The organism is Pseudomonas sp. P9_31, from assembly GCF_034008235.1.
Taxonomy (GTDB): domain Bacteria; phylum Pseudomonadota; class Gammaproteobacteria; order Pseudomonadales; family Pseudomonadaceae; genus Aquipseudomonas.
The window spans coordinates 6075179-6132849 of sequence record NZ_CP125375.1; the positions used below are offsets into that span (position 1 = coordinate 6075179).

Here is a 57671-nt window from a genome sequence, read left to right on the forward strand (position 1 = left end):
TCAAGGCCCGCAACGGCGTTTGTGCCGACAGGTATTCGAGGCTGCCGCCGTACTGCCAGTGATCATCGATGTCTCGGGTGATTGCCAGGCGCGCGCCCTGTTTATCGCCGAAGCCGTAGGAATGGTTGGAGACTTCCGCTTCCAGGGACATGTCGCGGGTCCGGCGTTCGAGCCCGACGCGCTGGAAACGGTGGTGGCCGGTGCCTTCCTGGAAATCGCCGGTGGCGTAACCGGCACCGGCGAACAGGCGCCAGTCTTCATCGATGGGCGGGCTGTACAGCGTGGTTTCGATGCCAAAATCGCGGCTGCCGTTGACGGCCCCGACATCGCCGTTGCCACCGCCATAACTCTTGCCGCCGTAGGCCTCCACTCGCAGCTCGGCCATGTCATGGACCTCACGCTGACGCTGCAAACGCTGCACTTGACGGTTGCCCGGAAAGCGCGCGACCACATCGTCGGTCAGTGCATCCAGCTGTCGCCATTCCTGCAGGTCCATGGCGGTATGGCCTTGAGCGACTTCCAGCCCGATATCCCGCGAGGCCACGCTCTCGGTTTCCTTGAGTTGACTCTCGGCGCGCCGTGGCCAGTCCCGGGCCAGGTACAGATCGGCCTGGGCCAGACGCAGGCCGAGGTTGCCCGGGGCCTGATCCACCAGCGTCTGCAAACGCTGCTCGCCCGAGGGCAGGTCGGCGCCGTAGGTGCCGGCCTGGGCGGCGAGTTGCTGCGCGTCTATCCATTCATCGTTGGGATTGCCCACCGGCAAGCCCTTGAGCTCGATTCGCGGCTTTTGGGTCTTGGCCTGGTCTTCGGCGACCTGGCGCGCTTCATCGGCCTTGTCGCTTTCAAGCAAGGCGTAATAGAGCGCGGTGCTGTCTTCCAGGCGATCGCCGACATCAGCATCCGGCGCCACCAGCACCTGACGATACAAATCGGTGGCGATTTCCGGCTGACGCTGGTCCAGATATGACGACGCCACCCAACGCAGGGCGTAGGTCGGAATCTTCACGCCTTCGGCGAGCAGTGTCTGGTATTCGGCAATGACATCGGCGGTGCGCGCACGGGCCTTGAGGGCACCCATGCGGTCGATTCGCCAGCGGGTGACGTCATCGTGGGCCGCAGGATCCGGCGTCCAGGTAGTCAGTAACTGGTCGTAATCGGCCAGGGCTCTATCGGCGATCACATACCGTTCTGTTTCGCTGCGAGTGGCCAGTTCGACCAGGCGCACGCGTTCTGCCGCCAGATCACCTTCGAGATGGCGTTGCAAGACCGGATCAATCAACCCCGGCCGTTGACGCGCCAGGCGCAAGGCCGGTTCCGGCAAGCGGGCGCGTTGCAGGGCAATCACGTATTCCCGAGCGACTTCGGGCTTGCTGCCCGCGCGGATGAAGGCCTGGTCGTATTCGAACAGTGCCTCATAGGTGGCGCCGGCGCGGGTCAAGGCGTAGGCCAGGGACAGGCGGCGGGAAGGATCATCCGGTTTCGCCGCCACCAACGCCCTGGTACGGGCAACCGCCTCGTCAGGTTTGCCGGCGTCGGCCTGGGTCATCGCCAGCCCAAGCTGCAGGTCGGCATTTTGCGGCGCAAGGGCCAGGGCCTTGTTGTACACCTGAGTCGCCGAATCCCAGCGCTTGAGGTTGCGATAGGCCCGCGCGGTGGCGATCAGGGCCTGGACCGGCAACGCCCGATTGTGTCCCTGGGTTTCATAGACCTGGACGACTTCGGCGTCCAGACCGGCCCAGCTGGCAATCTGCAAGTGATCGCTGATCTGGCCGGTGGTGGCCTGGTTCACCGGCACCTGGCGCAACACCGTCAGTGCAGGCGTGTAATTGCCGGCCCGCGCATCGCGAACCATTTGGTCGTAAGGGGTATCGGCGAGCGCGGGCACCGGCCACAGCAATTGGCCGCACAGCGCAACGCGAAACAAGGGGCGCAGCCCACGATGAATAAAAGGACCAGCAATACGCGGCATTCGTCAGCATCCTTACATGGCCAGCCGGGTCGCAATGTCCCTTGCCCATTCGTAACGGAAAGCCGGGTCGCAAGACCCAGCCAGGCTTTATCGAAGCAGTCTTGCATGCAAGCGTAGTCAATAATTCGGGGCACAATAATTATTCAGATTCGTTACATTCGGATCCCCTCTCAATGCCAGCCAGTCAAGCCCGCTCCCACAGGTTCCGCACATTGGCTGACTGGCATCCGGGCCTCCTCCTCAGCCGATTTCGAAACTCCAGATAGCAAAACGCCCGGCGTCCGCGTGTTGCAGAAGCCGGGCGTTGCGCTGAAGCCTGCGGTTTTACTGGATCGTGGTAGTGCCGCCGATTTTGTTCATCACAAAACCGACAAACTCTTCAACGGTCATTTTCTGGCCGTTGAAGTCCACTTGATTGTTGGCGTAGTGCAGTTTGGTGACGACGTTGTTACCGTCCAGTTTCGCCAGTTGCGTGCCGACTGCCATGCTGCTGAACATGTCGGCGGTGGCGCCCGCTTGATCGGCGATGAGCTTGGCGTCGGTCTGGCCGTCAATTTGCGACTGCACGGTGAGCACGTCAACGAGCATTGGCTTGGACACCAGGACGTTGAACTCCAGCAACGCAATCAACTGCTTGACCAACTGGTCTGGCGGCAGGTCCATGGATTGTGGTTTGGTCAGATCCAGCACCAGGTTGGCGCGGCTTTCGCCGTTGCTGGTGTTGAACGACAGGTTTTCCAGGGCCACCTGGGGACCTGCGGCCAGCAGTTTCTCCAGGCCGGTCTTGACCTGTGCTTCTTCGGCCGGGGTCAGGTTCAGCTGCGGCGCCGGTAGACCAGCGGCAGTGGCTTCGGCGGCGGCCCGCTCGTACGGTTGCAGTCTGGTCTGGTAGATCTGCATCAGCGACATCGTGGACGGGATGTCGAGGTTTTTCAGGCTCATGGCCAACTGCGCGGAGCCGACAACCTTGCCGTTCAAGGACACTTCACCGATCTTGTAATCAGCACGCCCCGAAGCGTTGGTGCCCGACTCCTCGGTCTGGTTCTTCATCTCAAAGTTCTTGAAGCCCAGTACCGACTGTTTGGGGCCGAAGGTGGTTTTGCTGTTGGTCAGCTCGAGGGTGTTTTCGCCGACGTAATAGCCGTAGGTGCTTTTGTTCAGGTTACTGGCCAAGGTCAAGCCGTTGAGCTCGACCTGCACCGGGGTCTGATCTTCGGCCACGGTGGTCAGCTTCAGGCTGTCCATGTAACCGTCGGCCTTGACCTTTTGCGCCTGGGCGCTGGCGGCCACGTCGAGTTTCAACCCGGAGAACGTCAGGTTGGATTTGTCATCCAGTGCTGCTTCCAGAGGCAAAAACTCGAGGGTGCCCTTGGTGGAGTTGTCGTAGCCGATGTTGACCACGCCTTTGACCGGGGATTTGTCCTTGGCGGCGGCGAACCACTTCTCGGTCAGCGGTGTTTTTTCCAGCTCGTAGTGACTGGTGGCCAGGACCGGCAACCACTTCAACGACACCAGGCGCGAGAACGGCAGCGGGCCGTGTTCGATGCGGTCGACGAACAGCATCTCCATCGGCGTTTCACCAAACATCTCGCCCTCACCCTTGAGGCGGTAGTGCGCGGTGCTGCTGAACACATGACGCTCCAGCGACACCAGTTCCAGCGACGCCGTGCCGTTGGAACCTGCCAGCGTGGCTTGCAGCTCTTTGTTGGCGTCGGCGATCGAAGTATTCAGCACCCCATCGAGTTTGGAGCCGGTGTACCACGCACCGCCGGCGCTGATTGCACCGATGGCCACAACAATTCCCAAGAGCACGCCTGCTGATTTATTCATGAAATACCCGATCAATGTCCGTTGTTGAAAGTGTGGTCGTCTTCCCTGAACCCATGACGGGTGCGGTCACGACTGTGCTGAAAGTGGGGTGGAGATTAGCATTTGCGCCGCAGGACGGCCCAATGATTAAAGGTGAAAGAGTGTCTATGGAGGCTGCTGCCTGTGGACAACTGGCAGGGGTTGAGCGTTTCGGCGGTCATTCGATCGCCTTCGCGAGCAAACCCGCTCTCACATTCGACCGCATTCTCATGTAAGAACGCGCTCCCACAGGTTATGCAACAACCATAAAGGCACCGGAAAGATGCCTTTTGCATATCTGGAAACGGCAAACCTGCATTGCCCTGTGTCACTCAACGCACTCAGTCTGATAACGTGCGTCTATCGATTGCAGCCGGTATGCTTGGCCCGCAACTTCATGGACGCTTGCTATGACTCTGACAGAATTACGCTACATCGTTACCCTCGCCCAAGAGCAGCACTTCGGCCACGCGGCCGAGCGTTGCCACGTCAGCCAGCCGACCCTGTCGGTGGGCGTGAAAAAGCTTGAAGACGAACTCGGTGTGCTGATTTTCGAGCGCAGCAAGAGCGCCGTGCGCCTGACCCCGGTGGGCGAAGGCATTGTCGCCCAGGCGCAGAAAGTCCTGGAACAGGCCCAAGGCATCCGCGAACTGGCCCAGGCCGGCAAGAACCAGCTGACCGCCCCGCTGAAAGTCGGCGCGATCTACACCGTCGGCCCGTACCTGTTCCCGCACCTGATTCCACAACTGCACCGGGTCGCCCCGCAGATGCCGTTGTACATTGAAGAAAACTTCACCCACGTGCTGCGCGACAAACTGCGCAACGGCGAGCTCGACGCGATCATCATCGCCCTGCCGTTCAACGAAGCCGACGTGCTGACCCTGCAGCTCTACGACGAACCGTTCTACGTCCTGATGCCGGCCCAGCACCCGTGGACGCAAAAAGAATCCATCGACGCCGCCCTGCTCAACGACAAGAGCCTGCTGCTGCTCGGCGAAGGCCACTGCTTCCGCGATCAAGTGCTGGAAGCCTGCCCGACCCTGGCCAAAGGCAACGACGGCGCCAAACACACCACGGTGGAATCCAGCTCGCTGGAAACCATTCGCCACATGGTCGCCTCCGGCCTGGGCATTTCGATCCTGCCGCTGTCGGCGGTGGACAGCCATCACTACGCGCCCGGCGTGATCGAAGTGCGCCCACTGAGCGCGCCCGTGCCGTTCCGCACCGTGGCCATCGCCTGGCGCGCGAGCTTCCCGCGGCCAAAGGCGATTGAAATCCTCGCCGACTCCATTCGCCTGTGCTCGGTGGCCAAGCCGCCCGCGCCGGTGGTGGCCGGTTAAGTCGCTGTCATGACCGAGTTGTCGCAAGTGTCGGTGACGGCACTCAAGGGTGTCGGCGAAGCCATGGCCGAGAAACTGGCCAAGGTCGGCCTGGAGAACCTCCAGGACGTGCTGTTCCACCTGCCGCTGCGTTATCAGGACCGCACCCGTGTGGTCCCGATCGGCCACTTACGACCCGGCCAGGACGCCGTGATCGAAGGCACCGTCAGCGGCGCCGACGTGGTCATGGGCCGGCGCCGCAGTCTGGTTGTCCGTCTGCAGGACGGCACCGGCGGGCTCAGCCTGCGTTTCTACCATTTCAGCAACGCCCAGAAAGAAGGCCTCAAACGCGGCACGCGCATTCGCTGCTACGGCGAGGCGCGGCCCGGTGCGTCGGGGCTGGAGATCTACCACCCGGAATACCGCGCCATCACGGGCGATGAGCCGCCGCCGGTGGATGAAACCCTGACCCCGGTCTACCCGCTCACCGAAGGCCTGACCCAGCAGCGTTTGCGCCAACTGTGCATGCAAACCCTGACCCTGCTCGGCCCCAGCAGCCTGCCCGACTGGCTGCCGACCGAACTGGCCCGGGACTATCAACTGGCGCCGCTGGCCGATGCGATCCGCTACCTGCATCACCCGCCCGCCGATGCCGATGTCGACGAACTCGCCCTCGGTCATCACTGGGCCCAACACCGTTTGGCCTTCGAAGAACTGCTGACCCATCAACTGTCTCAGCAGCGTCTGCGCGAGAGCATGCGTGCCCTGCGTGCGCCGGCCATGCCGAAAGCCACCAAGCTGCCCGCCCAGTATCTGGCCAACCTCGGCTTCACCCCAACCGGCGCCCAGCAACGGGTCGGCAACGAAATCGCTTACGACCTCAGCCAGCACGAGCCGATGCTGCGACTGATTCAGGGCGACGTTGGCGCCGGCAAAACCGTGGTCGCCGCCCTCGCCGCGCTGCAAGCGCTGGAGGCCGGTTATCAAGTCGCACTGATGGCGCCCACCGAAATTCTCGCCGAGCAGCACTTCATCACCTTCAAGCGCTGGCTCGAACCGCTGGGCATCGAAGTCGCGTGGCTGGCCGGCAAGCTCAAGGGCAAAAACCGCGTCGCCGCGCTGGAGCAAATCGCCAGCGGTACGCCCATGGTGGTCGGCACCCACGCGCTGTTCCAGGACGAAGTGCAGTTCAAGAACCTGGCGCTGGCAATCATCGACGAACAACACCGCTTCGGCGTGCAACAGCGCCTGGCATTGCGGCAGAAAGGCGTCGGCGGGCGGATGTGTCCGCACCAGCTGATCATGACCGCCACGCCGATTCCCCGGACGCTGGCCATGAGCGCCTACGCCGACCTCGACACCTCGATCCTCGACGAACTGCCCCCCGGCCGCACCCCGGTCAACACGGTGCTGGTCACCGACACCCGGCGCGTCGAAGTGATCGAACGGGTGCGCGGCGCTTGTGCCGAAGGGCGACAAGCCTATTGGGTATGCACGCTGATCGAAGAGTCTGAAGAGCTGACCTGTCAGGCCGCCGAAACCACCTATGAAGACCTCACCGCCGCCCTCGGCGAGTTGAAAGTCGGCTTGATCCACGGGCGCATGAAGCCCGCCGAGAAAGCTGCGGTGATGGCCGAGTTCAAGGCCGGCAACCTGCAACTGCTGGTCGCCACCACCGTGATCGAAGTCGGCGTCGATGTGCCCAACGCCAGCCTGATGATCATCGAAAACCCCGAGCGCCTCGGGCTCGCGCAGCTGCACCAACTGCGTGGCCGTGTCGGTCGGGGCAGCGCCGTCAGCCATTGCGTGCTGCTTTACCATCCGCCGCTGTCGCAGATCGGCCGTCAGCGGCTGGGCATCATGCGCGAAACCAACGATGGTTTTGTCATCGCCGAAAAAGACCTCGAACTGCGCGGCCCCGGCGAAATGCTCGGTACGCGCCAGACCGGCCTGCTGCAATTCAAGGTCGCCGACCTGATGCGCGACGCCGACTTGCTGCCCGCCGTGCGCGACGCCGCCCAGGCCTTGCTCGAACGCTGGCCGGATCACGTCAGCCCGCTGCTCGACCGCTGGCTACGCCATGGGCAGCAATACGGCCAAGTGTGAGCACTGTCGCAGTTTCTGGACCCTGGCTTCAAACAAGCTGGTTATACTCCTGCAATTGTTTGCAAACGGATACAGACCATGACCGACGTTGCCCTCGCACCCGCCACCCCGCACGCTCCGTCGGTTATTCGGCTACTGCTTGGCAAGCTGGGCATCGCCTACGAAGAAGTCCTGGACCATCACGGCCTGAACACCGCGCGTAAAGTGCAGGCTGTTTTGCTGGATGACGCCGTGGGCGCGCTGATGGTGTTGTTCCCACAGAACCAACTGCTGGACCTCAACCGCCTCGCCGAACTCACCGGCCGCCGATTGACCGCCGTCTCTACCGAGCGCCTGGAAAAGATGCTCGGCAAACACAGCCTGAGCCTGCTGCCCGGCCTGCCGGCGCTCACCAGCTCGCCGTGCCTGTATGAAGAAAGCCTGCTGCGCGAACCGACGTTGCTGATCAACTCGGGCGAGCCGGGCGTGCTGCTGGAAATCACCAGCGACGATTTCAAAACCATGCTCACCAAGGCCAGCGCCGCCAACTTCGGCGAAGCCGTGAACAGCATCCGCCCGAACCTCGACCGCCCCGACGATGACCGCAAGGAAATCACCCAGGCCGTGCAAGCGTTCACCGCGCGGCGCATTCAGCAACGCCTGGAAGCGACCATCGAAATTCCGCCGCTGGCCGAAACCGCGCAGAAAATCATCAAACTGCGGGTCGACCCCAACGCCACCATCGACGACATCACCGGCGTGGTCGAAACCGACCCGGCCCTGGCCGCACAAGTCGTCAGCTGGGCAGCGTCGCCGTACTACGCCTCGCCGGGCAAGATTCGTTCAGTGGAAGACGCCATCGTGCGGGTGCTGGGTTTCGACCTGGTGATCAACCTGGCGCTGGGCCTGGCCCTGGGCAAAACCCTGAGCCTGCCCAAAGACCACCCGCAACACACCACGCCGTACTGGCAGCAATCGATCTACACCGCCGCCGTCATCGAAGGCCTGACCCGCGCCATGCCCCGCGCCCAGCGCCCGGAAGCCGGCCTGACCTACCTCGCCGGCCTGCTGCACAACTTCGGCTACCTGCTGTTGGCCCACGTATTTCCGCCGCACTTCTCGCTGATCTGCCGCCACCTGGAGGTCAACCCGCACCTGTGCCACAGCTACGTGGAACAACACCTGCTGGGCATCAGCCGCGAACAGATCGGCTCATGGCTGATGCGCTACTGGGACATGCCCGAAGAACTGGCCACCGCCCTGCGCTTCCAGCACGACCCAAGCTACGACGGCGACTACGCCGAATACCCGAACCTCGTGTGCCTGGCCGTACGCCTGCTGCGCAGCCGCGGGATTGGCTCCGGGCCGGATGAAGACATCCCCGATGCGCTGCTGGAGCGCGTAGGCCTGACTCGTGACAAGGCCAACGATGTGGTCAGCAAAGTCCTCGAAGCCGAAGTGCTGCTGCGCGAACTGGCTTCGCAATTCAGCCAGGCCTAAAAGCATCGCGGGCAAGCCTCGCTCCTACGGATCACCAAAACCCTGTAGGAGCGAGGCTTGCCCGCGAAGAATCCACCTCGGTCTACCTGAATCACCACACCCCATAGTCGCGAGGGAGCTTGCTCCCGCTCGACTGCGCAGCAGTCGCAACCCAGCCGCCGCAGCGTGTCAGATACAACCGAAGTCTCAGGCTTTAGGGCCGCTTCGCAGCCCAGCGGGAGCAAGCTCCCTCGCCACAGGGTTAATCATCGACCTCAAGCCCTGACTTTAGCCTTCCTAGGCTTCAAATATTTGGTCAACCCCTGAAACCAGATCACCAACGCCGGATTCCCCTTGATCTGAATCGACTTGTCCTGAATCCCCGTCATAAACGCCAACTGCTTGTTCTTCGCCTGCATCGTGGCAAAGCCATACTCCGCGTCCTTGAACGCAATCGCAAACGCCGGTTCGGCGGGATGGAAGGCACGCTTTTCACCTGATGGTTGGCTATGAGCCAGCGAGGACAATAAGCAGGCGCCCTGCTATGATTTGACTGCAAATAGAGGGCTTTCCGATGACCAAAACAGCTGCTGTCAGTGTTGCAACCCAAGTCCGTAAGCTTGCGAAAGAAAACAAGGTCACTGCTGGACGTGACGGCATGAGCCGTATGGCCATGAGCATTACCCGTTTGGCTGGCGATGTCGTCGAGCTGGATGGCATCGAACAGTTGCTCGTCAATCTCAAGAGAAAAGGCGTTCTGAGCAAGTCTGAAATCCTGGCGCTCCAAGGGCGCTATCTTCAGGAAAGGCGCGCACAGAAACGTAGCGCATGAGTTTTGATCCGTTCGGCGACTTCGAAACTGCTGGATATCTTCAAAACTCGCTGCAACTGAAAGATCCCACTGAAGTAAAAGAGTCAGAACATCTCTCGTTCGAGTTGAGTATCGAAGATGCGCTTGCCTATTTGGCCAAGAAAAAGCCAATCGATTACAAGACTGTACTCAAAGTTCACGAAATCCTGTTCTCCGGCTTCTATCACTGGGCAGGAAAAGACCGGAACGAGCTTGTCCCTCATCTGGCAGTCTTCAAGGGCTCCCTCGACGATCCCCGCAGCACCGTCTTCGAGCGCCCGGACTCCATCAAAATGTCTGTCGACTATGCGCTTAAGCTAGCAGCTGACAAGAAACGCTTCAGAGACCATCCCGGTGGGGTTATGGGTCAGTTGGCTTTTGCACACCCCTTCCTGGACGGCAATGGGCGCACGATTCTATTAGTCTTCATGGAACTCTGTTATCGAGCCGAGTTCGCCATTGACTGGTCAAGGACAAGCAAAGACGACTACCTGCGGGCACTCAGCGACGAGATCCGAGAGCCTCGCGAGAGGCATCTCGATAACTACCTCAACCCGTTCGTAGTCGATATATCCAGTCGTGACGAGTGGCCAGGGACCATCAGTGGTATCAGAGGCCTGGATGGCCTGGACAAGGAAGACATCACATACGAGAACCTGGACAACCCGCAAGTCCAGCAGATCTACAAGGCATACCGGGCCCAGCCACTCGACGCCCCCGAGCCTCCTGAGTCGGATGGCTGAAGAAGCTCCACAGGGGATCACCTAAACCCTGTGGGAGCGAGCCTGCTCGCGATGAATCCAACCCGGTCTACCTGAAAGACATCATACCTTGGCTTTAGCCTTAGCCTTCCTCGGCTTCAAATACTTGGTCAACCCCTGAAACCAGATCACCAACGCCGGGTTGCCCTTGATCTGAATCGACTTGTCCTGAATCCCCGTCATAAACGCCAATTGCTTGTTCTTCGCCTGCATCGTGGCAAAACCATACGCTGCGTCTTTAAAGGCAATCGCAAACGCCGGCTCGGCATACACACCCGACTTGCTGGTAATGCGCTGGTCCTTCACAAAAAAATGCCGCGCCACTTTCCCGTCCAGGGTCTGTAATTGGAATACAAGCGCCTTGTCACCCAACTGCTGCTGAAACGCAGGATTAGTCCGACTCGCCTTACCCATCAACAAACCCAGCATCCACAGAAGAAAACGAAATTTCATGCGCACAGCCTCAAAAGAAAAATGAACGGCCGGCGCAGTGTAGCCGCTTCAAGCCAGAACGCCACCATCGGGTTGCGTTAGAAGAAGATGAACCGCTTTTCCCGCATGATGACCGCCAAGTCACGCTTTCCCCGCCCCCCACCTTGATCGTTCCCACGCTCCCGCGTGGGAATGCATCCCGTGACGCTCCGCGTCACACCCAACACCCGTCCTACACCTGAAGAAACACATTTCTGTAGGAGCTGCCGAAGGCTGCGATCTTTTGATCTTGATGCCCTCAAACTTCTCGGACATTTCCTTCAAAACGCCGGGCTGTCCATGAACTAGGCAGCCCTCACCTTCACCGATAACCTCTGTCCGTCACCGCAAAATCGGTGATTCGGACGTGCAAGTCCGGTGGAGTACACATTCGGTTATGGCAATTCATCGAGCGTTTTCCTATGCTCGCGAATCGTTATGGCGGCTGTGTATGGGAGACCTTCGGGTCTGCCGGGTGACTCCACCGGTCTTGCACACCTATGCACAGCTGCCACCTCTTTCGAAGTGCACGCGAAACGGTGTCAGCTCCTTAAATCAATGGAGTAACACTTAATGATCAAGCCAACACCGAATCCCCCAGAAAACCCAGCCACATCCCCCTACGAATCCTTCGATTCCAGAAAACTCCACGAAGCCGCCGAACGCGCCCTCGACCACCATTTCGCCCCGCCACCCAACGAAAAACCCAAGCGCAAAGGCAAGCTCTTCACCGTCTCCCCCGACATCGACACCGAAGCCCTCCTGGCCAACGCCTCAGAAGACCTGAAGTCCATCAGCGCCATCGCCGCCGACCTGGCCGACGACATCGAAGGCACCCGCCGCTCAGTCGCCCTTGCGCTCAGCAGAATGGCGGATGGGGCTCATCTGATGGTGGAAGGCGCGCTCGATCACATCGAGTTGAAGGAGTACGGGGTTAAGCCGTAGCAAAATCGCGGACGAAAAAAAGGGGACATTACGTCCCCTTTCTCGATCTTCATTACCAGCCCGGGCTAGCGAAAGTCTTCTGCGCTTTTAGGACGTGACTGCAACCCTTGGAGCGCTGCCCGGTTGATATAAGAATAACTTCCCGCACCGCAACGCTGCCTGAACACAAGCTTGTCATCCTTGAGCACGGTCAGATAACTGACAAAGGCTTGGTTAACGAGGTAGGTGTAAGGACCAGTTTTGAACTTGATAATGTTCAGGTTCACGCTGCCTTCCGACGCATTCACAACAAAGAACTTGCCCTTGGGCGGTAAGGCACTCTTCGGATAGATCATCTCTATTTTTCCCGGCACGCCATAACGGTACTGAACAGAACCGGCCGTAGGCTTGCTGTTTCCACGCGCACAAACAGAAACCGTTTTGCCGCCGTCCAACGGACAGCTGAAGTAAATATCTTCGTCATCCGAGCACAACGTTCCATCCTGCCCACCCTTCAATGGCGCGGTCTCTTGCGAGACGCGCTCCGGCGTTTGTGCGACATCGGCACAATTGGACAGGCACACCAGCTTCGAAAGATCCGGAACATCGCTTTCAGTAAACAGGTACGTCGCAGAACCGTCGCGGTTGCGGGCGTGGTAAACGGGGACGCTGACGGCCAGACCTTTGGCCGATACGGGCACCACAGAATCCTTCCCCGAGACGACCCAGCCTTCGGCACCACCGCACAACTCTTCCAAAGCGGCGTCACTGAAAGGCTCACTACCTGGGTTTGTGAACGGACTGGAGTTTCCTCGGCAGTCATAGCCATGCCAGTACGGCCCCGTCTCAGCCATGTCTATCGAAAAAATATACGCACCGTCGAGCACCACCCTGCCGTTGTTATAGGTAAAAACCAACCAACGACGCGACTTCGCCTGGGAGTAATTTTCGTTCTCGAGGATGTACCGGTCTCCATCTCGATACAGCCAGAAACCACTCATAGCCCCTGCCGACTCCGCGGTCTCGGACAGTCGTTTCCCGGAGGCGACGTCCACCAGGAAAAAATTGCTATCGAGCCTCAACACGCAATCGCTACCAGCACTCTTGCAGGACTTGAGTGCCGGGAACATCGGTTGCGCAGCCACAGGCAAAGAACAAAGTAACAACGCCAGCAACAGTAATTTTTTCAACATGCCTCCCTGGTTACAAACTCATTCCTGATCGAACAAAACGCTGCCGCTCGGTAACGCCTCCTGCGTTTTTAAAGCGAATAATCCATCACTTCTTCCAACCGCCAACATTGCCCACGAACAAACCGGTACTCGAAGACATAATCGGTATCCGGCTTCTGCAGGATCGCCGTGGCGTTGTTGCGCCGCTCTTCCTTGACGGTCAACGTAAGACCATCGGCCTCTCGTTTCACGCGATCCGGGATGATTGGAAACTTGATCTGATCGCCGCTGACACTGCGCTTTTCCATCTCAGGCTCGGGATCGCCGGCCACGGTGGTGACCATTTGCAGCGGCTGTTGTACGAATGCTTTTTGCACGTCTGTGCGCTCGGAGAAGGCTGCGAGGAACGTGGAAAATTCGGTTGAGGGACAAGTGACATTAGCCACGTCACCACCGGTTTTCAGAGGTTCTCGGATCAGGCCAAGTTGTTGTTTCTGATCCGCAATCATCTTTTCATCCTGGGCCGCCAGAAACTTCTTAATACTCGCCGCATCTTTGTATGCGCACTCCACGTCTATCCCTTTATCCAAATCGCGACCTTCGTAACAGTTCTGCAATTCCGGGGGATAGGCATTGCCGCGGAGAAACTCCAACGACAATCGGTCGCCATTCTTCACGAGGTGCAGCTCTTGGGTTGAATAGGAAACACCTTGGAATCCATTGTTCGACTCAGGTGTTTCCGTCAGAACAAACATGGACTTCCCCGCTCGCCCAGGGAATTTGCGCTCGAAGAAGAACACCGAGGCAATTTGTTCGCCTTCGACCTTCCACACATAATTCAGCGAAGGCTTCACCGCATTCATGGGTGCGTAGAAAATTTCAGCATCAGGCACATGCACGTCCCCAACCTGACCTTTAAGGTTGTTCTTCAAAAAGAACACCGTGATCTTTTGATCACCCAACGAAGCAACCACCGGCGGATGCAGCTCGCCGATGGTTTGTGGGTCACTTGCCGATGCCGGTTGAGCCGACAAACCGACCATGCATCCGAGCGCAGCAATAAAACTTAAGAGCCTGGCCAATTCCACCCACTTCCTTATTGATCAATCTTCAAATGTTTACGCTGATGGTTTCACGCTGCCTCAGGTGCGCCGCACTTCAGTTCTTTGATTTGCTCATTCTGAATCGGAATCACGCATGAGAGCTGCTTCTCTCCGTCCCCACGAAGCTCGAACAAGCTGAGCGTCAGGTGTAAACCATCGGCAGCAAATGCATGATCCTCAAACAACGCACTGGCATAGCCATCCCAAAACGATTTGCCGTCAAAACTGCAAAACCGCTTGGAGGACAGCACTCTCCAGCCGCCGTTGGGCGCCAGAATCTGAACCGTCAAACAAGGGCTGCCAAAGGTGCTGACATAACGCGCCACGACATCGCCGAAGCGCTGGGAGCCGGACAGGAACACCTTGTTGAGATCAACCACATTACCCGGCTCATCAGCGACGATAGTGTCCAGATAAGCCGCACGCTCCAGGCTCATTCTGGCCATGCAGTTGTTGATAGTCGTAACATGCAGCGCCACACCGGGCTCGCTTTCCGTGGCTTCGAGCGGGCACGTGGTGTCGCGCAGCTTGATCCACGCGCGCTGGGCCTCTCTGGCCATCGCCATCAACGCCTTGCCCTGTTCAGGGTCGCGCCGCTGCTGAGACTCGAACCGCGCAAGCAGTTTCTTGTAACTAGCATTGAGCTGTGCGTCGGCTTCTTTGCGTGCCGCTTCCACGCACAGATCAATCTGCCAGCTCACGGTGGTCTCTTTGCATTCGTCCTTGGCCATCGCGATGGAGGCAAACAGGCATCCAAAGGAAAACGCGATAAACCGGATTAACATGCTCAATTTTTCAGTCCCTGATTTTCAGATCGCGCAGTTACGCGTTGCGGAATTTTCTGCGCCTTGCCTTCTGCGCTCATCGCGTCGCGGTACTGGCGGTAATAGCGCTGCGCTTCGTCCTTGCGACCAAGGCGCCACAGTGAATCAGCCATGTTCAACATCAACACCGTGCGCTTGCCGACCGCCTCGACGCCTCGATAAAACTTCAGTGCAAACTCATCGTTACCGCCCTCGGCCAGGTAAAAACCCAGGTCGTTGAACGCCTGAACATTTTGCGCCGGGGGATGACACGCCATGTAGGATTCCGGACTTAAAAAGCTCAGGCTCCATTCGATGGACTCTGCGCGGGACTGCGCCGGCTCGATGCCCGAGACATGTTTCAGCAGGTCCTTTGGGGACTGCGTCTCCAGGGCGGGATTGAGCACTTCGCCGTCTGCGGAAACCCACTGATTGCCCACCCATTTACCGACACAAAAGCTGGCAGAACGCTCAGCCAGCACGCAGCCGGTCTCCATCGAGATCACATCGCAATGCTGTTGCGATACCAGTTTTTCTTCACCACTCTCGACCGACAACATGCCGAAGCTCACCGGGTCGAGCAACAAGGTTTTCTTGTCAGGACTGAGCCAGTCGGAGTGCCCATCGGCGCCAACGTCGGAGCCGAAGAGTGGGAAGGTTTTGCCGTTTGCGGTGAACCAGGCGGTCGCCGACTCCACACCGGGCATCGTCCATTTTGTCGCTCGAAACGTCACTGTGCGCCCGTCGATACCGACTATTGGCGGATCTTCGGCAAAGGCACTGGCGGCGATGAACAGACTGCCGATCATCAGCACCCACTTAAGGCTGGCCATAGCCGATCCTTTTCACTGCAGGGCTTTCCGATTGCAGTTGTCTCTTCGTGACGCCATACACCTTGATCAGCTCTTCCCAGGAACCCTTCGAACCAAAAGAGCGCTGGTTATTATCGAAGCTGTATTGCTCCAGTCGCCCGGCTGTCGAGTAATAACCGCGCCACTCCGGGCAGGCACCGCAACCGCCGTAGCCGCCGATTGAAACAAGGCTGCCCTTGCTGCCTGTCACGCAATCCATCGCCACCACCACGTTGTTCAACATCTTCGTCTTCGTACCGTCGGACGTGAGTTGTAAAACTTTGCCAATATTACGCCGAAGTACTTTGCCGCCGATGTTGATGGTCTGGTCGGAACAGACCGGGATTACATGGGTTTCCGTGTCTTCCACCGTTACTGTTCGGCAAGACGAGACCAGCACCACTTCGACGCCGCCACACTGCATCACATCGCGCTGGGTATAAGCATCCGCTGGCGCAGCGAAAGCCGGGAACGAGAGCAGCAATGACAGGCCGCCGGCAAAAAAAAGCTGATTCATTGAGTATTCCTTGTCGCCGTCAACCGGCCTTGTTGTCCCGCCAGACACTTTGCGTAGCCGTCGGCGATACCGGCTCATCTCATCAGCCTTAATCAAGCGGCGGCGATTCTGCGTCAACCATCGTCAGCAGTCGAAACTCGTTGTCCACAAACTCGTAGTAACGGTCCCGGTTACGGCTTTCCAGCGCATTCCCCTGGGCGTCTTCTTCGCCATCGAGCGTCAGGCCAGAAACGATGATCAAGCGGCTATCGGGCTGGTAGACCATATAGAAAGTGTTGCCGTCGTAAGCATTTGGCAGCCCGCCGGCAACCTCTCCGGTGCGCGCGTCCAGCACTTCGCCGCAAATGGCGCCGCCGCCACAGCCGAGCCGGTGCAGGATGTAATGGCCGGCGAAGTTGACTTTGCCCTGGAGGGCTTTGGCTCGGGCGCTGTCCATCGCTGGACTGCTGTTTTCCTGCGGCACAAGTTCATGATGAGTGCCGGTGAAAACAGGTGTAACGCTGTATTCCTTGAAGCCTGGTTCGGCGGCGAACGCCAGGGATGTGGAAGCTGCCAAGAGGCTGGCAAATAGAATGGCAAATCCTTTCACGCTGTTACTCCATCGGTGTGATGCATCGCCGGCATGCTCATTGGAAAGCAATGCTGCGCACGGCGGTCTTGATTTGTTCGAACCCTTCGGTGCTTATCGCCAGTGGGGTGGCTGAACCTGATTCGGCTGAGCCGATCAGCACCTGCTCGCCTTGAGTCAGGCAGAAGGCGATACGGCTGAACCGAGGTTGTTGCTTGTGGTGGTAGCCGATGATGAACCCTGACGACTTCCCCTCCAGTGACACAAACGTATAAGTTTGCGGGTCTCCCGCCAACGGCGTTGGCAGCCAACCGTGATCGGTCAGGGTCGCCGGGCATTTGCGGTCGTTGCTCTCGCGCAGCAATTGCAGTTCGATCGCTTCATCCGATGGCGGCTTCTGAGTCGTCAGAGTGGAAAAGCTGCCGACGTTTTCACACATGACCCCGAACCACGTCTGGCTCAGGTTTGCCGACTTCGCGAAATTCCATTCATAGCCGCTCGACGTCTGCGCTTGCGACAAGTGAGGTGCGCGGGATGTTTCGGGCAGCTGTTTTGCCGCGACAAACACCAGATCGGGCGAGTTGAACTGCAGCCATTGATCTTGCGAAAGCGTCACCGAAAAACGGCAAGACGTCATGTCGACCGAGGCTTCGACTGGCCCTTGAGCAACCGGCGATTGACCTGTCGCATTGCCGACCATCACGGTATCTGCGGCAACGGCGTGGCCCGTATGAGCAAGCGCGAACAAACCAGGCAGCAACCCGTGGAGGTATCGAGGTTTCACTTCATATCCTTCGAATTCATCAGTTCCAACTCACCATCGCGATACAACACCTCACACCCCATCCACGCCAGATCAACCTGCGGCATCACCGCCGACGGTTTGCGCAGCTCCCGCAACAACGTCGAGCCATGCGACAAGCGCCCACCCATCCGCGCTATCACCGCCCGCGCCGCTTGGTAGTGCGCATGTCGCCCCGGATCGAGGGTGTCTTCCAGCAAGATGTCAGCGCCAAGAATGCCCCGCACCTGCCCCGGATAAATCATGAACCCGGTCGCCTGTTCGGCGCCTTCGCGACCGTCCTGCCAGAAACTGCCGTCGCGGGTACGGATGTCCGGGTGTGGCGCGAACCAGTGTTCGCGGTCGGCCAGCGGCATGGCGTGGTGCAGGCGGAAGAAGATTCGCATCAGGTTGTCGCGATACCACTCGCGCGCTTGCAGGTAATAACCGCGCAGGCCCGGCAGGCCGGTCGAGTGCGCGAGGCGGATCAAGCCCGACCACTGCGGAAATGGCTGCAACGGCAGTTTGCTCGACGTGGGTCGAGGGGTCGCCGGATCGGTTTCCCATGGCAACCGATGAGGGCTGTTTTCGAGGTTGTCGTAAGCGGTCGGCGGACGCCCGAGCCAATCGCCGCCACTGCTGGCCAGCGCCGTGGCGATGCACAGGTTGCCTTGCACCACGAACACGTAAAACCGGGTGAACCAGTCCGCCAGTTGCTGGCCATCGGCACCTTGCGCGACGAGTTCGGTCAGCTCCTGATCGAAGCGCTGCAAGCCGTGTTCAAGGCTCAGCAAGTGCCCGCGTCCAATGCGCTGCATGCGCAAGAACAACGGCACCGAACGCAGTAGCCGCAACGGTTGCCATGGCAGATGCGGGGTCGCGCCGCCGACTTCATCGGCGTAGTTGCTGGCGCTGATGCCCCAGTCGGCGAGTCGGGCGAGGAACAGATCGTTGTTGATGTAGGAGGCGCCACCAAACACCGCAGTAAACGGCTCGTTGTCCTGCAACACCCGCACATCCCAACGCGCCATGATCGCCGGAATACTCGCTGCCGCGCGGCGCTGGGCGTACTCCACCAGCACGCTCGGTTGCGGCGGCAGGATCTCGGCAATGTTGGCGGCGGTCAGGTGGCGGCGCCAGCCGTAATCGCTGATCGGCCGGTATTGCAGCAACCACAGTTGCGTACCGTCCCAGGCCCATTCGACGTCGCCGGGCACGTAGTGGAATACGCGCAGCACGTCTTGCAGAAAGCGCCACAGCAGCTCTTCGGTCAAACCGTGGGACGGCGTGAACGTGCCGCTGCGCCAGGCATCGCCAACCCGCGACAGCGTTGCCCGCGAGGGGCTGACGTGACCATCGGCCAACGACTCCAGATGGCCTTCAACCCATTCGAGTTCTACCGACAGGTGTCGGACAAACGCGATGCCCGAGATCTGTGGCGTGATGAAGCGCTGCACCACCACTTCCTCGACACCCTCGGCCGTCAATTCAGCGATGCGTGTCGGCACGTTGGCGCTCGGTTCACGCAGGAAGGTCGTGCTCAGACCGGCATTCGCCGAATCGGCCTGATCTTCGCCATAACTGGAGGAGCGCACCGCCCAGGTCGCGTCGGGTTGGGCGGCGAGAAAGGCTGGCAGATGCGGGTCATTGCAATCGTTGAGGGTCAGCGCCACCGGCACCGGTTGCCGGGCCAACTCAGCCAAGCGCAAACGCCCGCCCTTGGTGTGCGCCACAAAACCACGCTCGCCGGATTCCAGCCACTGTGCGAACTGCGCCGGCGCGTCGATCCACGGGTAATGGCCCCAACCGGGTTTCAGGCTGATGGTCAGGTCGGCGCGGGCCAGAATCGCCGACCATGCGGCGGCTTGTTCAATGCCGAGCACGTTGTCCTGATCGCCCCAAATCAGCTCGACCGGATCGGTGATCCACTCCAACAGCGGCAACGCGGTATCAGCACGAATCAGATCCCAGTGCGGCACAAACGCGCGGCAGCGGGCATAGCCGTCGCCCATGCGTTGGTACTGCACGGGCGTCCAGATCTGGTTGGAGAACTTGCGCGCGAACAGTGTCGGTTTGTTCGCCAGCAGCCAGTGAATGGTCTTGCGGATCGGCAGCGGCGACATCAGCGCCGGCAGCCGACGTTGCCAGAGAAATGCCCCCACCGGCGCCAACAAAACACTACGCGAAAAATGCCCAGGACGACGTTGCAGCGCGTGCAGCACCAATAGCGCATTGACCCCGACCGCCATGATCGCGCTGCCCTTTTGCGTCATCGCCAACAAGGTCTGCGCGTAGGCGGCAAGATCCTCGCAAGGTGGCTGCGGGTTGCTGCCAAAACCCGGCAGCTCCAGCGGCACCACGGTGTAGCGCTGAAAATGCGGCAACGCGTCATCCCACCAATCGGCGGCGCTGCCGTTGCCGGCCAGCAGGTACATCAAGGGCTTGCTCATGGACAATCCTCAGGCCAGATCGCGCAGAGCCGCGTCGAGGGTCGGATAACGAAACGTGTAACCCGCCTCGCTCAAACGCTGGGGCACCACGCGCTGACCGTCGAAGAACAACTGCGCCATCTCCCCCGCCAGCGCGCGCACTGGCGCCGCAGGAACGTGGAACCACACCGGACGCTTGAGGACTTTGCCGACGTTCTCGGCAAACGCAGCCTGACTGACCGCCTCCGGCGCCACCAGGTTGTAAGTGCCGTGCAGACTTTCATCGTGGAAGGACCGAGCGATCACCTGAATCACATCATCGCGATGCACCCAACTCATGATCTGCTGACCATCGCCCATGCGCCCGCCGAACCCCAGACGAAACGGAATCAGCAACGGCAACAACGCGCCGCCCGGGCCGAACACCACGCCGAGGCGCAGCACTACCTGACGCACACCGAACTGCGTGGCCGGTTGCGCAGCCGCCTCCCAACGCGCGCAGAGTTCGGCCATGAAACCGTCGCCCTTGCTGGCCTGTTCATCGAGGCTTTCGCTGGCATCGCGCACACCGTAAAAACCAATGGCCGATGCCTGCACCCACAGCGCCGGTTTGTGCCGCGCATTCTTCAACCAGGTCATCAAGCTGTCGGTGGTGTTGACCCGGCTGGCGATCAATTGCGCCTGACGCTTGGGACTCCAGCGCGGCCCGGCGACTGGCGCCCCGGCCAGATTGATCACCACGTCGAAGGCTTCGTCGTAACCGAGTTTGCTCAGCGAACGCACGCAGCGCGCCCGGCCGTCGAACAGGTAAGCCGCCTTCAGCGGATCCCGCGCCAGCACGCTGACCGTGTGGCCGGCATCGAGCAATTGGTTGACCAGCGTTTCACCGATAAACCCGGTGCCGCCGGTCACCAGTACGCGCTTATAGGCCCCGCCCGCGAACGGGTTCGACGGTTTGCCTTCGCGTTGCATGCGCAGCGCCGCCAAGCCGTCGCGAATACCCGAGGCAGTGACCCCGATAGCGAACAGCGTCAGCAACCAGCCACGCCAGCCAAAATCAATCGCGCTCAACCCCGTCGGCAAGCTCGCCCACTGCGCCAGTTGCACGCCGTACAACGCAAAAAAAGCCCCGCCGTTCACCGCCAGCACGGTGTGCATGATCCGCTCGATAGCCGGCAGCTTGCGGCTCCGATCCTCGACCACGAAATCCCATAGCGTCAGGCAAATCTCCAGGGCAAACAGCAGCGCAATAACAATCGCCCACGTGCCCTGAAACGCCAGATGCGCCATGCCCAGAAACAGAATCCCGTAGAAACACGAACGTAACGCGTGGATAGACAGCTCAAGCCGCGCACTGTGTCGATAAGGCAGCGCGACGGTCAGTTCGTGGTGATACAGGGTATCCAGCGCCCCCAGAATGGCCTGGGCGATCAGCAATGTAACGGCCCAATCCAGGAGAGAAAAATCAGGCATGGCTGGCGTCACTCGATGTGTGTGTTGAGGTGGTGGTGCGGCGGTCGTGGCGATAAAGCCAGAACAGCGGCGGCAGCAAAGTGAGCAGCGCGAAACTGTCGAACCACAGGTGCGACCAGACCTGCGCCTGGAAGGAAACCAACATGTCCTGCGGCGCCCAGAGCACGATGCCGGCGATCAACCAACCCCACGCCATGGGGGTTTTGAGTCGATGGCCGAGGTGCACGAGGGCGAGCATGTAGAGGGAATAGCTTTGCAACGTGGCACCGAACAAGGCGAGCCACCACACTTGTTGCTCGCGGGCGGCGCTCGGCACCACGTCCGTCCAGAAGGCGTATTCGATGGTTTGCAGGTAGCCGTCGAGCAATCCCGAATGGCCGGCCCAGGTCAGCAGGATGCTGACGAGCAGATGCACCAGTGCGGCGGCATATAGCCAAACGACCAGAGCTTTGCGAAGGGTGTTTGAAGGGACTGGCATTCCGTGTCCTGGGGGCTTCCTTGAGGGGCGCAGTCTAAAGGAAAACGGGGCATTGAGTGATTAATCACGGTACCCGTTTCACCTCTGAAATTTCGAACGGACAATCGGCTAGCAACCATCGGCATCCCTGCATTGAACCCAGCCCCGAATCTCCTTTCCTTTGGGGGTTTTAAACATGACTTTCAGCCACCCAGCCTCAACGCCTTCCTGCAACACCGAGTCGTCCTTGATCAAATACATTTTCGTCATTTCCGCCAAAACGGGCGAACTGTGAATCGAGGTCTTTTTGTTAATCGTGAGCGTCACCCTGTCCCCCGCTGCCCAGCGTTTATAGGCGGAGGAGTTGAGTTTGGCGGCGATGTCATCAGCGGTTTTATAGGGGAACGTGTAGATCAACTCCTCCGACTCGGGATCGCGGGCAATATCGCCGCCGTTCCCAAAATAGCTCGACAGCCGCTCATCTCTGACGTAACCCGTCGCCGTAGGGGAATACGCGTGAACGGTGTAGTAGTCGCCCAAATAATTAACGCCCGTATAGGCTCTGATTCCGACCGCATGAATGATGAAAAGCATCGGTGCGGCATCGGGTTTGGCCTGAGCAAGGAAAGCCGCTTGCACTCGCCCGGTGGCCGCCAAAAATGGCAGCCCGCCGATGTTCTTTTTTGTACCGTCGGCGCAATTTGCGAAATCGACATCGATGGCGACGTCGTCGGGGTCTTGGGATTCAGGCAGTTTGGCGTAGTTGAAAACGATAGAGCCCGAGTTTGTGCTGAGCGCTGGGAATGCTTCACTTTTTGGGAGTTCGCAGGTGATCCTGGAAAGGATTTTTCTCAGGTTTGATCTCTCACTTTCATAAAAAGTGTTGCACTGAGAAACAACGACAAAGCCCTGTGCTGTTTCTGCTTGAAGTGTGTTGCAGATTAATCCGAACCCTTCAACACCGCCCGGCCCAGGATAAATGACGTTTTTCATGTCCAGCAGCTTCCAGCCTTGCTGCTGCATCGACGCTTTGGCTGTCGCCGTAGCGTCCGAAAACTCCATGATTGATTCAGCATCAGGCAGTTCGATCAGCGTGTTGTAGCGCTGTGCATTGTCGATTCCGACGACCGTCAAAATGTCCTGCAGGTTTTTCCCGGAGACAATGACGGTGGGGAGACTGTCGAAGTTGTTGGCGTAGTCGGGTTGGTTACGCGACACAAGCTTGAGTATGTTCACGCCCCCTTCCTGAATACAGCTTGCGACCTTCAGTTCTGTTTGAGGCACATCGAACGGGCAAGGTTGATCTTCAGCGAATGCATCCGCGCCCCCCAGGAACAGACTCAGCACAACAGCGCCCCTCAGAGCCGCCCCGAAGCCGCATCCTTTTTTAAAAATACAATCCATGTCGATCACTCAAAAAACCTTCGGTTTAACCGGCTCAGGCGCCGTGTTTAAAAACGCTCAATCATCTGCCTACATTTACTTCGACACCCTCGGACATTTCCTTCAAAACGCCGGGCTGTTCATGAACTATCCGGCGATTGCGTTCACCGATAACCTCTGTACAAATCATCCTTGCTGTTTTTTTCACCCCCCCCTTAAGAGGGGGTTATGGCGTATTCAGGTGTTTTTTCACGTAAGCCTTTATTGAGGCGGCATTCTTATAAGCAAACGTCTGTGGCACACCGTCACTAAAGCCGTCAATCCCGCTTAAGTACCTATTAGCCTGAATCAATTGATTGGGGATCAACTTACCATTGCTATGTCGCGCATAGGCATAAACTTGATACAGGGTACCGTAGGTACCAATGCCTCTACTATTAATTTCCCAAGAAACCAAAACAAAGACATTCTTTACATCCTGAACCGGATAAAAAAATATCGACTCGACCTTAGGTGGCGAACCAGCAACATCATATTTATCAACTAACTGTCTAGCCGATACTCCATCGCTGTTTTTCACGTCGAGGACTAAAGACACGGGATACTCTGTATCTCCCGTTTCCAAAACCGACAATTCCGCATTTTCGACGACAGTTGTTTTATAGGGACCATTTATTACCACCCCCCGCAGATAGAGGCTATCATCCTGAGCCACGGCGACCCTACAGAGCATAAACACCAATAATAAAAAACAAAATTTACGTATCATAACAACCTGCTTAAACAAACAATGAGAGCAAACACTTGGTCTTGCTTTATTCAGGTTCTGCGCTTCGGAAACCGGGTTACGCACTGCTTCGGCACGTTCATTTCCCAGTAAGTACTGATCAGCGCTCTTCGTTTACTCTCAATACGGAGATTAACGAAACCATCGCCGCAATCGGGTTGTAGCTTCTGGAAGGTTCCTGTTGTGGGTTGATAAACAAAAACCCTGTGAAAATCGTAAGTGCCCATACCATCGTCGATCTGCCAGACAGCGAAGTCCTTCGCACCGTCGAAATTGAAATCGTCGATCTTCACATGTAGTTCGTTTTCTGATTGAAAATCGATTGTTCGGGATTCGCTACGAGCATCGCGTTTAACAGCGACCGTTAGCGTGGGACCGTCCAGCACGAGCGTCGCTTCGACGTTATCGGTTGGGCTGAACGTCGTTACTTCAGCAAACACCGGGATCGTCCACAGTGACCCGAGCAGCGATAAGGCTAATTTGTTGAAGCGCATGTGATCATCCTATTCCCACTTACACCCATTTTCCAAAGAAGAGTCGATGCTGGTGTTAAGCATGAAGCTGTACGCCTTGCCGTTGGACTTCTTCATGTACGACATCGTAACAACCTGCGCCCCTTGAGTCACCCACTCATAGGTTCCCGTGACTTTCCCATCCGCGACTTCAGCCCATGTCGTGGTGTGCTGCCAAGGCGCCTGTGGGTCGAGTATTTCGTCCTGGGAACTCGTCAATACAATGGAAATGGGGACGTTTGACTTGGCGTACTTAACGAAACCACCCGACCATTTACTGACTGAGTCGTAGAAGGTTCGAAACTCAAACTTTACCGGACTGGACTGTGAGAGTTCAAAGCACAATGTCTCGGTGGTGACTTCGCTGTAAGCGGAGAACGGAAATAAAGCCAACAAGGAAAAAAGTGTTTTTTTCATAATTATAGAGACACCATCATTTTTTTAGAAAAATGCAGAAAATTGGACAAATTTATTTACCAATCTCGCCGAGGCTAACAGCCGTCAGGCCTGACAAATAACTTCGCCACCTTCCCCCGTTTTTCATTTATCAGCCGCAACCAACTCGGGACTTTGCCAACTCAGGAATACGCCCCTTCTTCCCCCTTTTCGTCATCTTATCGATATATTCTTTATAAAGCGGGCACGCAGCAGATCTCATACCTATATCCCAATACGCATCTGCTAAATTCAGCGTCGCAACTAATCTATCTGGATATTTCTTATGAATTTCTTTCAAAAGCAGGGCAGCCAAAACATTATTCTGGCTACGAGACAAATAGTACGCATAATCATTTAGCGCGCCGACGTTATCATCCGAGAGAATCAAAGTCATTTCATACACAAACTCTTGAGGAATATTCCTCCTGACTTTATTTCCTACCTCATCAACGGCATAAAACAACTTACCCGTCTCACCTTGAGGGAGATTTTCAAGAATATATGTAAAATCTCTCCTGATCTCTGCCAGTTTTTCATCGACATTCAATAGTTTAAAATCTGGACCACCACCGGAAAACTGAGAATACAGTGTGCAACATGCTACACGCTGGACCTCAAACTGCTGTGGAAACAAAGCCTCAATTGGAACCTTCTCACCGCCTAGAGAATACTGTTCGCCCCTACTTGGCTCAACCCAAGACGACGTCTTATAGAGCACCCAATCCAGCCGTGCGGAATCCCATCGAAAACTATATTCTGTAAGATTGGTATTTCGCGTATAAAAATCAAGTAGCAACGAGAAATCACTTGGAAGATAGCCGGCAGACAACCCACCGTTTCCTAACTCAAAATCTCCCGAAACCGATTTGTCGCCCCCCCCAACATTGATAGTAACCCGCGAAACCGTGTTATCTTCCTCGAGGGTACTTACATCATATGGATCACATATTCCATCTCCGTTCAGATCAGTCTCGCAACTAGAGCTTGCGCTTGCCACACCGGCTATAAACAAAAAAATAAAACAAACAACCATCCCTATCATAAACTTCCTCCAAGTGCGACATGAACCCTATAGATTCTCGCTCATATCCGCGCATTCACTTGCATCGGCAAGAACTTTACGCTCACCATCGTCAAAAATACATACAGGGTGTTTAAAGCTGCCTCGCACCCGCTGACAAGCGCTGCTATTTTTTTCCTTGTAAACACATTGCTCACCGGAAACAATCAACTCCTTGCTTGGCGTCAAGGTCAAAACCTTACCGCCGCTTATCCGATAAATACTCTCGTATATTGAGCCACCAGACTGTTGAACGTTTTTGTAACTTCCTCCCTCCAACTCAGTGGCACTAGCAGGAATAGATCCAATATAGCCAGCTTCACCGCCCTTAGCTGAAACAGCAAAAATCATTACTTGAGCATTAAGCCCCATATCATCGCTGGCTGGATAAGAAAATATAACTGAATCGCCAAGTGCGTCTAAAGCCTCTCTGTACACATACTCAGACTTACACCTACGATCTGGGTTTTCCAGGGAAAAAATCCCCCCTTCGAAAGAGAGAACCACCCCAACTGCTGAGTCGGGATCCTCGCCAGCATCTTTACACAAAAGCTTATGTTCTATTGGATCAGACCAAACTGCATCGCTGTAGATAAAGAATGATAGTATGAGCAGTCGAATCATTTTGGTATACCTCAAAAATACTTTTGACCAAAAAGGGGACGATTCTATTTACTAATGCCAACAGAGGGCAACCAACCGATAAGTCTCATAAATAAATCCGCCCCTTTTTGCTCTTTTTTCGCGCAGCCTTTCACTTATAATTTACTTCGTTCGTTCACACGCTCAGGAATCTTTTTCTGCTTACCTGATGACACCATCAGATCGGCATACTTCTTATAGTTGGCAGATGCCATCTGCCTATCCCCTTTCGACCAGTACGCATCGGCTATATTCAGATAGGCAACTGTACGATCAGGACTATTCGATATCACCTTCTCAAGCAACCAAATTGCGTCCTCATTAAAGTCAGCCTGTTGCCAATAGTATGCGATATCATTGTACGATTGCTGATTGATCACTGAATACGCATACTCAGCAATGTACTTCTCCACGAACACCCGTTTAGGAAAATCCTGGAAGCGCACTTTGTCCTTGTAAAGCCTCGCAGTAGCATTTTTAAACTCAATTAGAGTTTCAGCCTTTATAGAGTTGGTGACTTTTGCAACCAGTTCCTTCTTGCTTTTGCATTCCGACGTTGAACAAAACGCTGATAAAACCGATGCATCAACCTCGTAACAATAAGGATGCAGGGTACTACTCGCGCTTGGAATTTTTTGCAAACTAACTAGCTTATCTGAATCCGTATGCAGAGTCGTGCAATAAGGAACCAAACCAAAAACATCTGGCACCCCATCCTTATTTTTTTTCAAGTCGATAGTGCTTACTATCTTACCGGTTTCAATTTTTCTCACAGACGCCTTATTGGCGCCAGAAACAAGCCAGAACGTATTCTCCTGTGAAGTGCAATTGCACTCACAACTTAAAATATATTCCCCAGTACGTATATCCCACTTAGTTTTTGCCGTCTCGCCTAACCTACAATAGTTCTCGGCAACTAAAACTGTGCACACGTCACTATCAGAATCACAAACCAAATCCTGGGCACCCGCTAAAGAGGAAGCCGCAAAAACCAGCAACCCAAAAAAATAAAAAATACTGAACCCCACACTCATCTCCTTCTACTATTAAACCGTAATTTGAATGACTTCTAGTTTTAGTACAAAAAAGGGCAAAAAGGGGACAGATTTATTCCCGCAAAGGCTTTATTTTCTCAAATGCCGTCTTTATATCGTCAATGGTAGGGTCCATTTTATTAGCGGATTTAGGAACGCACGCAGACAACGTTGCTGTCGAGTCCCCTACACCGACGAGACCGTAAAAACAATTAAATTGTAAGCCAGAGGTTAAGATCGAAAATTTTTCCTGTGCCTTGTTAATATTTGCTTCTGAATCCCAAAGAGCATACGGAGACATGGTAACTCGCAGCTCCGCTGTACCAAACGCAACTAAACGTTGAAAATTCACCGTTCCTTTCTCAGAAACCTGCTCAATAGCTCCATCTACCGAGTAACTATAAATATAGTCACCCTTTTTGTTAAAGCGTTCAGATCCCTTGAGAGCATCTCGAAACGAAATTGGCCTGATAATAAAAATATTTTCCTCAACAAGAACTGACGGACTTAACTCTACGATAGAGGTAAGCTCCCCATAACAAGTGTTATTTTCAGTCTTCACCATCAGTTCAAACCCAGGTATTTCTGGTATAAATGCGCCGCACACTTCTAACGAACCTGCATGAGCAACCCCAGTGAATAGGAGGATGAGGACGAATTTACTTAGTGACATCGAACACCTTCTCTTCTTCAGGCTGAGATTGATGCTGATAGACGTATGGTGCCTTGTAGCTGTCATTGAGATTTATGTCGGCCTCTTTTTTTGCACGCTGCTCAGTTCCTCATAAAACTGCAAGTAGTCGAGCCACGCCTGTGGGGCGTTACGCGGCTGAAGAAAAGCCTGTTTTGCAGGCGCATCGAGCGACTCCCAGAACGGCTGAAAGTAGGTGTCCCACCACCATTGCAGGCTGCCCTGCATGTTGCCCAGCCCTTCCGGGTTGAAATCGGGGAACACCACCCACGGCGCGGGCGGCGTGATTTGCAGGTCGCGAACCGCTTGCACCAGCGCTGCGCTGCTGGTGACCAGAATCACCACCCGCCCATCGAACTCTTCCTGTTCACGAAATGACAAAACAGCGCCCTGGGCGTTCTTCAGCGTGACAAAACGCTCAATGCGCGCCACTTCGGTGACGAACCCCTGGCTTTCAATGAGGCGATGCAATCGGGCCAGGCTGTCGGAGCACGGCATGAAGGCCATCTGATAAGCACCGAGACCGACCGAATCCAGGCTCCGTACCCACGGATAGCCTTCGTCGAGTGTGGGCAGGCACAGAGGAAAATGCTCAGCAATGTCCTTCAGCTCTTGCGCCAGCCCCGAGGTTTTTCCAGCGGCGACCTTGCGCGTGTACCAGAGGTCCAGCCCAGCGCAAGCGAGTATCGCGACCAACGTGAACGTCCCTTGGGCAAGACCGTAGAACAGTGCCCGCAGCGGGTGATCCGGCAGCAACCACAACGGAATCAGCGACACCCAAACAGCCCACAGCGCCAGCTTCACCTTGAAAAACGGGATCAGGGCCAGCACCAGGTTGATCGCGATAAACAGCTCAAAGAGGAATTTGCTGGTCAGGCGGATATTCACGCCTCGAGAGGTCAAACCGCCATTGAGCGCGCCGTACAAATGGGCCACGAAATCATTCAAAAACACATATCCCACACAGAAAAGACTGTGGATCAACACGCAGCAAAAAATGCGGGCCCGCATGTTCATGCGGGGCTCACCGAGGAGTAACACGTGCCCGCGAACTCCATCACGACCAGTGAAGCCAGGATCATGAACGACAGAGCGCGGTGCAGCCTTGAATGACGCAGTCGCCGGCTGAGTGCCGTGACGATCAGAAACAAACTCAAGATCGCGAGGCTGCCGAACAGATCACTGTCAGCCACAAACATCAGGTACATACGCATCTCATCCGATACATCAGTCATGGGCAAAAAACTCCATCTTTAAGGGTCCAGCTGCGTCGACTGCCGTCGCGCTCGCGCTCGCGCTTGATAGACGAGTGCGTTGAGCCCCTTTCACTGTGAGCGAATAACGGCAGCTGACTTGTTGGTCGACGTCTTCGCCAAAGGATTTGTAACTGGCCACACTGACCTGCTCACCGGGTGCAACAAGACGCGGCGCTATCGGCGGTAACCAGTTGGTGTAGTGGTGCGGTTCAACCTCCAGCGGTACCCCACAGGTGTTAACCAGGTATATATCGTTGAAGTAGACCATCTGAGTCGTACAAACCGCCAGCGCGCAATACGCCATGCCGCGAACGGGATACTGTGGCAGCATGTTGAGCATCCCGGTCACTGAACCCAGCATCAATTTTCCAGAACCCTGTAAGGCGTATTGCTGATAAAAAAATTCAACCAGTGCTTTTTCGGGCTGGAAAGCCACAACGTAAATACCTTGCTCGACTTATCAAAGTCTATAAATACAACACCCACTGTTTTTTCATCTTCATCGGCGCGCATATCCAACTCCAACTCGGAAAAAAGAGGTGTACGGTAAACCTGACTGGGGTTGTTTAAATCGGTGAATCGCAGATAGACAAAGTCTCGCGGGGTCAACAGCGAGCTTGCAGGAACAGACTCGATAAGATATTGCCCAGACGGACTTTTCTTCGAATAGTCTGGCGCACGCTCTAAAACCTCAACCACAATGATTGCAATAGCGATCAACAAGACAGCCAAGCTTATGGAGTACTTATGCCTGATCTTCATTTAGCAGATATCTCAATAGGTTCAGCCGTTATGGACGCTCTCTGTGCACAACGCGATTCAATGACTTGCGTCGCCAGAATCGCCAGCAACGTGATGCTGCCCTGGACGATGGCGTAGAACAGGACCCGCAGCGAGTTATCCACCAGCATGGTGAGCAGAATGAAACCGACCATCGCCGCCAGAATGCACAGCTTTGCCCATAGCTTCGGGATCAGCACGATCATCAGGTTCACCGAGAAAAAAATATAAAGGAACGTGTCTTGAGCCATGCCGATCGCTATCCCACGGATGGTGAGCCCGCCGTTGAACGCCTTGAAGGCGACGACCGCGTCATGCACGAACACGTAGGCGAGGCATCCAGCGGCGTGGAAAACCAGGCACATGGCAAAGCGGACGTAGATGTTCATGCTGGATTCATATTCCCGTACCAGGTGCTGGGAAAGTTCCAGTGTCCCCCCGCGACATGCCATTCAATGTCGCCCGACACTTCGAATTGCGTACGTCCGAGGCACTCGGTACGCCATAGGGGCGTTTTTTGAATGTTTGCAGGATGCGTATCTGCCCAGACATCTACGGCTATTGTCAGTATGAGTGGTAGGATGAGAAGGCGCATCTAGTGTGTCCATGTTTAGATTTACGTGCGCCAATGCTGCAAATTTTAGTGGCGTAGGGTTGGTGAGGCGGCAGATTTATCCAAGTCTCCCTTACGGAAAAATCTGCTCTATTTGCGCCCCCGGTTTCTGCTTTTACTTGCCAGTCAGGCTGTCCATGCCCGGTTGCAGGCGGAAGCTTTTCAGGATGTTGAGGAAGTCTTCCTTGCTCTGCTCAAAGGACCTGACTTGTGTTGAAGCGTAATTCTCGGCTTTCAACACCATGCTCGGCTCCCAGCCTTTATTGGCCGTGCCTGCAGTCATGACGAAGCGCTCTGTGGAGGCGGTTTCGTCGCCTTGGGGATCAGTAGGTTTGTAATACTTGCCGCCCATGATTCCTGTGCGCGAACCGATCTGCACCTTCGAAGGACCGAAAGTTTGAATGACGCCGGCGCTTGGGAACGGGTTGCCCATAATCGGCGTGGTCAATATCGGTAGCAAATCAAACGCTTTGCCGATGTCATCGCTCAAACTCAGGCTGTACAGCAAGTTCGGGTTGTCGGTGGGATGCCAAGCCATGGTAATCGAGTAGTGGGCTTTGCCATCATCGGCGATGAAGCCGAAGGGCAGGCAGAAACCGGGCTCTTTGGGTATTTCAAATTCTGCACGCGTGCGGAACCGCGCAAGCAGGTCACGGGCGGTGGGAAGCAGTTTTTCGAACGAACTTCTGTGTTCGGAATAGTCGCTTTGTTGGCCGAATGCGAAGCGATAGATTCGGTCGTCACGCCACAAGAGCACGATGAGTTTGTCGGGATAGCGAGCGCCGTAGGCGTCTGGCATGCCGAAGTCGAAGGCGGACTGTTCGGCGTAGAGTTCATCTGTGGGGTAGGTGTCGAATTCTTTTTTGTAGGCTTCCAGTTCAATTTCAAAATGTTCGTAGGGGCGATTTTCTCTTTTGAATTGACTTATAAAGTCTGGAAGCACAACGAGTTCGGCGCTTATTTCTCTGACTCTAGCTAATTTTTCGCGGAGTTCGAATCGTTGTTTTTGCAGTGATTTATATTTTACGGGGTCCGAGCGCGACAAGTCCCCTGTCATTATTTCTGATATTTTCTCGATTTTGCTTTTTACTACTCGCTCTTTTGCCACTGTTATGTCCGGGCGATGGCTGCCGACCAAGTCATTAAAGGTTTCTATTTTGGTTTTAGGTGATACTTCTATAGTAACTAGCCCGTACGCATCATTTGTTGGGTCACTGCCGTAACTGAGCTGTTTGTCAGCCAAACTTATGTCCGGTGAGTAGGTGGTGAGATCGGTGCCATCAGTATAAGTCCATTGATCATTAAGCAAGTGCCACGTTATTTCTGATTTTATGTCGAATACAGAACGTCCCAAACACTCTGTTCTTGATTGTTGTGTGGCGGTGTTGGTTTCTGCTTGTGCAACTTGAGCTAAGAGAAAGCAACAAATGATCAGAGTGTGGATTGATTTAATAGGGTGCATTAGGAGTTTTCCGTGACTCGATCGTTGGTTAAAAGCTGCGATAGCTTTGTAATCATCGTCCTGCTTGTTGGGTTGAAAAAAACGGGGACAGACCAGGTTTTTCAGATCATTATTGAAACGTGGTCTGTCCCCATTTTCACCCAAATCTGTCTCCTTTTATTCGGCAGCATGCTAATTTCGATCTTTAGCGCGATATGCAATAATCCTTATTTTTTACCGATGCAGGTATACGTGAAGATTTACCAAGCGCATTCATCTTTTTGACATAATTTTTGTAAAGCGGACAAGCATCGCCCTTCATACCTAAACCCCAATAAGCATCTGCCAGATTCAGTGTAGCAACCACTCTTTCAGGGTACTTTTGGTGAATTTTCTTCAAAAGCATTGCTGCCAAAGCGGTCTCTTTATTACGGTATAGATAATAAGCATAATCATTGATCGCTCCAACATTGTCATCTTCAACGATTAATGTCATTTCATATACCAAATCTTTCGGAATACTTATTCTCTCCCCACCTGTACCGGGCCGAAAAAACAGCGCCCCTTTCTCCCCTTCGGGCAACTTCTTCATTACATACTTGAAGTCTTTCTTAATTTCTGCAACCTTATTATCTTCACTCATATTTTTGACAACCGGCCCATTGCCAACAAACTGAGAAAACTTTACGCAACACTCAATGCGACGAACATCAAATACACGAGGAAATCTATCCTCGCTTGGCACACTCTCGCCGCCAATAGAATATTTTTCATCCCGATCCGGCTCCTCCCAACCCGACACTTTGTATAGCACAAAATCATTAAGATTCAGATCCCATCTGAAATCGTATTTCGTCATTAGGGTATTGCGAGGGTAATAGTCAATCAGCAGTGAAAAATCACCTGGCATATACCCACTAGAAAGCCCACCATCGCCGAGCTCAAAACTACCTTTTATTTTTTTATCACTACCACCAATGCCGATCGTAATATTTGAAAAAGTCTCGTCTTCATTGGAAGAAAACACAGAATATTGATCACATATCCCATCGACATTCAAATCGACTTCACACTGGGTGGCTGCCTGCACGGCGCCAAACACGGAAAAAAGAATAAAAACAAACAAAACCTTCATCAAAGCGACCCTCCAAGAGCAACTATTCGAGCTTCAGCGTGCTGTTTCGCGACAGAAGCGGTGCGGCTTGATGCGTAGTATTTCCGCGTAGTATTGCCACTCACAGACGAGTCTGAATTATATAGCTCAATAAAACGCTTATACCCTATTATCGCTTGATTTCGGTCTGCAGCTTTCCCACTAGTACCTCCTCCTGGATCGCTCCATAGCCCCCAAGCAAATGAAAACTTCGCATTTTTATATGCTTTGCTGTCAGCCAACTCATAGATGCCAAACCTATTAAGCTTGGCGCACCCTTGTATTTCTAATGTTTTAAGAAAAAAACGGGGACAGACCACGTTTTTCAGATCATTATTGAAACGTGGTCTGTTCCCATTTCACTTTTATTGTGACTTAACCCTAGCAATAAGTTTTTTATAGGCCAAATTCAGCTTTAGGTCAGCTGACTCTTTGGCATATTTAACACATTCATCAACTTGCGCACTTACGGTTATATTTTGACAGTCCAGCTCTTCAGCTAAAGCGAAACGAGAAAAAAACAAACAAACGAGCAGAATTTTAATATTCATAACAGTTTCCTATGAAGGAAAAGGGGACCGATTTATTTATTGGCGACCGCATCATCATAAATAAATCCGTCAACTTTTCACTTTCAACCTCCACTTATCTTGACTCACCTTCATACAGCTTCGTTTCTGAATTGAAGCGCCAAAGATGGGGAGTAGTCAGCGGCATTCCATCTCTGTGCATAATTTGATCTTGTTTATCTCTATTATAAGAATGGATCTGAATATCTTTATATGGAGTATTCTCTGGATGGCTATCTAGAACTTTTACATCTGCAAAGTAATCACCTCCCACATTCCTCAGAAAGCCTTGGCACTGGACAAAAAATCCGTAAGTAAAATCACCACTGGAACCCGCGCTAGAATATGAAAGAAAAATAAAGTCCTTCACTCCATCACCATTGAAGTCTTCGTTATAGACGATTTTCCCTTCCTCAATTGAAAATTTCTCATCCTCAACCCGTGAAAGCAAATCGATTGTGCGTGAGTCTTCGGTCCACTGCGATAAAAAATGCTTAGGCCCTTCCGTGGGATAACAGACATCTACAGGGGCAGCGCGAGCAGCAGTAGCAAACAAAGCAAGAACAAAAAAGTACTTCATATATAAATTCGCTCTTTTCGAATTTGCTGCGAGACAGGCCAAACCTCCACATAACTGTTAAAGCTTGCCCCACCCCCTTTCATCTGCAATTCAATAAACTGTTAAAGGAAACATGAAGAAGCTATATTTTTTATTATCACCAGATTTTGATATCCACTCGCCTTTATAGCCATCACCATCTGCCTTACCAACAAACTGAGCCCGCGGGCTTTTTCCACCAGCTGCGTACTCAGTCAATTTCATGCTTCCTGCTTCGACACATCCATCAAAAACAATTTTCTCGGAGGAGCTCTTATATTTATAACTCCCTTCACTAGCACATGAAGTATTTTTTATGTCGCCGAGAAACCAGGTACTTTTGGAAACTCTTCCGACATACGTGATGGCCGTGCCATCAGACTTCAGCTTGCAGTTCGAATAACAAGCCATCTGAAAAAAATCGGGCTTATCCGTGTCGAAAAACAAATACGTAGCTGAATCGGCTGTTTCCCCTGCGCTATAAACAGGGATATTTACAGCGATATCTACACCCATGGACGAATCAGGCGTTTCTTTTCTTAGCTTCAGACTATTTCTGGCAGCTTTTCCACAAAATGCGCTTACTGCCGACTCACTAAATGCTTGATCCTTTGCATTGATTAGACTTCCTTCGCCGGCTCGGCATTCATATCCATACCAAGCAGCTACCGATGCCGCTGAAATGACCTGAGAAAAACTGTAGATCCTATCGACCACAACTTGCTGCTTACTGTAGGAGAATACTACCCAGCTACGGGACTTAGAGGATGAAAAGTCCAAATGTTCCAGAACATATTTATCACCATATATATAAAGCCAGTTGGCGCTCATCATCCCCGTATCCTCAGAGATTCTTGATAGCTTTTCACCTGTAACAGCATCAACTAAAAAACCGTCTTCATTGAGTACAACTTTGCAAGCTTGTGATTTTTCTTTACCGGCGCACGAATCATGACTGGGAAAAAATGGCTTCGCGTAACTTAAGGCGGGAACCAGAATGGCTAAAATCAAAACTAAAATCTTCAATTTTTAATTCTCTCTAAAAGATTTTCAAATTTTTTGGCATAAAATGCAATTACGTTTTTCTTGTCAGTCCCATTAATGATTCGACGAGCCGTAACATAATTTTTATTTCCAGGAGATAAATGCGCAGCAAGTGTCTCTCCTGCTTTGAATACCCCGCCCTTCATTCCGCCAATCATAATTCTAGTTGCATATTCTAACTCTAAAGCCAAATCTGGATTATTTGTAAAATCTATCCCCAAGGCTGCAGAAAACTTTTCATAGTTAGCTTTCCAGGTTATCTGACTAAGCCCACGACCCCGATACTTGTAGCCATCACCAATTTCAGTATTATGATAGTCCCTCGCCATAGCGGCCCTACGCCCTGGGAAAACGGGGACAGACCACGTTTTTCAGATCATTATTGAATCGTGGTCTGTCCCCGTTTCAGCCATTTCATTTCTTCAATCTCTTATTTGGAGAGGCTATTTCCTAGGACTGAAGCGAATAATCTATAACATCTCCAAGCACCCAACACTGCCCATGCACAAACCGGTACTCGAGTACATAGTCGGTATCAGGCTTTTGCAGAAGCGGCGTGGCGTTTAGCACAAGAAAGGGACGGATTCATTTATCGATAGATAACAGATAAACCGACCCATAAATAAATCTGTCCCCTTTTGCTTTCGTTTTTGGCGGGCTGTTGAATACGTTGCTGTTGATGCCTGACGATTTGACGTCTACGATTCACGCGGGCTGTCCTTGTTCAAGTGGTGTGTGTTCGCAACTATCACCGTAGACCAAGGACGGTCTTTTTTCATTTTTTTGTAGTCATCTCAGCTGGTTAGCTGTTAAGTAAGTGCCATTCGGGACAGATCTATTTAAGATCCACGCCAAGTTCAAAGCCGTCGAGCCGAACAAATAAATCCGTCCCCCTTTGCTTTCCTTTGCTTTTAATATTACTCACCAGGCCCATAGCCACACTGCCCGTCGCTTAAATCCGGCGGATATTTCTTATCACTGTTCTGATACCAATCAGACAAAGAACGACTGAGGCAATATGTGGTCTTTTGCTCATCAAAATACAAAGCGATCATTTCATCCGCCATTGCGCCGCGATTAGGAAGGTATAACTCAATCTTATACAAAACATCAGGCATGGAGGTATTTCTTGACTCATTTATCTCTGCCGCACCTTTGAACTCACAGGGAACTCCATCGAATAGCGAAAACAAAGTGTCATTAGAATATTTATATACCGAGCAAATTTTCTCGTCGCTTTTTGGAGAGATGAAAACCAAATACTCACTCCCCCATTTCAAGGCACCCCCGCTTTCAACCCTTATTTTCTCGACGACCGAGCTATTTTTTTCCGATATAGCGCCCAGCACCACACTCGGAAGTTCAGTAACTATTGCAAGTTTTTCACCGGCATTGGCATAACCACTACCTGCAAAACTCAACAACAAAAAAAGCAATATATTTTTCACGATGGCTTACTCATTGAATAGTTCATTATTACGGTCTGTCGCGGAGTTGTAAAAGTTTCCGAGACTGTAGCTTCAAGCGAATCGCTCAAGTAACGATATATGTATTTCGCATAAGCCTGCCTTTCGTGATAACCATTGCCACCGCCGTTAACCGAAACAGAAACAGCACCTACAATTTCAGGAGTGATTCCTTTATCACAGGTGCGATTGATATTTATAAGACCGCCAGCGATTTTAACGACTCTTGACACCCAATAGAATCCACCGCTATCGCACGCATTGTAAGGCACACTCTCTACGAGATAAGGATCGTAACGTGGCGACCAGCGCTTCGGAATACCAGTGACAACAGCTTGCCCATTCTGCGTATGAACAGGATCTTCCCAATAATGGGTAGACGTAGCTGTAATCCTATCATCGTGATAATGATTATTTCCTGGTGCGGGAAGAGATCGTAACGTCCTAAACTCCCCGTACGACTCATAGTTCCCAGCCCATGTTAGCTGCATGATACCGCGACCAAAAAAGACAGTGTAATACTGAGCCTTCGGAATATGAGGATTTGGATGCCCAGAGCCGTACTCATGAACTACTTGCCAGCGATCTGTCTCCAACATCGTCTGAGCAAGAAAGTGGGATTGCCTTAGAGTACTTGTGATGTTGTACCTCATAGCCGTTCTATTTAGCTCTAAGTAATAGTTGCTCAAGCGGGTCTTAGCCCGAGCGTGTGAAATTTGATATGGGCTGTTTTCGCCTCCTATGTGTACAGCCCATGTACTACCCGTATGATCATAAAAATGGTATTTTGGGACCGTGTATGCAATCTCATCTAAACTAAGCCATGAGCACTTTCGAAAAAATGAAATAAAAGCTTTGGGTGGAAAATGCCAATGCTTGTTTTCAATGCTCGGAATACCTGCTTCCTCCCAAAAACCTAACGCTTGCTGATGGGCTTTTAGCTTTTGATATTTGTCCTGTGGCATTGGGCCATCGTCACATACTTTCAGCAACCAGCCGTAGCGAACATCGAAATCGTTCTTGCTCCATTCACTTGGAAATTTACAGATTAGATTATTTATCTTTTCTTGAACGTCAGGTTTTTGCAACTTAATTTTATTTATATCTCGCTCGGCGACATATCTTTCCGACAACTTTAGTTGCTCTTCTGTAGAAAGTGCTGCATACGCAGGAGATGAAGCTATGCTTACCGCGTCGGTTGAGTCAGATACTACCTTGGCTGCATCTAGATTCAATAGGCCTCGAATGAAGGGTGACTGGCAATGACTATCAGAGTCAGTATCATCGTCAATAAGTCGCCATCCCATCCAATGAGGAAAGTCCGCATCACTAAACTTGGTAACTGTCAGATGATTGAAATCCACCCAGCCTACTTTACTTGTCTCTCCAGCCTTTCCGGGGAATTTTATTGCCCTCCAGTGAGCCGCTTCGGAAGGTTGAAGTTGATCATTGCCTAAAACTCTACCGAACCGCAAAAGCTCGTACCCAGCACTAGGAGACTGTGGGTATAACGTCTTGGATTTCTTATAAAGATTATATTCATAATCAATCTCTTCCTCTTGCACTCCTATCTCCACGCCGGAGCGTGTAAAAGAAGTCAATCGGCACTGTCCTTTTGCATAACTCATACGGACAAAAAAGCCATCTTGAAGCTCTAAAGCCACGGCCCAATCATAACCATCAACCAAAGGAGTTGAAGATGGAGAAGATGAGGGCGAGCCACCCTCTTGAATCGGCGCAGGACCGGCGGACATTGCCGGGCATTGATAAATTATGGAAGAACCATTCTGCGAACTAACACGATCATTCGGAGCACTTTGATAAATTCTAACTTCCGGCGGTATGAAAAAATACATATCCCCCCAACAACTATCGACTCTTCCGCTCGCAGTCTGATAGTTTAAATCTCGTATATCTCTACCAGTAAGATTCGCGATCTGACTTTGATCAGCGATCACTTCAAAATGAATCCTTCCTTTTTCACCATAAATACTTCCTGCGTCTCCAATAGAGTCTTTACGATAGATCACTTTACCCTTTTGCGGACTAGCCAAGTTAATTTTCGAGAGATGCATATAAATTGAATAAAAAACAACTTTCGCTTTCGCACCTTCACCTATCTCCGTCTCATGTTTAATAACAACACAACCGTCATCAGTCCATTTATCACGATATAGCAGCGGGTGATTCGGATCATTGCTCTCAGGCGTTGGATTACGAAAGTACGCTAACGTCCCATCAGAAATAGCGCGAACGGGCAAAGCACTTTGGCCGTCCTGCGGAGCAATCAGGTGAATACCTCCATGCCAGTTAAGATCAAAGCTCAACGGATAACCGCCATCGCCAGGAATACCGCCAACCATGGCGCGCGCCAAAAAAGCCTCGTCGGACTCCCCCGCCACCGGAGCAGGAATAAAGGGAGGGCTAATGATCATTCAAAAAATTCCTTGTTCATATTAACGCTTGTCCGTCCGCTCAAAGCGAGAAAGGATAATCAACAGTTGGCTTAACCTTCTCAGGCACCGCATTCCCCAACGCCTGATCCATCAAACTCCCCGCCTTATCCTTATCCGCAGCCCCCGGCAGCACCGGTGGCTTAATCCCAATCCCGGTCCCACTCCCCGCCGACCCACCGGCATTAATCTTCACCACCGGCCCAACCACGGTAACCCCACCCGCATCGAGTTTGATAAAACTCCCTCCGGCCTTAACCGTGAGCTCCATCCCAGCTTCGATAACAATCTTGTCCCCAGCCTTAAGATGAATCTCTTTCCCAGCGCTGGTCAGCTGCGCAGTCCCCAGCTTCACATGCTGGTTCTGCCCAATCGTCAGGTGATCATCCATCCGCACTTCACTCTTGCGATCAGCAATCGTGGTCCGATGTTCTTCAGCCTTCAGCTCGGTGTAGGTGTTCTTCACCACCGTGTCGTGACGTTCGTTACCAACCCGAATCTTCTGATCGTGCTCAATGTTTTCATCCCAATCCCGCTGGGCATGAATAAAGATCTGCTCCGCCCCTTTCTTGTCTTCAATCCGCAGTTCATTAAACCCACCGCCCCCCGGTGAGCTGAGGGTTTTGAACACGGTGCGGGTTTTGTTCGCCGGCAGTTCGTAGGGAACCTGATTTTCCTTGTGGTACAGGCACCCAGTCACCAGCGGTTGGTCGGGGTCGCCTTCAAGAAAGGTGACGAGCACTTCCATACCGATACGAGGAATGGCGATAGCGCCATACCGATCCCCAGCCCAGCTCGAAGAAACACGCATCCAGCAGCTGGTTTTGTCATCCGCCAACCCTTCGCGGTCCCAGTGGAATTGCACTTTGATGCGGCCGTACTGGTCGCAGTGAATCTCTTCGCCTTTGGGCCCGGTGACCATAGCGGTCTGGCTGCCGAGCACGCGGGGTTTCGGGTGTTCCAGGGCCGGGCGGTAGAACACGTTCCAAGGGGTGGCGAGGAAGCGGTTGCGGTAGCCCTGGTGGAAGTCGTCTTTGTTGTCGGTGGTGTCGCTGGTCACCGCCTCTTCGAGCACTTGCGGCTGTTTGCCTTCGTGGACGACTTCGGTGAGCAGCCAGAGGTCGTTCCACTCGGTGCGCGGGTGGTCGGACATTTCCAGGAAGTGGCCGCTGACGAGGGTGGTCTGGTCGCCGTGGCCTTCGGCTTGCTGGTAGTCGGCGCGGTGGCGTTCGAGGGCGCGTTGGCTGAGGAATTTGCCACGGGCGCGGTCGAGGAAGCGGCCGGGGTAGTCGTAGTCTTCCAGGTCCGGTTCGGTGCTTTCGCCGTCGGGTTTGCCGTCGGGTTTATAGCCGGCTTCAAGTTGCAGGCGCGGTTTTTCGAAGTCGTAGTCGCGGCGGGTGACGCGGCCGGTGCGGGTTTCCAGGCGCAGTTTGAAGCCTTTGATCACGGGTTCGTCGGCGACCATGCCGCTGCCTTGCACATAAGCGGTGGGCTGGCCGAGTTTCGGGAACACCGTTTGATCGTCACCGAATACCAGTAAATGACCTTTGGAGGTGTGCTGGAAGTGGTAGTGAATGCCTTCCTCCTCACACAGGCGCTGGACGAAGTGCAGGTCGGTTTCGTCGTATTGCACGCAGTAGTCGCGGTCCGGGCACGGCTGGCTCAACTGGAATTTGTAGGCGTTGCCTTTGATGCCGTGTTCTTCGAGGATCAGCGCGATGATTTTCGGCGCCGGCATCTGCTGGTAGATGCGCTGGTTGGTGCGGTGATGCAGGTATTGCAGGTGCGGCACCAGGGAGATTTTGTAGCGGGTCAGGCGCTTGCCGGCATCGCCTTGGGCGACGCGGTAGATTTGGCCGTGGATGCCAGACCCCTTCGGGTCGAATGCGAGGAACGCCTGTTTGTGCAGGAGTTTTTCCAGGTCCAGATCCGGGTTTTCGCTGACCAGTTCCAGGTCGAAGCGATACGGCTGGCTGATGCCTTCGGTGCCGGTGAACGACAGCACTTGCAGGTCGCCGGCATAGTCTTCGACTGTGAGGCTGAAGTGCGTTTCGTTAGCTGAGTTGAACATTGCTTGCTCCCTGTTCGGTAGTCATCCGTTACGCCCGCAGTCGAAGGCGTTGCAGCAAAGACGAAGTGGCACCGATGGCGTCACGCAATTGGGCGGCGGTGATGGTGCGCTTGGCCGCATCGAAAGCCAGCGCTGTTCGCAGGGCTGGCCAGCAGTGTTTGGGTAGGTTTCGAGGTGCATGCAGCTCGCGGTCGAGGTGGCCGTCGCGGGCCTCGGTCGAGGACAAGCGGCGGAACGGGTGTTTGCCGCCCGCCAGTTCGTAGAGCACGCAGGCCACGCCGTACACGTCCGCGCTGGCCGAGAGTGGCTGGCCTTCAAGCAGTTCGGGGGCGGCGTAGCCGGGGGTCCAGGCGTTGAAGCGGTTGCGACTCAGGTGCGGCAGGCCGGGCAGGATGCCCTCTTCCGCCTGGCCGAGGCCGAAGTCGAACAGGCGCACGCCTTCTTCGCTGAGCATCACGTTGCTCGGTTTCAGGTCGCCGTGCAGTACGCCGCGCGCGTGGGCGTAGGCCAGTGCGTCGAGCAGCGGCAGCGCGATGTCGCGCAGCTCCTTCCACGGCAGGCCCAGGGGCCGCTCGCAGAGTAGTTTGTCCAGGGTCAGCCCACGCATCAGTTCCATGGTGATGAAGGCCCGCTGGCAGTGGGTGTCCACTTCGAAGGTGTGAAAACGCAGCACGTTGTCGTGGCGCAGTCGTCGGGTCAGGGCGAACTCGCTGTAGAGCAAGGCACTGGCGTCCGGCGATTCGGCAAATTCTTCGCTGAGGATTTTCAGCGCGATGTAAGGGTCAGGATCGCCGAACTGTTCGCTCAGCAAGTCCCGTGCACGGTAAACCGCGCCCATGCCACCGGCACCCAACAGGCGTTCGATGCGGTAACGCCCCGCCAGCACGTCAGGCAGTTCAGCGACGCTGGCCCGGGTCGGCGCCAGCGCAGGCTCGGCCTGATGCGGCTTTCCGTTTAGAGGCTTGGCAAAGGCGAAGTAAGTCAGGTTATTGGCTTCTTCCTCGGTCACCAGCAGGTCGTCGATCGGTGGCATGAGTTCAGTCATTGGCGGATCACCACGGCAGTCAGGTTGTCCCGGGCCGAGCCACGCAGAGCGCCGTCGAACAGGCGCTCCAGTGCAACGTGCGGCGCGGTCAGGCTCAGGGCGTTGCCCAGGGCATCGCTAGTCAGCCCTTGATACAAACCGTCGCTGCACAGCAAAAACGCATCGCCGGGATAGACTTCGAGTTCGAGCACGTCCAGGGTCAGTTGCTCGGCAGCGCCGACCGCACGGGTCAGGGCGTGGGCGGCAGGATGAGCCTTGGCTTGCTCGACGCTCATGTTCTGCTCGTCGATCAGTTGCTGTTGCAGCGAATGGTCCTTGGACAGCTGATACAAACGCTGGCCGCGCCACAGGTAGCAGCGGCTGTCGCCGGCCCAGATGCAGGCCGCGCGATTGCCTTCCACCAGCAGCGCCACCACGGTGCTGCCCATGATGCTGTCGTGGCGCCCGGCGGTGACGGTCAACTCCTGACCCAAGCGGCGGTTGAGCCAGTGCAGGCACTGGCGAATACCTTTGAGTCGTTCGTCGAAGTCGTCCTGCACCGGCAGTTCCGCCAGGCTGGCGACGATCAACTGGCTGGCGATGTCGCCACCCTGATGACCGCCCATGCCGTCCGCGACCACCCACAGCCCCTGCTGTGGACAGTCGAGGAAAGCATCTTCGTTGCGCGCCCGAACCTTGCCCGGATCGGTACGCGCAGCGCTGCGCCAGGGACTGGCAACCGGCATCAGAGCTGCACCGGCATACGGAAGGTGCGCAGCACGCCCATGTCGAACGGGTTCGGCGTGCGCTGGCTCGACAGCAAGTAGTTGGCGCGCAGGCCACCCACGTCAGCTTTCAGCACCAGCACGTCGCGACCGGTCAGGTACTCGGTCTGCATCAGGTCGAACAGACGGAACAGCGACCATGGGCCGGTGTTTTTCTCGATGCCGATCGGGCGGCCAGCCATTTTGTCGAGGACCAGGCTGGTGCGACCGTCTTCAGCGTCGGTCGGCCATTTGAACGACACCGGCACGATCGGGCCGTGGCGGTATTCAATGGTCTTGTCGCCAAACTTGAACTCGGAACGGCTGACGGCCGGGTCGAGGGTGTACGGTTCCAGTTTGAACTGCACTTGCGGCTCGGCCGGGTTGATGGCGAAGAAGCTCTGGCGAATCACTTGTGCCGCCGCCATCTGGTCGAGGTAGACCTTGGAGATCGGCATGCTGTGACCGTCGATGCTGCGCAGGCGATAGTTGCCTGGGTCGCCACTCACGAATGGACGCATGTAGGTATCAAAGAATCGATCGGCGATGCCCTGGGCCTTGAAGAACTCGCGGAAGTCGCTGATCGCGACGTCGCTGGTGCTGTGGGCGCTGAACGGGTAACGCTTGTTGATCGCCTTGCCGTAGAAGCTGTACAGCTCGCTCTGATAACGCTGGTTAAGGTACTGGTAGGAATCGTTGAGCACCAGACGCCAGGTGTCTTCGGCCAGCACGTTGAACCACACGCTCACCGGGCGCGGCAGACGGTTCGACGCATTGCGCAGGCTGCTCAACGCATCACGCTGGCCGCTCATGCGGGTCTTGGCCATTTCGAACGCAGCCTGCTCCGGCGCGCTGGCACGGGCCAGGCTCGACAGTTGCATTTGCAGGTCGTTGAGTGCTTGCAGGGCCGGAGTCAAATCAGCGGCCGGGCCGTTGTTGTCATCCAGCAAACGGTGCAGCGGTTCGAAGCGACGTTGCAGGGATTTTTTCGCGGTGTCGGGCAGGTTTTTGGTCGCGGCCATGTCAGACGCCGCATCCGCTGCGGCCGACGCCAGTTTGCCCAACTTGCCGAGCTTGCCCTTCTGCTCGCCCAGTTTTTCAGCGGCATCGGCAGCCTCATCAACCGGCTCGGCTTCCGCCGGGAACCGGGTGTTCTCACGCACTTCCACCAGCAGTTGCAGCACCGGGGAGTTGGCCGACGTCAGGCCCGCCAGTTGCTCGGCGCCCTCACTGAAATCGCTGATCGCGGGCAGTGCCACCTGGCCCACGGCTTCGCTCCAGAAGTTGGCGTAGTCGCGGAAGTACAGTTGCTCCAGTTCGACCATCAGGCGACGCAAGTCCATGCCGCTGATGCCCGAGCCTTCCCCCAGTACCCAGTTGTCACGCAGGATATCGGTGACCAGCGCAGCGCCCTGGACCGAGAAGTACTGCTGATAGCCTTGCTGGGTGTAGAACCCCGGAATCACGTAATCGGTGCCGACAAACAACGAACCCTGCGGGCCGATGTGTTGGCTCAGGCGGTACTCCGGCAGGTTACGGGCCTGCTCGCGCAGCATCCGGTAAACCACGTTGGCCAGCGACTCGCTGCGTAGCACCTGACGCGCCTGCGCCACCAGTTGATCGTTGAGCGGGTAGATAAATGGCTGCTTGAGCAAGCGCTCGAAGTGCGTGTTCAAGCCGTTCTGCACTGCGGTGTTGCCGGCGTAGCGCAGGGACCAGTCAGTGGCGACCCAATCCTTGAGCCACGCCGCATCGCGGCGATCTTTCATATTCAGCATCAGGTACGCGCGCAGGCTGTTGAGCAGGCGTTCGCGGTCCTTCATGTTGGCGCGGATCTGCCCTTCCAGCAGGGTTGCCACCCGTGGCAGCAGTTGCGCTTCAAGCTCACGCTCGTAAGCGCTCTTGACCACTGGATTGGCGTCTTCACCCTGGTACAGGCCACCACGTTCGTGGTACGACACGTCACCTCTGTTCGGGAACACTTGAGTCGCCGCGTAGCTGGTGTCGAGGGTCTTGAGCACCGCCATGGAATCATCGCGCGCCGTCAGGGCCGAGCGTTGTTGCTTCCAGGTTTGGGCCAGCGAGCGCAGGTTTTCCAGACGCTCATAGTTGGCCGAGAAACCGCCGGCCCAGAGCATGCCGAACAGCGCCAGTGCCGCCAGTGCGCCCACGTACAGGGCACGTTGGCCCCAGTGGATGCGGCTGCGCTCGCGCTTGTCCAGACCGGCCAGATCGGCCTCGGGGAAAATCACCCGGCTGAGCAAATGGTGAATGAACCGCGAACGGCCGCTGCGCAGGGTCGGTAGCACGCCGGCGCTCATACCCAGACTGGCGCCGATGCCGGCGGTGGTCTGGTCCATCTCTTGAGTCAGGTGCGGTGCGCTGGTCAGGTAGAAACCGCGCAACTGGCTGACGCGCTGGTAACGGTTGCCGGTAAACGCCAGGTCGACGAACAGGCACAGGCGCTCGCCGATCTGCCCCAGTTGATGCGGGAAATCGAGGATGCGGCCACGGCGCTGGGTATCGCGCTCCTGGTGCATGCGCATGATCACCTGGCTGTTGAGGCGACGCAGCAGCTCTTCGAACTCGGCGCGCAGCACGGTCACATCAGTGCCGCTCTGCTCTTTGCGGAAGCTGGTGCCGAGGACCTGATCGCTTTCTTCGCGGGTCAGTTGGTCGAAGAATTCGTCGAACCCGAGCAGGCGATCGGCCTTGCTCAGCACCAGATAAATCGGCACATCGACGTGCAGTTTTTGATGCACGTCTTGCAGACGCGCACGTACCTGGCGGGCCAGGGTTTCGAGGTCTTGCTCGCTACCGCCCAGCAGGGTTTCCACCGGGATGGTCACCAGCACGCCGTTCAATGGACGATTGCGGCGACGCTTGCGCAGCAGCTCGAGCAAGGTGCTCCAGGCGCTGCCATCGACTTCGGCATCAGGCTGGGTCAGGTAACGCCCGGCGGTGTCGATCAGCACGCCGTGGTCGGCGAAGTACCAGTCGCAATGCCGCGTGCCGAGGGTGTCGCGGGTGAGTTTGCGGTCGATCTTGTTGATCGGAAACTCAAGGCCCGAGAAGTCCAGCAGGCTGGTCTTGCCGCTGCCCTGCGGGCCGATCAGCAAGTACCACGGCAAATCACTGCGCCAGCGCTCGCTGCGACCGCGATACAGGCTCGAGGTCTTCAGGGTTTTCAGGGCATCCTTGAAACGCACCTTCAACTCTTTCTCTTCTTCGTCGATCAGTTCTTCACGGCGGATACGGTCCTGGCCGTCTTCGGTGGCTTCCACCGCTTTTTTGCGCACACCGGCGCGCCAGCTGACGAAGACCATGGTCAGGCCCCAGATCAGGAACAGCACACTGATGGTCAGCAGGCGGGAGGTCGAACCTTCCCAGAACTTGTAGTCATCGACCGCCAGCAGCGGTCCGACGAACCACACCAGCAGCGCGACGAACAGCACCAGCAGCAGGGTCCAGACCCAGGTCTGGCGCAGGAATGCGCCGACTTTCTTGAAAAACTTTTTCATCACACGTCCCTGTTTACGGCTGCGACTGCGGCTTAACCGCGGCCGGATCAAGCTGCTGATAAGGTTGCAGAACGGTTTCGCGTTGTTCGCCCAATACCCAGGCGAAGCCCGAATACATCACCACCAGGCAGACCACGGTGAACAGCACCACCATCCACGCCGGCACGATGCGCACCAGGCTGCGGCGCTTATCGTTCAAGCCTTCCCAATGCGGCGACAACTCGCGAGGCACGTCGCCGCGCAGTTGACGAATCTGCCGATACAAGGCGTCGCGGATGCCTTCAAGTTCGAGCATGCCGCGCGCTTGCACCCGGTACTTGCCTTCGAAACCGAGGGACAGGCACAGGTACATCAGCTCCAGCATCGGCAAGTGCTTGACCGGATTTTTCGACAGGCGATCCAGCAGCTGGAAGAACTTCTCGCCACCGAACGTTTCGTTGTGGAAGCTGCTGAGCAGGCTCATCTGCGACCACTCGCTTTCGTTGCCCCACGGCGTGGTGACGACGGCTTCGTCAACCACGGTGCACAGCACGTAACGGGCGGCCATCACCTGGCTGCTTTCGGCGCCGTTGTGCAGCGCACGTACTTCAAACAGCTTCAGCCCGGCGGTCAGCCGCTCATTGAGCGCGTACAGGTCTTCGCGGGTGTCGCTGTGCTTGAGCCGCACCACTTCCGACAGCAGTTCGGAAGCCGCCGCCACCAGCGAGTTGAGGCTGATGTTGAACGCTTCGGCCGGGCGCAGGCGCGCGGCGTAGATCATCCGTTCTTCCAACTGTTCAAAACGCGGCGGTGCCGCGAAGTCAGTCAGCGGACTCGATGCCGGGCCGTGGCCCTGGCGGTCGAGCAGGACGGTTTTGTCGTCCTGGTGGTGTTCCATGTCCTTGATCATGTCGGTCAGTTCCTGATGGCCCAGAATTTCAGTTCAAGCTCGGCGAATTCGCCGGACACGTGGAACGCGAAGCCGCCGGAGCGCTCGAGTTGCGCCAGGTCTTCGGAACTGAGTTCGAGGATGAAATAAGTTTTGTTGGAGTGGAACGCGATCTGCCGTGGGGCCACCGGCAACGGTTTGACCTTGATACCAGGCAGATGCAGGTTGACCAGTTGGCGGATACGCTCCACCGGGCCGACCTTGAGGTGCGCCGGCAAACGATGGCGCAGTTCTTCGGAGTCGCAGTTGGCACTGGCCGCGAGCACGAACGAGGCCGAGCCCAGCAGTTTGTGGTCGTGCAACGGCGACACGATGATCCCGTACTGGCGCGCTTGCAGCACCAGTTCGATGGCGTGTTGCTCGAGCACCATCGACAGCACCTGACGAATCGCTTCCATCAGTTTGCGGAAGCTCGCGCCCTGGTCACTGTGCTGGTAACGGCTGTCCAGACGTGGGCGTTTGCTCTCGCTGGAAAACGTCGCCAGATCGCCGAGCATGGTCAACAGCGTGCGGTACAACTCTTCCGGGTGAACCTGTTCCAGGCCGAGGTAATGGCGCAGCAGCAGTTCGGTGCGGTTGATCAGTTGCAGCATCATGAAGTCGCCGACTTCCGCGCCACCGACCTTGCCATTGGAGCGGATCCGGTCGGCGATGGTGTCGCCCCGGTGGCCGAGCATGCTGATGACTTCTTTGAGGCACGACAGCAGGTAGCTGGACGAATGCGCCTGGATGTAGGTCGGCACGAAATCCGGGTCGAGGCTGATCACGCCGTCGGGCGTGGTGTCGAGCACTTCACAGATCTTCAGCTTCACGTAGGCCTGGTCGCTTTGCTGCTCGCCGAGCAACAATTTGAAGTCCGGGCGACCGCAGCTGACCTGACTGGCGGAGTCATCGCCGGCGTTGGAGTCGGCCACTTCCGCTTCGTACGCGGTGTAGCGCGCCAACACGTCGGATTGCTCCGGGCGGCGAGACTCGATGTGGTTACCGGTCACCAGTGGCAGCGCCAGATAGATCGGCGTGTTGCCCGTGTTCGGCGGCACGTCCAGGGCCAACGGCTCGGTGTTGCCGCCCAGTTCGAACAGGCTGCCGTCCGGCAGAATCCCCGAGGCCTGGCTGATCACCAGTTTGCCCATGTTGAGGAACTGCAAGTCGATTTCCAGGTTGAGGAAGCCCCAGGTGTAACTGCCCAGCAACTGGGTGCGGGTCTTCATCTGGTGGTCGTAGTAACGATCGTTGTGCTGGAAGTGCTGCGGTCGCAGCAGCATGCCTTCCTGCCAAATGACTTTATGGGCATTCATGTTCAGTCATCCGCCTTGACGAGCGTTTCGTGGGTGTTGCGGATGCCGGCCTGATCGAGGGTCAGGTCAGCCGCAGTGACTTGCACCGGAGTGATTTGCACCGTGTAGCGCCATTTGGTTTCCGGCAGGTCGCGGTAGGCCGCGAGTACGCCGACGTAACGGCTGCCCTCTTCCACACTGAGCTTGAGCTCGACGGTTTCACCCGGGCGCAGTTCCAGCTCTTCGCTGGCTACCAGGTCCGGGGCCAGGGATTCCTTGGCGCGCTCGTAGAGGCTGAAGAAATCAGCGTTCTCGAAGGCCACCGGATGCTTGAGCTCAAACAGGCGCACGACGATCGGCGACGGGCGACCGTTGAGGTCCGGGTTCAGTTGATCGCTGGCGGTCAGCTTCAGGTTGACTTTGGTCACGGTGGAATACGGTGACAGCGACGAGCAACCGGCCAGCAGCACCAGGGCGGTGAGCGCAGTCAGCGTCTTGAAAAAAGCGGTCGAGCAGCGAAACATGCGCATCATCCTTGGCGGTCGGTGTGAAGGGTGGAAATCAGGCGGATCTGTTCTTCGTAGGCCTGGGCGAAGTCGCGGGCCAACAGGCGTTCGCTCCAGTCATCGTCCAGACGCAGCGCCTGGTGATAACGCCCGTAAGCTCTCCAGCGACTGCCGGAGGTGGCGAGCAACGGCTTGTTGTCGCGCTCGAAACGCAAGGTCAGCTGTTGCGGCGAGAAGTGCTCCAGGGTGCCGCGAACGGCAGCGCGGCTGGCAGTCAGCAACGCCACCTGATGCGCCTGCAAATCGCGGAACGCACGGGAGATCGCTTGCTCGGCCGGCAATTGGCCCGGCTTGTTGCCCTGCAACAGAATGCCCAGCGCTTCACCGGCATCGACGGCGAATTTCAGTGGGTTCTTGTGGGTGCCTTGCACGGTGGTCTGGGCCAGGCGCAGTTCGTTTTTCAGCTCGCTGCGGGTGCGCAGGCTCTGCTGCAAACCACCGACGCTCTGCTTGAGCAGGCGCGCGGCGTTCAGGGCCAGGGCTTCGCGGGCGTCGTGGTCGAGGCCTTTGACGTCCACGCCCAACGCCGCACCGAAGTGCTCCCAGAAACCTTCGCTCTGACGCTCCACAGCCTTTGGTGGCGGAGCTGGCGCAGGTTCTGCCGGGGCGTCGATCAGCTCCGGCACCATCAGGCTTTCCATGTCGATGCGTGCGTAGTCGGCGCGTTGACGGGTGTCCTCAGGCACCGCGCGCGGGGCGATCAGTTCGTCGATTTCCGAGTACACGCGCTCTTGCTGATCGAGTGCGTTCAGCGGGTCGAGGTCGAGGAACGCATCGTCCGGAATGATGCTGCCCGCAGCCTGCGGACGGCCGACTTCGACGTCGAAGGTCGCCGGGTCGCGTACCAGTCGCGCGCGGATCTCGAAGTCGCCCAGCACATACACGCTGCCGTGCTCGATGCGCATCGGCTCGCCCTTGCGCAGGCGCGCACCGCTTTCGCTGTCCTGGATACCGTTGCTGCTGGTATCGGTCAGGAAAAACGTGCCTTCGCGGTAGCTGATCACCGCGTGGTGGTTGGACAGATGACGCTTGCGGTCGGGAATGATCCAGTCGCAATCCTCGCCCCGGCCGATCACGCCACCGGCCTGTTTAAAGGTCTTCTGGCACAAATCCGTGGGCACGAACTGCTTGGTGTTCAGCATTTCGAAAACCAGTTCCATGATGATGCTCCTTGCGGTCACTTGCCGCGATTGACCGCCTGCGGATCACCCAATGGGCGATAGGTGTTGTCGTTGTATTTGTAATTGCCGCTACAGCCGCCGAGGCCGCATAGAACGACGAGGGTCAGCAGGACGGCTTGCCAGTGACGAACAGGCATCAGAGGGTCTCCAGAGGTAGACAAAGCACAAAGCGCCAACCCTTTCGGGCGGCGCTGTTAGAAGCAAATGAGGTGAATTCGAAGGTCTTTTGCCTACCCATCGAAGTCACCCAAATTGATGTTCAGGCGCCCGAGGCGGTACAGCAGTGTGCGGCGCGGCAGGCCTAGTTCGCGGGCGGCGAGGGTCTGGTTGCCGTCGTTCTTGCGCAGGCAGTCGAGCAGCAAACTGCGTTCGACCTGCTCCAGGCGTTCGCGCAGGTTCAGGCTGCTGTCTTCCGGCATGGCTTCCATGCGCAGGGAGAAATGCTCGGTCAGCAACTCGCCGCCCTCGCACAGCAATACCGCGCGTTCGACCAAACCTTTGAGTTCGCGAACGTTGCCGGGGAAGGTATATCCGGACAGGTGATCCAGCGCCGCGTCGGACCAACGCACCGCATCCCGTTGCAAAAACGTGCAGGCCTTGTCGGCGAAGTGCCGCGCCAGGTCGAGGATGTCGCCTTCGCGCTGACGCAACGCCGGCAGCTCGATCGGGAATTGCGCGAGGCGGTAGTACAAGTCCTCGCGGAATTTGCCTTCGTTGACCAGCACCGACAAATCCCGGTGCGTCGCGGCGATGATGCGCACGTCGATCTTGTGGGTGTCGTTGGAACCCAGCGGACGGATCTCGCCTTCCTGCAACACGCGCAGCAATTTGGCTTGCAGGGACAACGGCATGTCGCCGATTTCGTCGAGCAACAAGGTGCCGCCATTGGCCGCGTCGAACAGCCCGGCACGGTCGCGATCGGCACCGGTGAAGGCGCCTTTGCGGTAGCCGAACAGCTCGCTTTCCAGCAGGTTCTCGGGGAACGCCGCGCAGTTTTGCACGATGAACGCCTGAGAACGGCGCGGGCCGCAGTCGTGAATCGCCCGCGCGACCACTTCCTTGCCGGTGCCGGTCTCGCCACGCAGCAGTACGGTGTAAGGGCTGTGCAGGACTTTGCTGATCAGCGAATAGGTCTGGCGCATGGCCACGCTCTTGCCGATCAGGCCATAACCGCTGGCGCTCGGGACGTTGAGCGGCGCCGGGCGTGTATCACCGGTCGGCTGACGCAAACGTTGCAACAAGTGCAGTTGGCCGAGCACGAACGAACCCAGTTGACCGAGGGAATCGGCAAAGCCTTGCAGGTCGATCTGCCGGTGACTGGCGCACAGCAGCAAACCTTCGACAGCCTTTTGCTGATTGACCAGCGGCACGCACAGCAGCGACTGCCAGGGCGTGGCCTGGGGCGGCAGGAAACTGGTTTCGTGCAGGCTGCCGCTCAGCTCGCTGAGGCACACCACGCGGTTCTGGCACAGGGCGAACTGCAGCAGTTGTTCACCGTTGTAATCCGCCGGCAGGCTCGCCCCTTCCCGGGGTTGCAGAATGCCGTTCAGGCACTCGGCGTTCATTCCCAGGCAGGTGTGGGTCGCGTCCAGCAGGTACAGCTGCGTCAGCTCGCAACCGCTGAGCTCGGCCAAGCCGCGCACGAAGTCACCCAGCAGCGCAGTGCCGTCCGCCGCCCGCGACAGGCTGGCGAACTGCGCCAGCAAGGCTTCGGCATAGACCAGCGGTTGCGGCACTTGAGTGAACATCACACCCACCTCAGGCGAACTCGCACGTCACGCTGGCGTCGCCGTCGAGCGTCGCATGCACGCGCTTGAGGCTTTCACCGGTGGCCATCGCATCGAGCAAACGGTCGGCCACCAGTGGCAGCACGTGCAGGTCGAGCAAGTGGTCGATCAGGCGCGCGCCGCTGTCGCTTTGGGTGCAGCGTTCGGCCAGGTGATCGACGAGGTCCTGGGAGTAAGTGAAATCCAGCTGACGACGGTTCAGGCGCTCGCCCAAGCGACCCAGTTTGATTTCGATCAGCTCGCGCAGCACCGGGCCACCCACCGGGTAGTAAGGCACCACGCGCATACGCGCCAGCAACGCCGGTTTGAAGTGTTTGCTGAGCACCGGGCGAATGGTTTCTTCAAGCACTTCGGCGGTCGGCCGCGCGCCGTTTTCGCAAAGATCGCTGATGCGGTCGCTGCCCAGGTTCGAGGTCATCAGAATCAGCGTGTTGCGGAAATCGATCTCGCGCCCTTCCCCGTCGTTGGCCACGCCTTTGTCGAAGATTTGGTAGAACAGGTTGAGCACGTCCGGGTCGGCTTTTTCGACTTCATCGAGCAGCACCACCGAGTACGGTTTCTGGCGCACGGCTTCGGTGAGCATGCCGCCCTCGCCGTAACCGACGTAGCCCGGCGGCGCACCGATCAGACGGGAGACGGTGTGCTTCTCCTGGAACTCGGACATGTTGATGGTGGTGATGAAACGGTCGCCGCCGTACAGCAAATCAGCGAGGGCCAGGGCGGTTTCGGTCTTGCCGACGCCGCTCGGGCCGACCAGCAGGAACACGCCGACCGGAGCATCAGGCTTGTTCAGGCCGGCAGCGGTGGCGCGCATCGAGCGATCCAGTGCGTGAACGGCTTGCTCCTGACCACGAATGCGCGTGCGCAGGTCGGTGGCGAAACTGGCGACCTTGGCGTTGTGTTCGCGGGCCAGTTGCGCCAATGGCACACCGGTCCAGGCGCTGATCACTTCGGCCACCAGACGCGGGCAGACTTCGAAGCTCACCAGACGTTCTTTGACCTGGGCCTCGGTCAGGGCGCGGTGGGTTTCGTTCAGCGCAGCTTCCAGCGACTCGACGCTTTGCCCTTCGTCCACGGTTGCTTCAACGGTTTCGATCACGGTGCCTTCGGCGTCTTCCTCGACCGTGACGGTCGGTTCGACGGCAGCGGCCTCGCGGGCCTTGGCCAGTTGCTGACGCAGCTCCAGCAGGCGCTCGGCCAGCTCTTTCTGCTCGGCCCACAGCGTTTCCTGGGCGACCCTTTCGTCTTCGGCGTCGGCCAGACGATCTTCCAGAGCGTCCAGCGCTTCGTGATCGATCAGCAAACCTGCTTCGGCGTCGCGACGCAGGGCCTGACGCTGACGGCCACCTTCAGCCAGTTCGCCACGCAAGCGCTCCAGGCTTTCCGGGGCGGCGGCGAGGCTGATGCGCACGCGGGCGCAGGCGGTGTCGAGCACGTCGACGGCCTTGTCCGGCAGCTGACGACCGGCCAGGTAACGGGCGGACAACTCGGCTGCGGCAACCACCGCGTCATCGCGCAGGTAGATACCATGGCTCTTCTCGTAGACCTGGGCCAGGCCACGCAGGATGGTCACCGCTTCGCTGACGGTCGGTTCGTGCAATTGCACGGGTTGGAAACGACGGGCCAGGGCCGGGTCTTTCTCGAAGTATTTCTTGTACTCCGCCCACGTGGTGGCGGCGATGGTGCGCAACTCGCCACGGGCCAAGGCTGGCTTGAGCAGGTTGGCCGCGTCGGAACCACCGGCATTGCCACCCGCGCCGATCAACGTGTGGGCTTCGTCGATGAACAGGATGATCGGTTTCGGCGAGGCTTTGACTTCGTCGATCACGCCTTTGAGGCGACGTTCGAACTCGCCTTTGACGCTGGCGCCGGCCTGCAACAGGCCCATGTCCAGCGACAGCAGCTCTACGCCTTTCAAGACTTGCGGCACTTCACCGGCCGCGATGCGCGAGGCCAGGCCTTCGACAATCGCGGTTTTACCGACGCCGGCTTCACCGACCACAATCGGGTTGTTCTTGCGGCGACGGGCGAGGATGTCGACCATCTGGCGGATCGCGCCATCGCGGCACAGCACCGGGTCGAGTTTGCCGTCGCGGGCCTGTTGGGTCAGGTTGTGGGTGAAGCGCTCCAGCAGCGACTCACCGGGCACCGCCGGTTTGCCGGTGGCCGGTTGTTCTTTCTGCGACAGGGCGAATTCTTTCAGGCGCTCGATGTTCAGCTTGGCCAGCAACGACTGATAACGGCTGCCGGCATAGCGCATCGGGTTGCGCAGCAGCGCGAGGATCAACGCGGCTTGCTCGACCTGGCTCTGGCCCAGTTCGAGGTTGGCCACCAGCAACGCGTCTTGCAGCCACTGCACCAGTTCCGGGGCGAACACCGGGTTGCGCGAGGCGCTGTGCTCGACCCGCGATTGCAGCGCGGCGCTCAGTTCTCCGGCATCCACTTCGGCATCTTGCAACGCGCGGGCGAGCAGGCCTTGCGGGCGCTCCAGCAGGCCCAGCAGCAAGTCTTCGACGAGGATCTTGCTGCCGCCACGGGCGACGCAGCGTTCGGCAGAACTTTCCAGATCACGACGGGTTTCGGCGTCCAGCGCCTGGATAAGTTGTTGCAGGTCTACGTTGATCATGTGTCATCCATCCTTAATGAATTTTGCTGCCCAAGGTCACCACGCCGTCCGCTTTTTCGCGGCCGAGCCAACTGGTCCACCCCAGACGACAGGCGTTCTGCTCACCGATGCGCAGCTCGCGGATTTCTTCCTGGCGCAGCACCAGGCGAATGTCGTAATCGAGCGGGTCACGCAGGGTGAACCGCACCAGCGCGCACAGCGGCTGGTAGCCGAAGCCAATCGGCAGGAATTCGTGGAAGCGTTGCCAATCGAGCTCGCGGATGTGAATGCGGAATTTGCCGCTGCGGTCGCGCACGTGTTCGCCCAGCACCAGGTCTTCGCCGAGCAGGCTGTTGTCGCGGCCCAGGCGATTGCGCTGCTCGTCGAGGATTTCGACGCGACGCTCGATGCATTGCTCGATGGTCAGCTCGGCGTGCTTGAAGTAGTAGCGCAGCACCGCTTCGATCAACGCCGCCGAGTGCGCGCGCAAGCTGAGCAGGCCGAGGTACGGCAGCAGGCGTTTCCAGTTCAGTTCCTGGGCCTTGCGGATCTCTTCGCCACCGAGGCCGATCAGGGCAAACAGCTGCGCCGAGAACGGGTCGAGCGCCCCGCTCTGGAAGCTGGCGCGATAGCGGTATTTGCGCCAGATCGGCAGCATCAGCCGTTGCAGGCGATGGTGGAACAGGTCGAGGAAGTTGCGGGTCGGGTTGCCGTCCTCGCTGTCGCCCAGGGCCTGTTCGCCATAGAACGCCGGCAGCGGCGAACCGGAACCGACCAGGCCGATCAGGTTGAAACGCAGGCGCGCACGCATCTGCCCGTGCTCTTTGAAAAACTCCACGCGATCGACGTCGCTGCCAGGGAAACCCAGGCTCGGGTTGGCCTGGAATTCCAGCTGGTCGTACAGGTCGTCTTCGCTCAGGTACGGGTGCGCATCGCGCAGCCGGTCAATCACCAGCAGCACGGCCTGAAACAGCGAGTACTCGCGTATTACCCGGGTCAGCCCGCTTAAAGCAGGGGCTGCAGGCCCATACGTGGTGTCCATTGGTACACCTCTCCCTGTGTGCTTTTTACCCGCAGCTCGTGGTACGAATTGAGACTGGCGTAAAGCGCGAAAAACTCGTTAAGAACCGAAGCGAAAACGAACAAGTCGCCCTCGCCGATGTACCCTTCCGGGTCGATGGTCAACTCGGTGCGCAACCCGCGCACCGGCAACCCTCGGTGCAATCTGTCGACATGCTGGTGCTTGATCGACTTGAGCCCGCCCAGCAGGCGCTTGCTGACTTTTTCTGCGTGTTGGTCGTAGTAGCGCGGCAGGTCGTAGGTTTCGAGAATCACCTTCAACGCGTTGACGTCGGCCAGCGACAGATAGTTGAGCGACATGTTGCTGATCAGCTTCCAGAGGAAGTCGCGGTTCAGCGGCGGCGCGAAACTCGACGTGGCCGGAGTGATGTTGCGGAAGCTCAAAAACTCCGGCGTCTCTTCACAGGCCACGCAGATGTCGCCGAGCTTGAGCTTGCGCGGCAGGTTCTGGTTGGTGCACATCAGCTCGATCGACAGGGTTTCATGGGCTTCGGTGTGGCGGATACCGAAGCTCAGGTAGGTGTCGAGGCCGTCGTGCAACAAGGACGAGCGCTGGCGGATGCTGTAATGCGGACGGCTGGTGGGCACGTCGAAACTCGGGTCGTGCTCGAAGGATTCGAACGGCACGTACTCCTGATAACCGAGGCCGCCAGGCTTCCAGCCGGTCACGGTTTCCACCGAAAACACGCCGCAGTTTTCCAGGTCGTATTCGGCCGGCAGCAGCAGGTATTCGTCCTGTTTGCCGTCGAGGCGAATCGGCAGCGCATCGTGCTCGAACAGGTTAACGATCGGCGTGCAGTAGAGCTTCACGTTGTCCAGGGTCGGACGCATGCGCATGATGCCGCTCTTGCGAATGTCGAAGCGCAATTCCAGGCCGCGCATCTGCTTGAGCGTGTCTTCCGGCAGCGCCTTGAGCAGGTCGAGACCGTTGATGTCGACGAAGAGGAATTTGTCCTGGAAGGCGAAATATTCCTGCAAATAGCGATAGCCGCGGAAGGTGTTCAGCGGATACGGAATCAACGCTTCTTCTTCGGCAAACCCCACCGGCTGCACGCGGTCGCCAGGCATCTTGAACGCCATCGGCTGG

Annotated in this window: 54 protein-coding genes and 1 pseudogene (2 of these 55 running past the window's edge); 7 read left to right on the forward strand and 48 right to left on the reverse strand. The window is 56.4% G+C overall.

The window, feature by feature from the left end; genetic code table 11:
* Positions 1-1969, reverse strand: partial view of a poly-beta-1,6 N-acetyl-D-glucosamine export porin PgaA gene (gene pgaA / locus QMK51_RS27425; RefSeq protein WP_320392619.1) — the 5' portion only. Its footprint begins 512 nt before the window's first position; 1969 of the gene's 2481 nt are visible here — the first part of the coding sequence; its start codon is at positions 1967-1969; its stop codon lies beyond the left edge, outside the window.
* A gap of 324 nt (positions 1970-2293) precedes the next feature.
* A complete protein-coding gene (locus QMK51_RS27430) occupies positions 2294-3799 on the reverse strand; it encodes a YdgA family protein (protein WP_320392620.1) in 1506 nt (501 codons plus the stop codon).
* A 14-nt stretch (positions 3800-3813) separates the two neighbouring features.
* Between QMK51_RS27430 and QMK51_RS27435 the strand changes: the two genes are divergently transcribed.
* The 4 genes from QMK51_RS27435 (at position 3814) to QMK51_RS27450 (ending at position 8721) form a co-directional block, all read left to right on the forward strand.
* Complete coding sequence (locus QMK51_RS27435) at positions 3814-4053, forward strand: hypothetical protein (protein WP_320392621.1); 240 nt, start codon at positions 3814-3816, stop codon at positions 4051-4053.
* Between the two features lie 174 nt (positions 4054-4227).
* The gene (locus tag QMK51_RS27440; protein WP_008007618.1) at positions 4228-5157 is read left to right on the forward strand and encodes a hydrogen peroxide-inducible genes activator; all 930 of its coding nucleotides are present in this window, start codon (positions 4228-4230) and stop codon (positions 5155-5157) included.
* A 9-nt stretch (positions 5158-5166) separates the two neighbouring features.
* Positions 5167-7242, forward strand: coding sequence for an ATP-dependent DNA helicase RecG (gene recG, locus QMK51_RS27445; protein ID WP_320392622.1), 2076 nt, complete (start codon positions 5167-5169; stop codon positions 7240-7242).
* A gap of 78 nt (positions 7243-7320) precedes the next feature.
* A complete protein-coding gene (locus QMK51_RS27450; RefSeq protein WP_258698114.1) occupies positions 7321-8721 on the forward strand; it encodes an aminoacyl-tRNA deacylase and HDOD domain-containing protein in 1401 nt (466 codons plus the stop codon).
* A 254-nt stretch (positions 8722-8975) separates the two neighbouring features.
* On the opposite strand, the pseudogene QMK51_RS27455 reads toward QMK51_RS27450, so the two are convergent.
* Positions 8976-9173, reverse strand: a pseudogene (locus QMK51_RS27455) (helicase); the annotation flags it as partial.
* A gap of 101 nt (positions 9174-9274) precedes the next feature.
* Here QMK51_RS27455 and QMK51_RS27460 point away from each other — a divergent pair.
* Together QMK51_RS27460 and QMK51_RS27465 are read left to right on the forward strand one after the other, a co-directional pair.
* Positions 9275-9532 (forward strand): hypothetical protein, encoded by a 258-nt coding sequence (locus QMK51_RS27460; protein WP_320392623.1) that lies wholly within the window; start codon positions 9275-9277, stop codon positions 9530-9532.
* Positions 9529-10293 carry a Fic/DOC family protein gene (locus QMK51_RS27465; RefSeq protein ID WP_320392624.1) on the forward strand — a complete coding sequence of 255 codons (765 nt, stop codon included), beginning with the start codon at positions 9529-9531 and terminating at the stop codon, positions 10291-10293. The genes QMK51_RS27460 and QMK51_RS27465 overlap by 4 nt, the downstream gene beginning before the upstream one ends.
* Positions 10294-10374: 81 nt before the next feature.
* Here the strand turns inward: QMK51_RS27465 and QMK51_RS27470 are convergent, their stop codons facing one another.
* Complete coding sequence (locus QMK51_RS27470; protein ID WP_253417597.1) at positions 10375-10764, reverse strand: helicase; 390 nt, start codon at positions 10762-10764, stop codon at positions 10375-10377.
* Between the two features lie 591 nt (positions 10765-11355).
* On the opposite strand from QMK51_RS27470, the gene QMK51_RS27475 reads away from it, so the two are divergent.
* On the forward strand, positions 11356-11727 hold the full coding sequence (locus tag QMK51_RS27475) for a DUF6124 family protein (protein ID WP_320392625.1): 372 nt from the start codon (positions 11356-11358) through the stop codon (positions 11725-11727).
* 65 nt (positions 11728-11792) lie between these two features.
* On the opposite strand, the gene QMK51_RS27480 is transcribed toward QMK51_RS27475, so the two are convergent.
* The 44 genes from QMK51_RS27480 to tssF all read right to left on the reverse strand — a co-directional run.
* A complete protein-coding gene (locus tag QMK51_RS27480) occupies positions 11793-12899 on the reverse strand; it encodes a hypothetical protein (protein WP_320392626.1) in 1107 nt (368 codons plus the stop codon).
* A gap of 68 nt (positions 12900-12967) precedes the next feature.
* A complete protein-coding gene (locus tag QMK51_RS27485; RefSeq protein WP_413817506.1) occupies positions 12968-13966 on the reverse strand; it encodes a hypothetical protein in 999 nt (332 codons plus the stop codon).
* A gap of 44 nt (positions 13967-14010) precedes the next feature.
* Positions 14011-14766 (reverse strand): lysozyme inhibitor LprI family protein, encoded by a 756-nt coding sequence (locus QMK51_RS27490; protein WP_320394571.1) that lies wholly within the window; start codon positions 14764-14766, stop codon positions 14011-14013.
* A 2-nt stretch (positions 14767-14768) separates the two neighbouring features.
* Entirely contained in the window at positions 14769-15617 is an 849-nt protein-coding gene (locus QMK51_RS27495) for a tetratricopeptide repeat protein (protein ID WP_258698119.1), read from the reverse strand.
* Positions 15604-16152 (reverse strand): hypothetical protein, encoded by a 549-nt coding sequence (locus QMK51_RS27500; protein WP_258698120.1) that lies wholly within the window; start codon positions 16150-16152, stop codon positions 15604-15606. Before QMK51_RS27500 ends, QMK51_RS27495 begins: the two co-directional genes overlap by 14 nt.
* An 88-nt stretch (positions 16153-16240) precedes the next feature.
* Positions 16241-16741: a hypothetical protein gene (locus tag QMK51_RS27505; protein WP_320392628.1), complete on the reverse strand. Its 501-nt coding sequence runs from the start codon at positions 16739-16741 to the stop codon at positions 16241-16243.
* Positions 16742-16778: 37 nt separating this feature from the next.
* Positions 16779-17420: a hypothetical protein gene (locus QMK51_RS27510; protein WP_320392629.1), complete on the reverse strand. Its 642-nt coding sequence runs from the start codon at positions 17418-17420 to the stop codon at positions 16779-16781.
* Between the two features lie 80 nt (positions 17421-17500).
* Positions 17501-19951: an alpha/beta fold hydrolase gene (locus QMK51_RS27515; protein WP_320392630.1), complete on the reverse strand. Its 2451-nt coding sequence runs from the start codon at positions 19949-19951 to the stop codon at positions 17501-17503.
* A 9-nt stretch (positions 19952-19960) separates the two neighbouring features.
* Positions 19961-21403 carry a TIGR01777 family oxidoreductase gene (locus QMK51_RS27520; protein ID WP_320392631.1) on the reverse strand — a complete coding sequence of 481 codons (1443 nt, stop codon included), beginning with the start codon at positions 21401-21403 and terminating at the stop codon, positions 19961-19963.
* Positions 21396-21881 (reverse strand): cell division protein, encoded by a 486-nt coding sequence (locus QMK51_RS27525; RefSeq protein ID WP_320392632.1) that lies wholly within the window; start codon positions 21879-21881, stop codon positions 21396-21398. The genes QMK51_RS27520 and QMK51_RS27525 overlap by 8 nt, the downstream gene beginning before the upstream one ends.
* A gap of 108 nt (positions 21882-21989) precedes the next feature.
* Complete coding sequence (locus QMK51_RS27530) at positions 21990-23264, reverse strand: hypothetical protein (protein ID WP_320394572.1); 1275 nt, start codon at positions 23262-23264, stop codon at positions 21990-21992.
* Between the two features lie 205 nt (positions 23265-23469).
* Complete coding sequence (locus QMK51_RS27535) at positions 23470-24096, reverse strand: hypothetical protein (protein WP_320392633.1); 627 nt, start codon at positions 24094-24096, stop codon at positions 23470-23472.
* Positions 24063-24524, reverse strand: a complete 462-nt coding sequence (locus QMK51_RS27540; RefSeq protein WP_320392634.1) for an XAC2610-related protein — start codon at positions 24522-24524, stop codon at positions 24063-24065. The genes QMK51_RS27535 and QMK51_RS27540 overlap by 34 nt, the downstream gene beginning before the upstream one ends.
* Positions 24525-24533: 9 nt before the next feature.
* A complete protein-coding gene (locus tag QMK51_RS27545) occupies positions 24534-24959 on the reverse strand; it encodes a hypothetical protein (RefSeq protein ID WP_320392635.1) in 426 nt (141 codons plus the stop codon).
* 130 nt (positions 24960-25089) lie between these two features.
* Entirely contained in the window at positions 25090-26022 is a 933-nt protein-coding gene (locus QMK51_RS27550) for a hypothetical protein (protein ID WP_320392636.1), read from the reverse strand.
* A gap of 27 nt (positions 26023-26049) precedes the next feature.
* The gene (locus tag QMK51_RS27555; protein ID WP_320392637.1) at positions 26050-26664 is read right to left on the reverse strand and encodes a hypothetical protein; all 615 of its coding nucleotides are present in this window, start codon (positions 26662-26664) and stop codon (positions 26050-26052) included.
* 134 nt (positions 26665-26798) lie between these two features.
* Complete coding sequence (locus QMK51_RS27560) at positions 26799-27710, reverse strand: hypothetical protein (RefSeq protein ID WP_320392638.1); 912 nt, start codon at positions 27708-27710, stop codon at positions 26799-26801.
* A 79-nt stretch (positions 27711-27789) separates the two neighbouring features.
* Positions 27790-28389: a hypothetical protein gene (locus tag QMK51_RS27565; RefSeq protein ID WP_320392639.1), complete on the reverse strand. Its 600-nt coding sequence runs from the start codon at positions 28387-28389 to the stop codon at positions 27790-27792.
* Between the two features lie 72 nt (positions 28390-28461).
* Positions 28462-29355: a hypothetical protein gene (locus QMK51_RS27570; RefSeq protein ID WP_320392640.1), complete on the reverse strand. Its 894-nt coding sequence runs from the start codon at positions 29353-29355 to the stop codon at positions 28462-28464.
* 65 nt (positions 29356-29420) lie between these two features.
* Positions 29421-29642, reverse strand: a complete 222-nt coding sequence (locus tag QMK51_RS27575; protein ID WP_320392641.1) for a hypothetical protein — start codon at positions 29640-29642, stop codon at positions 29421-29423.
* The gene (locus tag QMK51_RS27580) at positions 29635-30099 is read right to left on the reverse strand and encodes a hypothetical protein (RefSeq protein ID WP_320392642.1); all 465 of its coding nucleotides are present in this window, start codon (positions 30097-30099) and stop codon (positions 29635-29637) included. Before QMK51_RS27580 ends, QMK51_RS27575 begins: the two co-directional genes overlap by 8 nt.
* Positions 30024-30425, reverse strand: a complete 402-nt coding sequence (locus QMK51_RS27585) for a hypothetical protein (RefSeq protein ID WP_320392643.1) — start codon at positions 30423-30425, stop codon at positions 30024-30026. The genes QMK51_RS27580 and QMK51_RS27585 overlap by 76 nt, the downstream gene beginning before the upstream one ends.
* Entirely contained in the window at positions 30422-30832 is a 411-nt protein-coding gene (locus tag QMK51_RS27590) for a hypothetical protein (RefSeq protein WP_320392644.1), read from the reverse strand. Before QMK51_RS27590 ends, QMK51_RS27585 begins: the two co-directional genes overlap by 4 nt.
* Before the next feature lie 339 nt (positions 30833-31171).
* Positions 31172-32662 carry a T6SS immunity protein Tli4 family protein gene (locus QMK51_RS27595; RefSeq protein ID WP_320392645.1) on the reverse strand — a complete coding sequence of 497 codons (1491 nt, stop codon included), beginning with the start codon at positions 32660-32662 and terminating at the stop codon, positions 31172-31174.
* 40 nt (positions 32663-32702) lie between these two features.
* On the reverse strand, positions 32703-33632 hold the full coding sequence (locus tag QMK51_RS27600; RefSeq protein ID WP_320392646.1) for a hypothetical protein: 930 nt from the start codon (positions 33630-33632) through the stop codon (positions 32703-32705).
* Between the two features lie 383 nt (positions 33633-34015).
* Positions 34016-34201, reverse strand: a complete 186-nt coding sequence (locus QMK51_RS27605; RefSeq protein ID WP_320392647.1) for a hypothetical protein — start codon at positions 34199-34201, stop codon at positions 34016-34018.
* Positions 34202-34295: 94 nt separating this feature from the next.
* Entirely contained in the window at positions 34296-34799 is a 504-nt protein-coding gene (locus QMK51_RS27610; RefSeq protein WP_320392648.1) for a hypothetical protein, read from the reverse strand.
* Between the two features lie 90 nt (positions 34800-34889).
* Complete coding sequence (locus QMK51_RS27615) at positions 34890-35843, reverse strand: hypothetical protein (protein WP_320392649.1); 954 nt, start codon at positions 35841-35843, stop codon at positions 34890-34892.
* A complete protein-coding gene (locus tag QMK51_RS27620) occupies positions 35840-36190 on the reverse strand; it encodes a glycoside hydrolase family 19 protein (protein WP_320392650.1) in 351 nt (116 codons plus the stop codon). Before QMK51_RS27620 ends, QMK51_RS27615 begins: the two co-directional genes overlap by 4 nt.
* Before the next feature lie 588 nt (positions 36191-36778).
* Complete coding sequence (locus QMK51_RS27625; RefSeq protein ID WP_320392651.1) at positions 36779-37309, reverse strand: hypothetical protein; 531 nt, start codon at positions 37307-37309, stop codon at positions 36779-36781.
* Positions 37306-39762 carry a M23 family metallopeptidase gene (locus QMK51_RS27630; protein WP_320392652.1) on the reverse strand — a complete coding sequence of 819 codons (2457 nt, stop codon included), beginning with the start codon at positions 39760-39762 and terminating at the stop codon, positions 37306-37308. The genes QMK51_RS27625 and QMK51_RS27630 overlap by 4 nt, the downstream gene beginning before the upstream one ends.
* A gap of 40 nt (positions 39763-39802) precedes the next feature.
* Positions 39803-41851, reverse strand: coding sequence for a type VI secretion system tip protein VgrG (locus QMK51_RS27635; RefSeq protein WP_320392653.1), 2049 nt, complete (start codon positions 41849-41851; stop codon positions 39803-39805).
* Positions 41852-41879: 28 nt separating this feature from the next.
* A complete protein-coding gene (locus QMK51_RS27640; RefSeq protein WP_320392654.1) occupies positions 41880-42896 on the reverse strand; it encodes a serine/threonine-protein kinase in 1017 nt (338 codons plus the stop codon).
* Positions 42893-43621, reverse strand: a complete 729-nt coding sequence (locus QMK51_RS27645; RefSeq protein WP_258698139.1) for a PP2C family protein-serine/threonine phosphatase — start codon at positions 43619-43621, stop codon at positions 42893-42895. Before QMK51_RS27645 ends, QMK51_RS27640 begins: the two co-directional genes overlap by 4 nt.
* Positions 43621-47160: a type VI secretion system membrane subunit TssM gene (tssM, locus tag QMK51_RS27650; RefSeq protein ID WP_320392655.1), complete on the reverse strand. Its 3540-nt coding sequence runs from the start codon at positions 47158-47160 to the stop codon at positions 43621-43623. The genes QMK51_RS27645 and tssM overlap by 1 nt, the downstream gene beginning before the upstream one ends.
* A gap of 13 nt (positions 47161-47173) precedes the next feature.
* On the reverse strand, positions 47174-48049 hold the full coding sequence (icmH, locus tag QMK51_RS27655) for a type IVB secretion system protein IcmH/DotU (protein WP_320392656.1): 876 nt from the start codon (positions 48047-48049) through the stop codon (positions 47174-47176).
* Between the two features lie 5 nt (positions 48050-48054).
* Complete coding sequence (gene tssK, locus QMK51_RS27660; RefSeq protein ID WP_320392657.1) at positions 48055-49386, reverse strand: type VI secretion system baseplate subunit TssK; 1332 nt, start codon at positions 49384-49386, stop codon at positions 48055-48057.
* Between the two features lie 2 nt (positions 49387-49388).
* Positions 49389-49889, reverse strand: coding sequence for a type VI secretion system lipoprotein TssJ (gene tssJ / locus QMK51_RS27665; RefSeq protein WP_320392658.1), 501 nt, complete (start codon positions 49887-49889; stop codon positions 49389-49391).
* Between the two features lie 5 nt (positions 49890-49894).
* The gene (gene tagH / locus QMK51_RS27670) at positions 49895-51091 is read right to left on the reverse strand and encodes a type VI secretion system-associated FHA domain protein TagH (RefSeq protein WP_258698144.1); all 1197 of its coding nucleotides are present in this window, start codon (positions 51089-51091) and stop codon (positions 49895-49897) included.
* Between the two features lie 17 nt (positions 51092-51108).
* A complete protein-coding gene (locus QMK51_RS27675; RefSeq protein ID WP_007894589.1) occupies positions 51109-51249 on the reverse strand; it encodes a hypothetical protein in 141 nt (46 codons plus the stop codon).
* A gap of 93 nt (positions 51250-51342) precedes the next feature.
* Entirely contained in the window at positions 51343-52860 is a 1518-nt protein-coding gene (locus QMK51_RS27680) for a sigma-54 interaction domain-containing protein (protein WP_320392659.1), read from the reverse strand.
* A 10-nt stretch (positions 52861-52870) separates the two neighbouring features.
* Positions 52871-55525: a type VI secretion system ATPase TssH gene (gene tssH / locus QMK51_RS27685; RefSeq protein ID WP_320392660.1), complete on the reverse strand. Its 2655-nt coding sequence runs from the start codon at positions 55523-55525 to the stop codon at positions 52871-52873.
* Positions 55526-55538: 13 nt separating this feature from the next.
* Positions 55539-56546, reverse strand: coding sequence for a type VI secretion system baseplate subunit TssG (gene tssG / locus QMK51_RS27690; RefSeq protein WP_320392661.1), 1008 nt, complete (start codon positions 56544-56546; stop codon positions 55539-55541).
* A protein-coding gene (gene tssF, locus QMK51_RS27695) for a type VI secretion system baseplate subunit TssF (RefSeq protein ID WP_320392662.1) crosses the window boundary here: on the reverse strand, positions 56510-57671 show its 3' portion. Its footprint extends 626 nt past the window's final position; only the last 1162 of its 1788 coding nucleotides appear in the window; its start codon lies off the right edge, out of view — the gene reads right to left on this strand; its stop codon occupies positions 56510-56512. The genes tssG and tssF overlap by 37 nt, the downstream gene beginning before the upstream one ends.

Excerpts from the sequence above, each read along its gene's own strand:
- QMK51_RS27430 (WP_320392620.1), bottom strand. The coding sequence starts at position 3,799 with ATGAATAAATCAGCAGGCGTGCTCTTGGGAATTGTTGTGGCCATCGGT.
- QMK51_RS27435 (WP_320392621.1), top strand. The coding sequence starts at position 3,814 with ATGTCCGTTGTTGAAAGTGTGGTCGTCTTCCCTGAACCCATGACGGGT.
- QMK51_RS27440 (WP_008007618.1), top strand. The coding sequence starts at position 4,228 with ATGACTCTGACAGAATTACGCTACATCGTTACCCTCGCCCAAGAGCAG.
- recG (WP_320392622.1), top strand. The coding sequence starts at position 5,167 with ATGACCGAGTTGTCGCAAGTGTCGGTGACGGCACTCAAGGGTGTCGGC.
- QMK51_RS27450 (WP_258698114.1), top strand. The coding sequence starts at position 7,321 with ATGACCGACGTTGCCCTCGCACCCGCCACCCCGCACGCTCCGTCGGTT.
- QMK51_RS27460 (WP_320392623.1), top strand. The coding sequence starts at position 9,275 with ATGACCAAAACAGCTGCTGTCAGTGTTGCAACCCAAGTCCGTAAGCTT.
- QMK51_RS27465 (WP_320392624.1), top strand. The coding sequence starts at position 9,529 with ATGAGTTTTGATCCGTTCGGCGACTTCGAAACTGCTGGATATCTTCAA.
- QMK51_RS27470 (WP_253417597.1), bottom strand. The coding sequence starts at position 10,764 with ATGAAATTTCGTTTTCTTCTGTGGATGCTGGGTTTGTTGATGGGTAAG.
- QMK51_RS27475 (WP_320392625.1), top strand. The coding sequence starts at position 11,356 with ATGATCAAGCCAACACCGAATCCCCCAGAAAACCCAGCCACATCCCCC.
- QMK51_RS27480 (WP_320392626.1), bottom strand. The coding sequence starts at position 12,899 with ATGTTGAAAAAATTACTGTTGCTGGCGTTGTTACTTTGTTCTTTGCCT.
- QMK51_RS27490 (WP_320394571.1), bottom strand. The coding sequence starts at position 14,766 with ATGTTAATCCGGTTTATCGCGTTTTCCTTTGGATGCCTGTTTGCCTCC.
- QMK51_RS27495 (WP_258698119.1), bottom strand. The coding sequence starts at position 15,617 with ATGGCCAGCCTTAAGTGGGTGCTGATGATCGGCAGTCTGTTCATCGCC.
- QMK51_RS27500 (WP_258698120.1), bottom strand. The coding sequence starts at position 16,152 with ATGAATCAGCTTTTTTTTGCCGGCGGCCTGTCATTGCTGCTCTCGTTC.
- QMK51_RS27510 (WP_320392629.1), bottom strand. The coding sequence starts at position 17,420 with ATGGTCGGCAATGCGACAGGTCAATCGCCGGTTGCTCAAGGGCCAGTC.
- QMK51_RS27515 (WP_320392630.1), bottom strand. The coding sequence starts at position 19,951 with ATGAGCAAGCCCTTGATGTACCTGCTGGCCGGCAACGGCAGCGCCGCC.
- QMK51_RS27520 (WP_320392631.1), bottom strand. The coding sequence starts at position 21,403 with ATGCCTGATTTTTCTCTCCTGGATTGGGCCGTTACATTGCTGATCGCC.
- QMK51_RS27525 (WP_320392632.1), bottom strand. The coding sequence starts at position 21,881 with ATGCCAGTCCCTTCAAACACCCTTCGCAAAGCTCTGGTCGTTTGGCTA.
- QMK51_RS27530 (WP_320394572.1), bottom strand. The coding sequence starts at position 23,264 with ATGGATTGTATTTTTAAAAAAGGATGCGGCTTCGGGGCGGCTCTGAGG.
- QMK51_RS27540 (WP_320392634.1), bottom strand. The coding sequence starts at position 24,524 with ATGCGCTTCAACAAATTAGCCTTATCGCTGCTCGGGTCACTGTGGACG.
- QMK51_RS27545 (WP_320392635.1), bottom strand. The coding sequence starts at position 24,959 with ATGAAAAAAACACTTTTTTCCTTGTTGGCTTTATTTCCGTTCTCCGCT.
- QMK51_RS27550 (WP_320392636.1), bottom strand. The coding sequence starts at position 26,022 with ATGATAGGGATGGTTGTTTGTTTTATTTTTTTGTTTATAGCCGGTGTG.
- QMK51_RS27555 (WP_320392637.1), bottom strand. The coding sequence starts at position 26,664 with ATGATTCGACTGCTCATACTATCATTCTTTATCTACAGCGATGCAGTT.
- QMK51_RS27565 (WP_320392639.1), bottom strand. The coding sequence starts at position 28,389 with ATGTCACTAAGTAAATTCGTCCTCATCCTCCTATTCACTGGGGTTGCT.
- QMK51_RS27575 (WP_320392641.1), bottom strand. The coding sequence starts at position 29,642 with ATGACTGATGTATCGGATGAGATGCGTATGTACCTGATGTTTGTGGCT.
- QMK51_RS27585 (WP_320392643.1), bottom strand. The coding sequence starts at position 30,425 with ATGAAGATCAGGCATAAGTACTCCATAAGCTTGGCTGTCTTGTTGATC.
- QMK51_RS27590 (WP_320392644.1), bottom strand. The coding sequence starts at position 30,832 with ATGAACATCTACGTCCGCTTTGCCATGTGCCTGGTTTTCCACGCCGCT.
- QMK51_RS27600 (WP_320392646.1), bottom strand. The coding sequence starts at position 33,632 with ATGAAGGTTTTGTTTGTTTTTATTCTTTTTTCCGTGTTTGGCGCCGTG.
- QMK51_RS27605 (WP_320392647.1), bottom strand. The coding sequence starts at position 34,201 with ATGAATATTAAAATTCTGCTCGTTTGTTTGTTTTTTTCTCGTTTCGCT.
- QMK51_RS27610 (WP_320392648.1), bottom strand. The coding sequence starts at position 34,799 with ATGAAGTACTTTTTTGTTCTTGCTTTGTTTGCTACTGCTGCTCGCGCT.
- QMK51_RS27620 (WP_320392650.1), bottom strand. The coding sequence starts at position 36,190 with ATGGCGAGGGACTATCATAATACTGAAATTGGTGATGGCTACAAGTAT.
- QMK51_RS27630 (WP_320392652.1), bottom strand. The coding sequence starts at position 39,762 with ATGATCATTAGCCCTCCCTTTATTCCTGCTCCGGTGGCGGGGGAGTCC.
- QMK51_RS27635 (WP_320392653.1), bottom strand. The coding sequence starts at position 41,851 with ATGTTCAACTCAGCTAACGAAACGCACTTCAGCCTCACAGTCGAAGAC.
- QMK51_RS27640 (WP_320392654.1), bottom strand. The coding sequence starts at position 42,896 with ATGACTGAACTCATGCCACCGATCGACGACCTGCTGGTGACCGAGGAA.
- QMK51_RS27645 (WP_258698139.1), bottom strand. The coding sequence starts at position 43,621 with ATGCCGGTTGCCAGTCCCTGGCGCAGCGCTGCGCGTACCGATCCGGGC.
- tssM (WP_320392655.1), bottom strand. The coding sequence starts at position 47,160 with ATGAAAAAGTTTTTCAAGAAAGTCGGCGCATTCCTGCGCCAGACCTGG.
- icmH (WP_320392656.1), bottom strand. The coding sequence starts at position 48,049 with ATGATCAAGGACATGGAACACCACCAGGACGACAAAACCGTCCTGCTC.
- tssK (WP_320392657.1), bottom strand. The coding sequence starts at position 49,386 with ATGAATGCCCATAAAGTCATTTGGCAGGAAGGCATGCTGCTGCGACCG.
- tssJ (WP_320392658.1), bottom strand. The coding sequence starts at position 49,889 with ATGTTTCGCTGCTCGACCGCTTTTTTCAAGACGCTGACTGCGCTCACC.
- tagH (WP_258698144.1), bottom strand. The coding sequence starts at position 51,091 with ATGGAACTGGTTTTCGAAATGCTGAACACCAAGCAGTTCGTGCCCACG.
- QMK51_RS27675 (WP_007894589.1), bottom strand. The coding sequence starts at position 51,249 with ATGCCTGTTCGTCACTGGCAAGCCGTCCTGCTGACCCTCGTCGTTCTA.
- QMK51_RS27680 (WP_320392659.1), bottom strand. The coding sequence starts at position 52,860 with ATGTTCACTCAAGTGCCGCAACCGCTGGTCTATGCCGAAGCCTTGCTG.
- tssH (WP_320392660.1), bottom strand. The coding sequence starts at position 55,525 with ATGATCAACGTAGACCTGCAACAACTTATCCAGGCGCTGGACGCCGAA.
- tssG (WP_320392661.1), bottom strand. The coding sequence starts at position 56,546 with ATGGACACCACGTATGGGCCTGCAGCCCCTGCTTTAAGCGGGCTGACC.